Genomic DNA, 52,246 nt, shown 5'->3' on the forward strand with positions numbered 1-52,246 from the left:
GCTGCTCGACGCCGGTGTCCCGCTGCAGTCCAAGGCCTTGTTCTGGGCAGCGGTGGTCTACACGCTCTCGCCGATCGACCTGATCCCGGACCCGGTCTACCTGGACGACATCGGCGTACTCCTGATCGCCCTGCGGGCGCTGCAGGCGGCGGCCGCCAGGAGCGTCCCGGCCGCCGCCCTCAGGAAGGCAGGTTCTGTTCCGCCCAGACCACCTTCCCGGTGACGGTGCGGCAGGAACCCCATCGGCGGCACAGCATGTTGATGAGCTGGAGACCCCGTCCGCCCTCGTCGCTGAGGTCCGCGTGCTGGATCTGAGGCAGGTCGGGGCCCGTGTCCGAGACCTCTACGACAAGGCGCTCACCGCGCAGCAGCCGGAGGCGGCCGGGGCCGTTGCCGTACCGCAGGGCGTTGCCCACGAGTTCGGAGACGACGAGTTCGCAGACATCGGCGAGCTCCGTCAGGTCCCAGGCGGCGAGCTGCTCCGTGACCAGGCTCCGGGCGACGGACGCCGCGCGCCCTTCCTGCGGCAACTGCCACTCGCGCAGGTCGGCCGAGCCGGCCGAGGCTACCGAGGCTGCCGAGGCAGTGGTGGCGGCCGTGGCGGTGGTCGCGACGAGGAGCACCGCCTCGTCGAAACGGGAGGCGTCGGCGGGGGCACACCCGATCAGGCCGCCGCCTTCGAGAGCCTCGGGTGTCAGGCCGCGCGCCGCCGAGCGCAGACCGTCCAACTGGTGGTCCATGTCCGCGTGCCGGGATTTGACGAGACCGTCCGTGTACATGACCAGATGGCCGCCCGCAGGGACCTTCAGGCGGATCGGGTCGTACGGAATCACTCCCGCGCCGAGCGGCGCGCCGATGGGTACGTCCGCGAACTCGGCGGAGCCCCGTCCGTCGAGGAGCAGCGGGGGCAGGTGCCCGGCGCTGGCCAGCGTGTAGGTGGAGTCGGCCGGATCGAACACGGCACAGAGGAAGGTGGCGACCTGCTCGTCCTCCAGGTCGCGCGTGGCGAGGTCGAGCCGGGCCAGGACGCGCTCGGGAGCCATGTCCAGGGTCATCAGAGTGCGGGCCACCGTCCGCAGGCGTCCCATGGTGGCGGCCGCGGGCAGCCCGTGGCCCATGACGTCGCCCACCATGAGGGCCGTACGTCCGCCGGGCAGGGCCATGACGTCGTACCAGTCCCCGCCGACTCCGTGGTGGGCCGTCGAGGGCGCGTACTCGGCCTGCACGCGCAGCCCGGGCGTCACCGGGGTCACGCGCGGCAGCAGGGTGCGTTGCAACGAGACGACGTGCTCGCGCTCGCGCCCGTACAGCCGGGCGTTGTCGATGTAGACGGCGGCCTGGGAGGCCAGCTGTTCCGCCAGTGCGAGGTCGGTGGAGGAGAACGGTGGTCTGCCGGGGCCGCGGACGAAGTCCGCGCTGCCGAGCAGCAGCCCGCGGGCGATCAGCGGCACCGCGAGGTAGCTGTGCACTCCGGCGGCCCGCATCTTCGCCGCGGCGCTCTCCGTCGGCGCGACCTTGATGAAGTCCTCGTTCCTCATGCGGCTCACGAGCACCGGCCTGCCCTGCCGCAGGCAGTAGCGGTGGAGCAGCGTCTCGTGCGCCTCTTCGGCGCGGGCGGAGGTCTCGCCCACCGGAGTGGGCTCCAGGGAGGAAAGCTCCTCGACGGCGCACAGCGCGGTGGCTCGCATGAGCGGGACGCCCGTGCCCGTCCACCGTGAGCCCTCGTCGCCCCTCAGGACACTGTCCAGGATGTCGACGGCGGCGCCGTCGGCGAAGCCGGGCACGGTGAACTCGGCCAGCTCCTGGGCGGTGCGCTCGAGGTCGAGGGTGGTGCCGATCCGGGAGCCGGCGGAATTCAGCCAGGCCAGGCGACCACGTGTGGTGATCCGATCGAGGGAGACCTCACGGCTCCGTCCGAGCCGCCCGCGGGCGCCGGCCGAGCGGTGCACCGCGGCGCCCCTGCCGGCCGAGGCGCGGCCGGCCAGGCGCCGTCTCCCCTTGCCGCCGTTCAATCTTTCGGCCTCCAGACAGGAACTCGACCGCTGTTGGTGCCCAGCATGCACCTCTTCCCGGCCGATCGGGGCCGTGCCGACCGGGCAGCCGGCCAGGAATTCGGCCCATCCGGCGCGGAGGGCGGGAGGGTCGCGGTCCTCGGTGCGGAGGCGCGGCCACCGGAACGGGACCTCCGGCCCTCAGGCGGCGTGCGGTACGCGTCATGCGGCTGGCGTATCACCAGCATACGAAGAACCCCCTCGTCCCGCGCTCCCCGAAGAAGCCGTCCTGATGCCGCACCTGGGTGAAAGCGGCCCGGTCCCTTCTCCGCGTGGTCGACCCGGCACGGGGTGTAGCGGCGAGGATGGGCGGGCGGGCGTTCCGCCGGATCCCCCGCACCGCCGACCTCCTCAACTGGCCTGCCCCGTCGCCCCTTCGCGTGAGGAAGGGCGCTCTCTCGTTGGTAGCTTTGCTCCCCTTGCCTTCTTCGCTCTACGGGGGATCCATGAGCCAGCCTCAGTTCCAGTCGCCGCAGCCCAACCCGTACCAGCAGCAGCCCGGCCAACCGCCGATGCCGCCCGCGCATCCGCCGATGCAGCCCTGGCAGCAGCCTCAGCAGCAGCACATGCAGCAGATGCCGATGCAGCCCGGCCAGCCGTATCCGGCGTACGCCGCCCCGCTCGGGCAGCAGCCGAGGCGTGGCCACCCCGTCGGCGCCTTCTTCCTCGGGTTCCTCGCATCGGTCGTCGTATCGGTGATCTACAGCGTCGTCACGGTGGCCACCTACAAGGAACAGACGGCCGATACCGCCCTCACCCTCTACGTGCTCCACGGCCTCCTCAACGGAGCGGCGGTGGGCGCGGTGATCGGCCTGGTGGCCCGCCGCAGCACCGGCGCCCACATCAGCGGGTCCTTCATCGCCGCGCTCGGTGTCTTCTTCGGTTACACCAACGCCGTTCCGCTCATCATCGCCGACTCCCAAGGGGCCCCCGGCGTCCGGGACATGCTGGAGATCGACCCCTTGATTCCGGTCAAGTCCTGGTGGGGCGGTCAGAGCGACACCGAGTGGGTCTCCCTGCTCGGTCTCGCGGTCGCCGCAGGAGCGGCCTGGGGTCTCGCCCACGTCATCGGGAAGCGTCGCTGAGGAGCCGGGCGCTCGCTGCCGCGACGCTCCCGCGTTCAGGGGTGGTGATCGTTTGCTATAGCGTGTTCGCGTCAAAAGGACGCACGGCACACGCACTCACGGGGGCTCCCACATGACCTTTCCGCCGCAGCAAGGGCCCGGCCCGTACGGTCAGCCCGGCCCGTACGCACAGCAGCCGCCGCAGGGGTACCCGCCCCAGCCGGGGTACGGGTACCCGCAACAGCAGCAGCCGTACCCCCCGCAGCAGCACATGCAGATGCAGCCGCCGCCCCAACAGCAGCAGCCGCAGTGGACCGCACCTCCGCAGCAGCCGGCGCCACCGTCCCGGCGCGGGGGCATCGGCATCATGAAGATCCTCAAGGGCATCGCCGTCGTGGTCGTCCTCATCATGTGCGTGGTGGGCTACTTCGCGAGCCAGGACGACGCCGACCACGCGGAGGCCGGAGACTGCCTCAAGAACACCGGGTCCACGGTGACTCCTGAACTGCAGGTGGTGGAGTGCGGTGACACCACGGCCACGTACAAGGTGGTCGAGGTGATCCCCGACACGCTGGACACCACCAAGTGCGAGGGCAAGTCGGACGCCGGCTACCTCGAGGAGACCCGCGGTGGACGGCGCAGCTCGGGCAAGCAGTTCGTGCTCTGCCTCGACGAGCTCAAGAAGTAGCCGAGGCGGCGCACGCCCCGGGCGGAGCGGCCCGGGGCCTCCCCGTCCCGCGCTCCCGGAGGACACGGGCCTCCGGGAGCGCGGTGTTTTTGTGCCGTTTCGCGGGGAAGCCGAACCGCCATGGACCACTCTGAGGCACCCGTACTCGACGCACTGGCCGCGTACCACGCGGAGAACCAGATCCCTTTCACCCCGCCCGGCCACAAGCAGGGGCGCGGCGCGGACGCGCGCGTGCGCGCGGTTCTCGGCGACTCGGTCTTCCGGTCCGACATGCTGGCCACCAGTGGCCTGGACGACCGCACCTCGTCGAAGGGCGTCCTGTCCAGGGCCCAGGAACTGATGGCCGACGCCGTCGGGGCGGAACACACCTTCTTCTCGACCTGCGGCAGCTCCCTGTCGGTCAAGGCCGCCATGCTGTCCGTCGCCGGACCGCACGAGAAACTTCTCGTGGGACGGGACGCCCACAAATCCGTGGTGTCCGGACTCGTCCTCGCCGGCATCGTGCCGATCTGGGTGGACCCCCAGTGGGACGCCGAGCGCCATCTCGCCCACCCGCCGTCCGCCGACGCCTTCCGCGCGGCCTTCGCCGAGCACCCCGACGCGCGCGGCGCCCTGGTCACGACGCCGACACCGTACGGGACCTGCTCCGACCTGCCCGGTATCGCCGAGGCGTGCCATGAACACGGTGTGCCGCTGATCGTGGACGAGGCGTGGGGCGCCCATCTCCCGTTCCACCCGGATCTGCCGACCTGGGCCATGGACGCCGGTGCGGACGTGTGTGTCACGTCCGTGCACAAGATGGGTTCCGGTCTGGAACAGGGCTCGGTCTTCCACCTCCAGGGCGACCTGATCGAACCGGAGGTGCTCAAGAACCGCGAGGACCTCCTGGGCACCACCAGCCCCTCCGTGCTCGTCTACGCGGCACTCGACGGCTGGCGGCGTCAGATGGTGCAGCACGGGCACGCCCTGTACGACGACGCGCTGGCCCTGGCGAAGACCGTACGGACCCGGATCGCCGAGATCGACGGGCTCCATGTCCACGGGCGCGACGACTTCTGCGGCCCCGGCCGCGCGGCCGACCTCGACCCCCTCCAGGTCATCGTCGACACCAGCGCTCTCGGCACCACCGGCTACCGGATCGCCGACTGGATCCGGAAGCATCACCAGGTCAATATGCACCTCTCCGACCACCGCCGCACCAGCGCCCAGCTCACCCACGCCGACGACGACCGCACCACCGAGGCCCTGATCACCGCCCTGCGCGAGGTCGCCGACCATGCCGACGAACTGCGGCCCGCGCCCCAGGTGGAGGTCCCGGATCCGGCCGAACTCCGCCTGGAGCAGGTCATGCTGCCGCGTGACGCCTTCTTCGGGCGGGTCGAGCAGGTGCCGTGGGAGAAGGCCGTCGGCCGGGTCAGCGCCGAGATGCTCACGCCGTACCCGCCCGGTATCCCGGCCGTGCTTCCCGGCGAGAAGCTCAACTCGGCGGTTCTGCACTACCTGCGGAGCGGGGTGGACGCCGGCATGGTCGTACCGGACGCGGCGGACACGGAGGTCACGACCGTGCGGGTGACGGTCGAGGACTGATCACGGCTCCGCGACGGTCAGCTTGCACTGGCCGTCCTCGCAGGTGCGCTCCAGGCGGCCCCGCGAGACGGTCTGCATCAGGCCGATCGCCCAGCACATCGGACAGCCGCGCAGCGCCAGTACGCCGACCGGCAGGAGCAGCAGGCTGACCGGGCCGACGACCGGGATGAACGCGAACGAGCCGATCAGACTGCCGAAGCCGACCACGCCCCGGACCAGGTGGCGGGGCAGGGACGCACTCGCGAAGTCAGGGCCGTCGGCTTGGGTCGTTGTCCTCATGAGTGTCTCCAGGCGCGGATTCGGATGGGGCACGGAGGGACTGCTGCACCGCGGTACGGGCACGGTGCAGACGCGATTTCATCGCGGCGGTACTGAGGCCGAGGGCTTCGGCGGCCATGCGTCCGCTGTACCCCTGGATGTCCCGCATGATCAGCACGCGACGCTGCTCGTCCGGCAGAGCGGCGATGGCGGCCGCCACCTTGCCCGCCTCGATGCGCTGCAGCACCACGTCCTCGGCCGAGCGCACGGCGGCATCCGGCAGGGGTGCGTCAGCCCTCATCGTCCGCGCGCGCCGCAGGCACTCGTTGCGGACGATGCGAAACATCCACGACGCCAGCGCACCGGATGCCCGCAGCATCCCGATCTTGCGATAGAGGATGATCAGGGCTTCCTGCGCCGCGTCCTCGGCATCCTCGGGAGTGGCACAGAGCGAGCGGGCGAATCGCCGCACGTTCGGGTGCGAGCCCGACACCACCGCGGCGATCGAATCGACGTCGCCGCGCTGGGCGGCGACGATCAGCTGTTCACCGGGCCAGGACGAGTCAGCCACGGGCTTGCTTGCGCTTGCGCAGGACGAAGTAGCTGCACGTGCAGAGCAGCACGGCTCCGGCGGCGATGGCGATACCTACGATCATGAAGACCTCCTGATCCGGTCCGACGTCTGTCGGCACATGTATAGGAGGCACGGCCCCGCCAAAAGGATTCAGCTTACGTACGGAAAAGTTGAGGCGGGGGTCAGTCGACCGGCCACGTGTGCGCCGGGGCGTTCAGGTGCATGTACTCGATGTATTGCTGGGTCATCCGCCTCAGCGCCTGGTGGCGGTCCATGTGGACGTCGTCGTGGAGGTGGTGGAACATCTCGGACTGCCACACCGCGCCGTTACGGCCGCTGACGCACCGCTGTTCCGTGATGCCCAGCAGCGGCTCCCGCCAGGCCGCGTCCATGCCCAGTCGCTCCAGCCCGCGCTCAGCCAGCGGCAGGAGGCGGCGCAGCACCAGCTCCGTCACCGGGACCTCGCCCATCCCGGGCCAGTACAGCTGCGCGTCGATCCCGTGCCGGGCGGCGGCGTGCAGATTGTCCTCCGCGGCCGAGAACGACATCCGTGACCAGACGGGCCGGTCCTCGTCGACCAGGGCGCGGACCAGGCCGTAGTAGAAGGCACCGTTCGACAGCACGTCGGCCACCGTGGGCCCCGCGGGCAGCACCCGGTTCTCCACCCGCAGATGCGGGACGCCGTCGACGACGGCGTAGACGGGGCGGTTCCAGCGATAGACCGTCCCGTTGTGCAGGGTGAGTTCGGCAAGCCCCGGGGTTCCGCCGCGCTCGAGCGTCTCCTCCGGGTCCTCGTCGTCGCACAGCGGCAGCAGCGCGGGGAAGTACCGCGCGTTCTCCTCGAAGAGGTCGAAGACGGAGGTGATCCACCGTTCGCCGAACCAGACCCGGGGCCGTACCCCTTGGACCTTGATCTCGTCCGGCCGGGTGTCGGTGGCCTGCTCGAACAGCGGAATGCGCGTCTCTCGCCACAGCTCCTTGGCGAACAGGAACGGAGAGTTCGCCGCCAGGGCCACCTGCACCCCGGCGATGGCCTGCGCGGCGTTCCAGTAGTCCGCGAACTCGTCCGGCGAGACCTGCAGGTGGAACTGGGTGCTGGTGCACGCCGCCTCCGGCGTGATCGTGTCCGCGTAGGTCCGCAGTCGTTCCACCCCGTCCACCGCGATCAGCAGGTCTTCACCCCGGGCGGCGAAGATCTGCTCGTTCAGGAGGTGGTACCGCGGATTCTCCGACAGCGACGACGGGCCGGCGTCCTTCCGCTGCAGCGTCGGCAGAATGCCGATCATCACCAGATGCGCGCCGATCGCCGCCGCCTTCTCCTCGCCGTGATTGAGCGCGTCGCGGATCTCCTGCTCCCAGGAGTCGGGACCGCCCGCGGTGAGCCGCCGTGGCTCGATGTTGATCTCCAGGTTGAACCGGCCCAGCTCCGTCGACCAGGAGGGGTCCGCGATCGCCTCCAGGACGTCCGTGCTGCGCATCGTGGGGTCGGCGGCGGAGTCCACGAGGTTCAGTTCGATCTCCAGACCGACCTGTGGCCGCTCGAAGTCGAACCGCGACTCCCGCAGCATCCGCGCGAACACGTCGAGGCACGTGTGCATCTTGTTCCGGAACCGGCGACGGTCGTCACGGGTGAACTCCAGCGCCGGGACATCCCGTCCCATTCGGCCCTCCCGAGTCTCGTCGGCACGGCCCCTACCCCTTCAGCGTCCCACTCCACGGTCGGCTCCTCCACAGAAGCCCGTATCCGCGGGCCGGCGTGCCATACGGCTCGCTCACGTCACGCTCTGACCGGCGTCGCCGCCGCCGGCCGGGGCCGGTGACCCTTCGGGCGGTCTTGCCCGGAAGGGGTCCAGGCCCGCGGCGCGTTCGTGATGCGGCAGCCGCGACATCTTGGAGACCAGGGCCCACATCTCACGTTCGCGGGCCAGCTCGCCCGGCAGGAGGAGGCCGAGGGATTCGGCGAGCGGTTTGCGTCCGGTGTTCACCAGTGCCCTCACGGCCGCGGACCATTCGTCGGTCGCCGACACGGCCGCGCGGTACCACACCGGAATCAGCAGGGTCGGCACGGCGATGGCCGCGATCAGCAGCGGGACGTCGGGGCGAGCCGTGGTCAGGGCCACCGCCGCACAGAGGACGACCGCGCAGTGGCCGTAGAGCAGGGCCACGAAGAAGTCGACATTCGCGCGGGCGAGATCGACCTGTCTGCGGATCTGCTCCGGCGCGTTCCCGGCCAGTTCGTTCCACATCACCTGGGTGTCGAGACGGAACCGGTCGTAGCCGTACTCCTCGAACCGCCGGATCGCGTTGCCGAGGGTCGTCGGTGCCACCTGCGCGGGGTCGACCGGGTAGCGAGCGAGCCGTTCGCGGAGCAACGCGCGCTGTACAGCCGTACGCCGCCGGTCTCCGCGGGCGGCCCGGACGATCCGCGGGTCGGCTCGCAAGGAGGCCAACCGCTCGGTGTCGGCCGGTGTCAGCCGGCCCTCCCCCTCCTGGCGCTCCAGCCGCATCAGCGTGAGCCGGTCCTGCAGGTCCTGCTTGGCCCGCCGCCGACGGGCGCACCCGCGCGCGTAGAGCGCGCTCGGCCAGAGGACGTACCCCTCCAGCACGCGGTAGAGGGGGTTCTGCAGGGCGCTGAGCGCCAGCCCGAGGAGGACCGAGACGCTCAGCATGCCGACGGACAGGGGCGTGGCACCCGCCGACCACAGCTGCGTGGGCCAGCCGGTGCGCCGCAGGCTCGGCCAGACGGCCACGGCGAAGAGACTCACGTTCAACGCGGTCGGCAGGAGCCAGCCCACCAGCACCGTCCACGCTCCGCCGAGAGCGCTCCTGGCGATGTCACCCACGCGTCACCACTCGTCGTCATCGTCGCCGAAGGGCGGTCCGGGCGGTGTGCTCTCGGCCGTTCCGCCGGGCGGGGGCGGGGCTAGTGGGCCCGACGGGGGGCCCGGAGGCCACTCCGGCATCAACGCAGTGCCGGTGGCGGAGCGTACGGCGGACCGCAAAGCGGCCACGAACTCCTGGCACGAGGCGTAACGATCCTCAGGAGACTTGGCCAGCGCCTTGGCCATCACGGCATCGGCGCCGGGGGCGATCCCCGGGCGTGTCACGGAGAGCGGAGGCGGCGGGTCGTGCTGGTGCGCCCAGAGCAGCGCCATGCCCTCCTCGCGCTGGAACGGCGGCTTCCCGGCGAGGGATTCGTGGACGACGCAGGCCAGGCTGTACTGATCGCTCCGGCCGTCTCCGGGGCGCCCGGAGATGCGCTCAGGTGCGATGTACTCCAGGGTCCCCAGGAATTCGCCGCCCGCGGGCTTCGCCAGCCCGAAGTCCGTCACGTACGCGAAGAAGGGACCCTCCCTGTCATTGCCCCCCGTGACCAGGATGCTGCCGGGCTTCACGTCCCCGTGGACGACACCGTGCTCGTGCGCCGCGTCGAGCGCCGACGCCGCTTGCGCGGCGATACGCAGCGCGGGAGACACGGGCAGCGGCCCCTCCCGGTTCAGGAGAGTCCCCAGATCCGGCCCGGGGACGTAGCGCATGGCGATGTACAGGAGACCGTCGGCCTCCCCCGCGTCGAAGATCGACACGATGTGCGGGTGATCGATCGCGGCGACGATCCGTGAGTCGTGGGCGAGACGTCGACGGAACTCCTGCTCCCGCGCCAGCTCGGGTGCGAACACCTTCAGCGCCACCACCCGGTCGAGCCCCAGGTCCTTCGCGAGGTAGACGACCGCCATCGCCCCACGGCCGATCTCGCGCTCCACCTCGTAGCCCGCGATCTGTGCCCCAGTCAATCAGCCACCACCCTCATGCCGGAGGCCGCTTCCGGATCGCCTCGGAGATCGTCACCGCAGCACCGAAAGACCGTCTGGGGGGAGGCGACGTGCCCGCTGAGTCGCTCCTTCGCCCCGAAATCTAGCCACCTGGGCTAATTTCCTTGATCGCGCCTTGCTCGCGAACAGCGGACGGCCGCCTTCCCCGGCAGTGAAGCAGCGGATAATGGCGCCCCGGGGCTGCGTCGCGAGCGTGCGCGGTCGCGCCCCGTCCGACCGACCCCGACCGACCGCGACCGACCCGGAGACCAAGACCGATGACGCTGAAAGAGGGCCAGCGGGTACGACTGGCGGCGGACCTCACTCTGGCGGAGCTCGCCGCTCCGGCCGACGAATCCCCGACCTCGCCGGAGAGGGGCAGCGGGGCGGGGTTCCTGGCCCTGGCAGCGGGCGTCGAGGGCACCGTCGAGCGGGTGAGCGAGCACCGGCATCAGAGCCAGGAGATACGGGAGTACGAGCGGCTCACGTCCCTCCTCGACGACTTCGGCCACCAGATGCCACCTGGCAGCAGGAGACAACTCGAGGAGCAGATCGGCTCACTGGAACCCGCGTGGACCGCCTACCAGGAACGGAAGCTCCGTGTGACGGTCCGCGTCCGCCTCGACAACGGGTTCGTCCTCGACGGCGCCCCCGGAGACTTCTTCATCGCAGAGGGATGACGTTCTACCGGTCCGCGCTGGGCACGGCGAGAGGATCACCGGGAGCCTTCTTCTTCGCCTCTTCCATCCGCTCGCCGAGTTCGGTGAGGCGCTTGCGGCCCATGGCCTTGCGGACGGCCGGGAACCAGTCCTGTTCCTCTTCCTCGACGTGGTGGCGCACGTTCTCCATGAGGACCGACATCTTGGCGTCGAAGCGCTCGTCGCTCGCATCGAGTCCCTTGAGCTCGGAGAGCATCCACAGCACGACGTGGTGCTCCTCGACGCTCTCCAGGACATGGTCCTTGGTGTCGGGGGCGGCCTCCCGGGCGGCGGGGTAGAAGATCTTCTCCTCGATCCAGGCGTGGGTGGTGAGCTCCTCGATCACCTGGTCGGCGATCTTCCGCTTCTCGGCGTGCGCGTTCTCGCCGGCCTTCTCGAACTTCTTGAACAGCTTCTCCACGGTCTTGTGGTCGTCCTTGAGCAGCACGATTCCGTCCACAGGGCCTCTCCCTCCGCAGTGCCTTCGCGAGCTGTGACGACAGCCCGTGAGCCATGTACCCCCTGCCTGGCGCATCACCACGGTCGCTGCTCGCTTGCCCCCGGAAGGGCGACCGCGTCTGAGCCGTACGCACCCTGCCCGGCCGGAGAATAGCGCCACAAAGGACGGGTAAGCATGCCTTTGCCCAGGAATATCCGAACCCGAGGAGCTGACCGTGGCCGGCCTCGACGCCTTCACCGAGGTGCTCGACTACCCGATGTACGTCGTGACGACGGCGACCGACGGTCAGCGGGCGGGCTGCCTGGTGGGATTCGCCTCGCAGTGCTCCATCGACCCGCCCCGCTTCATGGTGTGGCTCTCCACCGCCAACCGCACCTACCGCGTCGCACGCGGTGCCTCCCACCTCGCGGTGCACACCCTGCGGCGCGACCAGAAGCGGACGGCCGAGCTGTTCGGAGGGCGGACCGGCGACGACATCGACAAATTCGGCCGGGTGGCCTGGCAGTCGGGGCAGGGCGGGGCGCCCGTGCTGTCCGACTGCTGTGCCTGGCTCGTGGGCCGGGTGCAGGACGTCGTCGACGGCGGGGACCACGTCGGCTTCCTGCTCGCCCCCGTCGCCCAGAGCCGGCCCGACGCGGCCCGACCGCCGCTCCTCCGGTTCAGTGACGTCGCGGACCTCTCCCCCGGACATCCGGCCTGAGGTCGGGCGACCGATCGACCCCCCACTGATCGGACCGGGACCGATCGACCCCGCTGAGACGGTGCCCCGCCTCCGGAGGCCGCGAACAGCGGAGACGCCTACTCTGAAACTGAAGCGTTAATGGCAGACCCGGAGGGCACCATGATCGTCCTCGGCATCATCTTGCTTGTGATCGGCTTCGTAGTGGGCATCAACATTCTCTGGACCATCGGGCTGATCCTCGTGGTCCTCGGCGCCATCCTCTGGATCCTGGGGGCGGTCGGTCGCGGAGTCGGCGGACGCCGGCACTACTGGTAGACGGTCGCGGGCGGCACTGCGGCACGGGCGGGCGGGCGAGGCGTCGCCCGGCCCTCGCGCCGCGGCCGCCTCGCCGTGCCAGGGCTCAGGCTTGGCTGCCGACGCACAGGGCAGGCGGGACACATGACTGTGCCCAAGTCCATCGCCCTGGTCCTCGACTCCACCGATCCCGAACCCCTGGCGCGTTTCTACGCGGCCCTCCTCGGCGCCACCGTCGAGCCCGACGGGAGCGACCCCGACCTGCTGCTCGTCTCCGGCCCTTCCGGCGTCGCGCTGGGGGTCCGCCGCGACCTCGGGCAGGCGCCGCCGAGCTGGCCCCGCCCCGAGGACTCCCAGCAGGCACACCTGCGGATCCTCGTACCCCCGCACGCTCTCGACGAGGCGGAACGCGAGGCCGTCTCCCTCGGTGCACGACCCGTCGCGGCCGTGCGCGACGGCACCCGGACCGACCTGCGGACGGACCTGCGTCGCTACACGGACCCGGCCGGCCACTCATTCGTCCTGGCCACGGCCTCCCCCGCCGAGAACAGCCCGCCTCCGCCTCGCCCGCGGCAGCCCTGAAGGCGCGGGCGACAGCGTGACGCCCCTGCCTCCTCGGCGAGGAGGCGGGGCGCTCGGCTCGACGCCGCGATCTCTCGTCAGGACTTCTTCTTCTTGTCCCGGTCCAGGGAGTCGCGGACGCCTGCGGCACGCTCACGTGCAGTGTCGCCCGACTCCTTGGCCTTGCCCTTCATCTGGTCCGTCTTGCCCTCCGCCTCCATGCGCTTGTTGCCCATGGCCTTTCCGGCGGCCTCCTTCATCTTGCCCTTCGCCTTGTCCGTACCCTTACCAGCCATGACGGGTTTGCCCCTTTCCTGTGGATTGGTTCCAGGGCCACGGTAGGCACACTCGCGGCATCCCGCCCGTCGACGGACCCCTCCCCCAAGCAGCCGGGGCGCTCCTCACGCGGAGATCGCCGTCCGGGTCCGGCGAGCCTCGGTAGGGCCCGGGCCGCGGTGCGAGGAGCACCGCGAGCCCCGGGCGTCCCGGCACGCGCGGGCCAACGCCCCGTTCGTTCCCTGGAGTTGGCATGCAGCGCGGCTTTCTTCCCCGCTCGGAGCGTGCCTGCCGCCGATGCGGGCAGGCGAGGACCTACGCATCCGACACACAGGTACGGACGAAGCGGAGAAGAAGGAGGGTCTCCCCGTGGAAATCTCGGGCATCATCAGCGCGCTGGTCATTGGAGTGATCATCGGTCTCCTCGGTCGGCTGGTCCTGCCGGGGCGGCAGCACATCGGGCTGCTGTGGACCATCGTGGTCGGCATCGCGGCAGCCCTGGTGGGGACGGTGATCGCCCGCGCGATGGGGCTCGCCGACACCGATGGCGTGGACTGGATGGAGTGGGCGGTGCAGATCGCCCTGGCGGCGCTCGGCGTGGCCGCGCTCTCCAAGGCCAAGGGCCTGCGGTGACGCGCCCCGCTGGGCCGTTCCGCCGGATCCGGCTTGCCGCACAAGGAGTTTGAGTCCGCAACGGACGGTCATACGCGCCAGGAGGAAAACAATGGCCGACACATCCGAGCACGGTACGGAGAGGCCGGACCAGAGCAAGCCGCTCCACGTCGCCGGCGCGATCCGGGCGGCGACGGAGCAGCTGACGGAACTGCTGGCTCAGCCGGTCGAGGCGGTCAGCGCCTGTGAGCGCCATGAGAACGGCGGGAGCAGCGTCTGGCGGCTGTCGGTCGAAGTCCTCGAACTGCCCAGGGTCCCGGACACGATGAGCCTCCTTGCCTCGTACGAGGTGGAGGTCGACGACCACGGCGTCCTCATCGGCTACCGGCGCGCCCGGCGATACGAGAGGGGCCGCGTGGACCGCCGCTGACCGAGCGGTGTCCCGGCCCACGTCCCCGCGGCAAGACCCAACACGACGAAAGGGACCGGAAAACCATGACTGTCGTTCCTGCCCAACCCGCGCCCGCCGCCTCCGGAGGCGGCGGCTCCAGCGGCCTGTACGACGTCCTCGAACTGGTACTGGACCGCGGCCTGGTGATCGACGCGTTCGTGCGGGTCTCCCTGGTCGGCATCGAGATCCTGAAGATCGACATACGGGTCGTCGTCGCCAGTGTGGACACCTATCTGAGGTTCGCCGAAGCCTGCAACCGGCTCGACCTGGAGGCAGGCCCGCGCAAGAACCCGGGCCTGCCCGAACTCGTCGGCGAAGCGACCGAGTCGGGCGCGCAGCACAAGACGAAGGGCGCTCTGAGCGGCGCCGCCCAGACCATCTCCGACGCCTTCCACCAGGTGCGCGGCGACGACTCCGAGGAGAAGGAAGAAGCGGCCCCGGCCAAGTCCCGGAGGCGTACCAGCACCCGCGGGGAGGAGAAGGAATGAGCACCTACGTCTACGGCATCACCCGCGCCGATCAGCGGCTGCCGGAAGGAGCCGAGGGCATCGGCGAGCCGCCGATGCCGGTGAGGACCGTCCGCAGTGGCGACCTTGTGGCGCTGGTGAGCGACGCACCGACGGAGCTGAAGCCCAAGCGGCGCGACCTGCTGGCCCACCAAAGGGTGGTGATCGGCGCCGCGACCGAAGGGCCCGTGCTTCCGCTCAGGTTCGGCGGGGTCTCCCCCGACGACGACACCGTCGCCTCGATTCTCGAGGAACACCACGACCGCTACCTGGGGTGCCTCGAAACGCTCGAGGGCAAGGACGAGTTCAACGTGAAGGCGTCCCACCAGGAGGAAGCCGTGCTGTCCGCCGTGCTGTCCGCGGACCCCGATCTCCTGGCGCGGTACTCCGCCAACCGCGCGGCGGGTGGCGGCGACCAGGCGGAGAAGCTGGCGTTCGGCGAGGCGGTGGCCCGTGCGGTCGCCGAGCGGGAGAAGGTCGACGCCGCTCTCGTCGAGCAGACGCTCGCTCCTTACGCGGCCGGCACGCGCCAGGGCCCGGAGGGCACCGGATGGCTGGCCAACCTGTCGTTCCTGGTGGAACGGGAACGACGGGAGGAGTTCCTGGAGGCCGTCCGGCGCCTGCACGAGGAACACGAGCACCTCCAGGTGCAGGTGACGGGCCCCCTGCCGGCGTACAGCTTCGTGACGACGGGCTGAGCGCCATGGGTCTGCTCAAGGAGGTACTGCTGCTGCCGGCCGCGCCGATCAGGGGCACCGCGTGGGTGCTCGAACAGGTCGTCGCCGAGGCGGAGCGGCAGTACTACGACCCGGCCGTGATCCATCGGGAGCTGGCGCGACTCGTCGCCGCGTACGAAGCGGGCGAGATGGACGCGGCCGAGTTCGACCGTCGGGAGGACGACCTGCTGGCCAGGCTGGAGAACGCGGCCCGGGCGGGCCGGGCGGGCCAGGCCGGCGGCGGATGGGGGGCCGGACCGTGACGGTGCCCTCGGGCCTCCCCCGCCCCTACGAGGACCACTCCGGTGGCAACCTCGCCGACATCCTCGAACGCGTTCTCGACAAGGGCGTCGTGATCGCCGGGGACATCCGCGTCAACCTCCTCGACATCGAACTGCTCACCATCAAACTGCGCCTCGTCGTCGCCTCCGTCGAACGGGCGAAGGAGATGGGGATCGACTGGTGGGAGCGGGATCCGGCGCTCTCGTCCCGGGCCCGGCAGGGCGAGCTGGGGCGGGAGAACGAGGAACTGCGCCGCCGTGTCGCCGAGTTGGAAGCCAGGACGGAGACATGATCCCGGAACCCCTGCTGTACGTGTACGGCGTCCTCCCCTCCTCCCCCGCGTCGTCCCTGCCGCTCACACCGGACGAGCTTCCCGACGCCCCGCTCGGCTCGGGACTCGCGCTGGTCGAGCACCGGGGGCTCACCGCCGTCGTCGAGCCCGTCGACGCGCGCGAGTTCGACGAGAGCCCGCTGCGGGAGCACCTGGAGGACCTCGACTGGCTGGCGTCGGTCGCCCGCGCCCACCACCGTGTGGTGGACGCGGTCGGAAGCCGTGCCACCACCGTCCCGATGCGGCTGGCGACCGTCTGCCGTGGCGAGGCGGGCGTGCGCCGGCTGCTGGACAGGGGTCACGACCGGATCCGCGCGAGCCTCGACCGCGTCGCCGGCAAGGAGGAGTGGGGCGTCAAGCTGTACGTGGACGACGACGCGGTCCGGTCCGAGCCGTCCGAGCCGTCCGGCCTGTCAGCCGGCACCGGTCCGAAGGGGCCGGGCGGCTCGGCGGGATCGGCGGGCTCGGCACGCGCCGGTGACTCCGCGGGGCGTGACTATCTGCGTCGGCGCCTGGGCGACCGCAAGGCCCGCCAGGACCGCTCCGTACAGGTGGCCGAGACCTCGGAGCGACTGCATGCCTTGCTCGCGGCCCGCACGACCGACGCCGTACGGCAGCCGCCGCAGGACGCGCGACTCTCCCGCGCTCCCGGCCGGAACGTGCTCAACGCCGCCTACCTCGTCCCGGTCGAGGGACGACAGGCCTTCCTGGACGCCATACCCGCGCCGGACGGCCTCCCCGGCGGCGTGCGCGTGGACGTGACCGGCCCCTGGGTGCCGTACTCCTTCACCCAGAGCGCCCCCGAACCGGACACGCCCCGATGACGGGCCGCGATGCGGCGCGGCGGGATCCGGCGGCGGTCCGCGGCGAGGAGATCGCCCTCGTCGACCTCCTGGACCGGCTCCTGGCGGGCGGTGTGGTCGTGGGCGGAGACCTCACCCTGCGCATCGCCGACATCGACCTCGTACGCGTCGACTTGAAGGCGCTCATCAGCTCCGTCGGCGACTCCGTACCGTCCCCGTGGAACCAGGTGGAGCCATGACGTCACCACGCCCGAGTCACTGCTCCTGCCCATGCTCCTGTGCCGGTCCTGGCAGCGGTACAGGTGCCAGGACCGGTCCTGCGCCCCGCGCCCGTCGGGTCGAACTCGACCCCGACACCGTCGAACGGGACCTGGCGCGCCTGGTGTTGACCGTCATCGAGCTGCTGCGGCAGCTGATGGAGCGCCAGGCGCTGCGCCGAGTCGAGGTCGGCGACCTCACCGAGGAGCAGGAGGAGCGACTGGGACTGACCCTGATGCTCCTCGAAGACCGGATGGGCGTCCTCCGGGACCGGTTCGGCCTGGAACCGGACGATCTCAACATCGACCTGGGCCCTTTGGGCAAACTGCTCTGAACGGAGTTTGACATGACAGAACGGGAACAGAAGCGAAGCATGAGTGCTTCCGAGAAGACCACCAACAGCAATACCCGTAGCGGCGGTTCGCGTGCCGGCTCCAACGGTTCCGGCACCCGGGAGCGAACCACCCGTGGTACCGACAACGCCACGAAGGCCGTGTCGGACGCCAAGGACGAGACGGCCACGATGCTGTCCGCGCTTCCCGCCCCGGTGGCGGAGAAGACACTGGCCGCCGCCCAGGCCGTACGCGGGGTCGTGGGCCCCAGCGGATGGCTGTGGGGCGCCCTGCGCGCCCGCAAGGCCCTCGCCGGCGGAACGGTGGCGAGTACGGCCGCGCTGGCCACCGGGGCCTATGCCCTCGGGCGGCGCGCGGGCCTGCGCCGCCGCGGCCCGATCTCCCGGCTCACCGGGGGCAGGATCTGAGAAGCAGGGACTCCGTGACCGTACGGAGTACGACAGCGACGGAGACAGCAATGGAGAGCTGGCGCCGCTTGGCGGCCTGCCGGACCGCAGACCCCGATCTCTTCTTCCCCGTGGGAACCGGCGCACCCGCGCTGGAACAGGCCGAGGACGCGAAGCGCGTCTGCCAGGGCTGCCCGGTGCGGGAGGAGTGCCTGCGCTGGGCCATGGAGGACTCACGTCAGGTGACGGGGGTCTGGGGCGGCCTGCGCGAGGACGAGCGGCGGTCCCTGAGACGGCGATGGAGCCGCCGGGGGAACGGCAGCGCCTGAAGCGCACCGGCCACGGCGCCGGCTCCGGCCCCCGCGGACGACCGCTCACCGACGGCCGTCGTCACCCCACCGTGAGGAGGGTGACGACGGCCGCGGCGTGCCTTCGGTGCGGCCGCCGGGGTCCCCCGGACGGCGCGTTTGAGGCGGCCGGGACGGGACACACGCAGAGCGCACCACAGCGCCCGTCGGCTGTGCGGCCGCGAGGCGTTCCGAGTCACAGAAAGGCGATCATGATCACCTCCACCCTGGCAGCAGCCACATCCGCTCTCACGCCCGGGCCCGCTCTCGCGTCGGCCGGATCCAACGCTGTGTTGTTCGCCGTACTCATCGGCGTGGTGGTCGTCGCCGTTCTCCTCGGCGCGTTCTGGTGGGGCAGTCGCCGCGCCGCGCGCCGGCGCCGCCCTGTCGGTGACCCCACGCAGGGGAGCACCCAGCACGGCCGCGACTCGTGGACCACACCCGACGACGACCCGGGCCTCGGGGACTCCCGCCGCTGAAACGTCACACCGCCGTGCGAGTCCCCCTTTCGGCCCGCCTCCCCTCCACCCCACGCCACCGGGCGCACCGGTAGGCGCGGGCCCCGCTCCTCCCGTCGCACGCACCCCGTACTCTCGGGTCGGAAAGAACGAGAAACGCAGGGAAGCGACGATGACCGATCCGTCCGGCCAGGAGACGGTGCCCCGCGTGGGCGAACAGCCCCGGGCGGCGGCGACGACACGGGTGTTCATCGCCCTCGCGCCGCCCGACGAGGCGAAGGACGAGCTGGCGCGGGCGCTGAGCCCCGCGTACGAGGCGTATCCGCGTATGCGGTGGAACCGCGTCGAGGACTGGCACATCACCCTGGCGTTCCTGGGAGAGCTCCCCGTCACGGCGGTGCCGTCGCTGCAGCCGGCCCTCGCCCGCCTGGCGGCGGCGCGTCCGCCCCTGGAACTGGCGCTGCGCGGCAGCGGGCATTTCGACGAGCGGGTGCTGTGGAGCGGGATCGACGGGGACCTGGAGGGGCTGCACTCCCTCGCCACCGAGGTGCGCGCCGTCGTCGAGGAGTGCGGTGTGCCCTTCGCCGGCCGTCCCCTGCGGCCGCATCTCACCCTGGCCCGCGCGCGCCGCGACGACACGGCGTGCGTGGTGGCGGCCGCCGCCGCTCTCGCCGGATTCACCGGCCGGCCGTGGCGGGCGGCGCGCCTGCATCTGGTCGGCAGCAACTTCGGCCGTGGGCCGGGGCCGATCCGCTACCGCGACATCACGTCGTGGGGTTTCGCGGAGCGCTGACGGGAGCGCCCGGTCACCCGATCCGCGGGCAGAAGAACCAGCGCCCCGCCGCGTCACGGCCCCTGGATACGCCGGAAGGGATGCTCGGCCTCCAGGGCGAACGCGACTTCCAGCAGCGTCCGTTCGCTGCCGGGGCGGCCGGAGAACATGACGCCGACGGGAAGCCCGTCCTCGGTCGCGCTCGGGGCGGGCACCGAGATCGACGGTGTGCCGACGACATTGTTGATCGGCGTGAACGCCACGTACGCCAGGATCCGTTCGATCAGCGTCGGATACGGAACGGCGGGGCTGAGGTGACCGATCGGCGGCGTGGTGTGGGCCAGTACGGGGGACAGGATGAGGTCGAGCCCGCGGAACGCCGCCGCGTACGCCTCCCTCGTACGCCTGAGTCTGCGCAGCACGCCCGGTGTGCGCCGCCAGTTCTCGACGTACGCGTCGCGCAGTCCCCGGCTGAGGCCGTCCATGCGGCGCCGGTCGAAGTCGCCTCCGAGGGTCCGGCCCGTGGCGCCGATGAGGAACGACAGCAGTCCCCAGTAGGTCAGGAAGTCGTCGGTGAAGCGGGGGTCGATGGCCAGCTCCACCGGTTCCACGGTGTGGCCGAGCCGTTCGAGCGTGGCCACGGTCTCCGTGACGGCCGCCCGGGTGGCCGGGTCGGAGGGGACGCCGTTCGGCGAGTCCAGCAGGAATCCGACGCGCAGGCGCCGATCCGAGGGGCCCTCGACAAGTCCCAGGGGCGGCAGCTTCGGATTGCGCCAGTACGTCTCGGCGGCGGCGAGGAACGCGGCGGTGTCCCGTACGGAACGGCTCAGGACGCCGTCGGAGACGATGTCGAGCGGCAGTTGACGGCTCTGGGCGTTGGCCACGACCCGGCCGCGGGTCGGCTTGAGACCGACGAGTCCGCAGCAGGCGGCGGGGATCCGGATGGAGCCACCGCCGTCGTTGGCGTGCGCGATCGGCACCGCCCCGGCGGCGACGAGCGCCGCGCTGCCTCCCGATGAACCACCCGCCGAATGTCCCGTGTTCCACGGGTTGCGTACGGGCTCGGCGCCCTCGTACTCCGTGGTCGGGCTGAACCCGAACTCGGGCAGCCGGGTCTTGCCCAGCACCGTGACGCCGCTGCTCAGGAACTGCCGGGCGAAGGGCGCGTGCCGCCGGGCCGGTGCCCGTGGGGTGAAGGCCGCGCTGCCGTGGCCGGTGGGGAGTCCTCGGTACTCGGTGTTGTCCTTGACGAAGGTCGGCACTCCCGCGAAGGCACCGCCCGCTCCGGTGGCGGCCGTTCCCGTGGCCGCCATCGGGACCTCGGCGTACGCCTGGACCGCGTGGAGCCGTTCCTCGACCGCCCGTACCCGCTCCGCCGCGTCCCTGGCGGCCTCGGCGGCACCGACCTCACCCCGCCGGATCGCCGCGGCGAGACCGACGGCGTCGTGCTCTCCCAGGGCGTCGTCCCGGAAGGCGTGCACCCTGGTCCGTTCCTCGAAAGTCGTCACCGCTACCTCAGCCCCGGCCGTACGGATGGTGCCGCCATCATTCCTTACCGGCAGGTAACACGCGAGGGTTCAGCGGCTGCGCGATGTCGCGAGACCGGAATCCCCGCGCTTCAAACTGGTGATCGAAATCGGGCCCGGGTGTGGCTATGATCGTCCGCAGCAAGGCCGTAGCGCAGAGGTCGTCGCGCCCACGCATCGAGCTGGAGGACGTCGGTTCGAATCCGACCGGTCTTGCGCCTACGTGAAGTCGACGCGGACGCCGGGCCCCGGCGAAGGACCGGTGGAGTGGTGATGGACCAGCCGACAACGCCCGTACGCTGCCCCGCGATCGAGCACCCGGATCTGCCACTCGCCGATCCGGCGGAGCTCGGTCCGCTGATGGCCCGCCTCACGGACGCGCGGCCCGTCGGCGACGACGAGACCTTCCCGCTCGGCACCCTGCGCGCCGACGGCCGGGTGGACCTGTGCAAGCAGGGTCTCGGCCCCGACGGCGCCGCCCGGCTGCTGCCCGTCGCCACCGCGTCCCCGCACGCCGCCCACCTGCTCCTCGGCACCAACTCCCTCGGTGACGAAGGTGCCCGGTCGGTCGCCGACGCCCTGGCCGCGGCGCGGGACGCCGGCGCCTCCCACGGGATCCACACCCTCTACCTCGGCTGCAACCGCATCGGGCCCGCCGGTGTGACCGCCCTCGCCGAGGCCCTCGCCGACGACACAACGCTCCGCGCCCTGTGGCTGAAGCGGAACCCCGTCCGGGAGGCCGGTGCCCGCACCGTCGCCGGGCTGCTGCGCCGTAACACGTCCCTGCGCACCCTCGACCTCGTCAACTCCGGCATCGGCCCCGCGGGCGTACGGGTGCTCCTCGACGCCCTCCTGGATCGCGGAGCCCCGCTCGAACGGCTCTTCCTCGGCGGCAACGGCCTGACCGCCGCCGACGCGCCGCTGCTCGCCGCCCTCGTCCGCGACGCGGGCGTCCGCGAGCTCTATCTGACGGCCAACCACCTCGGGGACGAGGGCACCGCCGTCCTGGCCGCCGCGACCGACCCCGCGCGGCCCGTACGGCTCGGCCTCGGCGGCAACGGCATCGGCCCGGCGGGCGCGCGTGCCCTCGCCGACGCCCTCGACGGCATCGAGACCCTCGACCTCGGCCGCGCCATGTCCGAGCGCAGCCTCGGCTCCCCCGGCAACGCCACCGGAGACGACGGTGCCGGGGCCCTGGCCGCCGCCCTGCCCGGCAGCCCGCTGCGTCGCCTGGAACTGCGCCACACGGGCATCACCGGCCGTGGTGCGAAGAGTCTGCTCGCCGCGCTGCCCGAGGGGCACCGCCTCGAGTACGTGGGTCTCGGCCCCGGCCTGCCCCGCCGCGTCAAGCGGTCCTTCGCCGAGCGGCTGCGCCCCGTCCGGCCGACCCACCCCGATCTGCGCGCGATCGGCAGCGTGTACCGATGAGCCCGCGTCCGGCGCCGCCCCACCCCCTCCCGCCCGCCGCGCTCCCGCCCGCCGACGCCGCCGTCTGGGCCCGCGTCCGCCGCTACGCCGTTCCCCGCTGGATGATCGAACGCGCCACGGAAGCCCGCCTGGCCGGTGACTGGCGGGCCGCGTGCGCCGCGGCCGCGGTGGACGTCCCGGACGGCCTCGACCCGGAGCGGATCGCCGACCGGTACGGCCCCGACGTGGCGGCCCGGGTGGCCGACGACCTCCGTCACCTGGCCCCGGACCTGCTGCGCTGGCACCTGCCGCGCGTCCTCGGCGGCCACACCACGATCACCCCCGGCCGGCGCGTCGTTCTCGCCTCGTACGGGAGCACGGGCCCCGTGCTCTCGCTCACCACCTCCCCGATGCTGGAGGGACCCCAGCGGCTCCTCCTGCACTTCGGCCCGGCCCGCGCTCCCGCCCTCGACAAGCTCCACGGCCTGACGTACGCCACCGAGGACTGGACCGCCGCGCGCCGCTTCTGGGACGCCCGCCGCACCGGCGAACTGCGGTACAGCGCGGGGCCCTCCGCCTCCGGCCGGCTGCCGTTCCTCCATCCGGACGGCACGCCGCTCACCGCCGAGGAACTGCCCACCGAGGACCCGGGGACCGCCGACCCGGCCGCCCTCGCCGAGTGGGTCGCCGTTCTCCAGGCCCGCGGCGCCCATGTCGAGGCGTACGCCGCCGCCGGACTCGAGCTCGACCTCACCTCCCCGCCGCAGGGCCGACGCTCCTACCGGCCGCTCGACGTCGCCGAACTCCTCGGGTACATCGCGCCCGACCTCACGCGTCTGGCCCCCGAGATCCGCCGGCTGGGGCTCGCCGGACGTGGCACGCGTTTCCGCGTCCCCGTGGAGTGGCGCGGCCACCTGCTGGTCGAGCGCGACCCCGCGGACGCCGACGAGACCCGGGCGCACGTCGCCGGCCGCGAGCGCTACCAGGAGGAGGACGCTCCCCTGCTGCCCGCATACGCCTGGCAGCGACTGCCCGACATCGGTCTGCTCCGTGCGGGCCGGATCCGGCCGGAGGACCTGCACCCGCTGGTCACCGCGGCCCTGTTCCCGCACGCCGGATCCGTCGCCGGCCCGGCCGGACCGAAGGCGCCCGGGCCGAAGGCGCCCGCGCCGGTCCGCGTCCGCTGCGGCGGCGCGTGGCACGAGGTCGTGTCGAGGAACGGCGTGCTCGACATCCCGCACACCGAACAGGAGCGGCAGCGCGAACTCGCCCTGCGCGCCTTCGGTGGAACCGTCACCGGCTGCTTCGCCACCCAGCACGCCTGGACCAGCGGCGAGGGACGGCTGCCGCGCGCCCTGCGGGAGGAGCGGCGGGAGCTGTTCCAGCACGTGCAGCACGGAGACGCCCCCGGCGTGCTGGCGCTGCTCGACGCGGGGACGGACCCACACGTCCGCGACCGCATGGGACGCGGCCTGCTGCACGTCCTCCACCTGCTCGACCACCGGGAGTTGCTGCCCCGCCTGCTGGCCGCCGGGCTCGACCTGGAGGCCAAGGACAGGACGGACCGCACACCGCTCCAGAGCGCCGTCCACTGCGGAGGGTCCGCCGCCCTGGTCAGGGATCTCCTCGACGCCGGCGCCAGGATCGACGTGACCGACGAGATGGAGCTCTCCCTCGCCCAGGTGATCCGCCGTTACGAACGGACGGATTTGATGTTCCTGCGCCGCCGCGTGCTGAAGGAGCACCCCGGCATCGGCTCCGAGTGGTTCGACGACCACATGAGCGAGCGGGACGAGGAGCCCGACTGGGACGAGGACGAGGAGCCCGGCCGGGACGAGGACGAAGAGCTGCCCGCAGACGAGGACATTCCCGCATGACCGGTTCCCCTTCCGTTCCCCCGGTCCTCGCGGCGGCCGACGCCCTCAACGCCCGTCTGCGCGTCACCCGGAGCGAACCCGCCGGCAACCCCCAGCTGGAGGCCCTCGCCCTGGCCGTGACGGCGAACCAGCCCGTGCTGCTGTGGGGCGAGCCCGGCATCGGCAAGTCCGCCGGCATGGAACAGCTCGCCGCCGCCCTCGGCGTCCACCTGGAGACGGTCGTCGCCAGCGTCCACGAGCCGTCCGACTTCGCCGGGCTGCCGATCGTCGGCGACGACCCGGCCGCCTCGGGCGTTCCGATGGCCCCGCCGGACTGGGCCGTCCGGCTCGCGCGCACCGGGCACGGGCTGCTGTTCTTCGACGAGTTGTCGTCGGCGCCGCCCGCCGTACAGGCCGCCCTGCTGCGGGTGGTCCTCGAGCGCAGGGTCGGCAGCCTGGCCCTGCCGGAGTCGGTACGGATCGTCGCCGCCGCCAACCCGCCTTCCAGCGCGGCCGACGGCTGGCACCTCAGCCCGCCGCTCGCGAACCGCTTCGTCCACCTCGACTGGACGCACGACCCGCGCACCGTGGCCCGCGGCATGGCCGGCACCTGGCCCGAGACCGCCCTGCCCGCCGTGGACCCGGGGCGCGCGTCCGGCGCGGTCGCCCGTGCCCGTGGTGTGATCTCCGGCTTCCTGACCGCCCGCCCCGGCCTGGTCCACCACATGCCGAAGGAGGCCGAGGGCCGTGGCCGCGCCTGGCCCTCCCCGCGCACCTGGGAGATGGCGCTCCGGCTGCTGGCCGCCGGGTACGCGTCGGGCGCCGGACGGGAGGCGCAGGCCGCCGCCGTGATGGGCGCCGTCGGTGAGGCGGCCGGCATCGAGCTGCTGTCGTACCTGGAGAACCTCGACCTGCCCGACCCCGACCGGGTGCTCGCCGACCCGTCCGCCTTCGCGCTGCCCGAACGCGGCGACCGTCAGCTGGCGTTCCTCATCGCCGTGGTCGCCGCCGTGCAGAGCGAGCCGACCCGTCCGCGCTGGGAGGCGGGCTGGGAGGTCCTCGCGAAGGCCGTGGACGCCGGGGTCCCCGACGTGGCGGCGCGCGCCGCCCGCGACCTCGCCGTGATGCGCGAGCCCGAGTGGCCGATCCCGCCCGGTATCGACGCCTTCCTGGAACTGCTCCAGCTCGCCGGCGCGCTGCCGGGCGCGCGCTGACCGGCCGCCGTCCCGTGACCGCCACCGGGAGGCCGGCCGACGGGCTGGACCGCGCCAAGCTGCTGGCCGCCCGCTACAAGGCGGCCGAGGCCCGCCCGTACCTCGCCTCCGCCCTGTACGCCCTGACGGTCGTCGCCTCGGAACACGTGCCCACCATGGCCGTCGACCGCTTCTGGCGCTGCTACGTCGCTCCCGCCTTCGTCGAGGCCACCGACATCGAGGAGCTGGCCGGGGTGTGGATCCACGAGGCCTCGCACCTGCTGCGCGACCACCACGGGCGGGCCGACCGGCTGCCCGCGGCCGACCAGCGCGACCGCAGGCGGGTCAACATCGCCCAGGACTGCGAGATCAACGACGACCTCGTCTCCGACGGACTGCGCCTGCCGGAAGGGCGCATGGAGCCGCGCCTGTTCGGTCTGCCCGTGGGCGGACTCTTCGAGGAGTACCTGCCCGGTGTCCCGGCGACGTCCCACCACCCGGTGGACTGCGGGTCCGGCGCGCACGGCGTTCCGGCACCCTGGGACCTGGGGGAGAACGGCGGCGAGGGCGTGGCCCGGCTGGGCCCCGTGGAGGCCGAGGCCCTGCGCCGCCAGACCGCCCAGGCCATGCGCGCCCACCAGCGGTCCCGGGGGTCACTTCCGGCGGGCTGGCGGCGCTGGGCGGAGGAGGTCCTGGAGCCGACCGTCGACTGGCGCAAGGCGCTGACGGGTGCCGTCCGCGAGGCCGCCGCGTGGGCGGGCGGTGCGGTCGACTACACGTACCGGCGCCCGTCGCGCCGCACCCCGGCCCTCGGCGGCCGGGTGGTCCTGCCAAGCCTGCGTCGGCCGCTGCCGCGCGTGGCGATCGTCGTCGACACCTCCGGGTCGATGGGCGAGGACGACCTCGCGGCCGCGCTCGCCGAGGTGTCGGGCGTGCTGCGCGAGGTGGGGGTCGGCGGCAACCGGGTCACCGTCCTGGCCTGCGACGCCGACGTGCACGCCGTCGCCAGGGTGACCGCCGTCGACCAGGTCGAACTGGCGGGCGGCGGCGGGACGGACATGACCGTCGGCATCCGTACGGCGCTCGCCGCCCCGCAACCGCCGAACATCGTCGTCGTGCTCACCGACGGGCACACCCCCTGGCCCCCGGAACCGGTCTCCTGCCGCCTCGTCGTCGCCCTGATCGGCCAGGACGCCCCTCAACCGCCCGCATGGGCCGAGACCGTACGGATCACCCCGCACCGCTGACGGGGCCGTGGTGCCGTGGTGCCGTGGTGAATCAGGCAGGTCCGCCGCCGTCAGCTCGTCCAGGCGCCCCGCGCGGCGGCGGTGCGGGCGTGGTCGGCGAAGTCCCGGGGCGGGCGGCCCAATACCTTCTCCACGTCCTCCGTGACCGAACTCGGGGCGCCTGCGCGAATCTCGGCGTACAGGCCGATCGTGAGCTGGATCCATGCCTCGGGCACGCCGTGGGCACGCTGCTCGGCGGCGTACGCGTCGGCGGTCAGCGGCGTGTAGCGGAGGTCACGCCCCGTGGCCCGGGCGATGTCCGCGACGGCGTCGGCGAACGACATCGGTCTCGGGCCGCTCACCTCGTACTCCTGCCCGGCGTGCCCGTCCCCGTGCCCGTTCTGGGTGAGGGCGGTGACGACGACGGCGGCGATGTCCTCGGCGTCGACGAACGCCTCCTGACCGTCCCCGGCCGGCAGGCGCACATCACCGGAGAGGACGGCGTCGCGCAGGAAGTCCTCGCTGAAGTTCTGGAAGAACCACCGCGGCCTGATGATCGTCGCATCCAGACCCGCTTCACCCAGCGCCCGCTCGGCCGCCCGCACATGGCCCAGGTCCAGGCCCGGCGTGTCGGTGTGCGGGAAGGAGAGCAGCACAGCGCGCCGCACCCCGGCCCCCGCGGCCAGGCGGGCGAGGGCGGCGATGTCCTCGGACGCCTGCGCGCCGCCGAGGTCCGGTGCGACCACGTACATGCCGGACACGCCGTGGAGTGCCTGCTCCCATGTGGTGCGGTCGCTCCAGTCGAAGCGCGTGTGGCTGGAGCGGGAGGCGGCCCGCGCCCGTACGCCCTTCTCGCGAAGCTGTCGCAGCACGCGCCGGCCGGTCTTCCCCGTGGCGCCGGTCACCAGAGTCGTCTCGTTTCTCATGGTCTCCAGCGAACCCTCCGACGGGGGCGGTGGCCATGGCGAGCACACTCACGTCCATACGCGTTCGTCTACCCTGACCGGCATGAACGCCCAGGCGCCGATCGGAACCGACCCACTGACGGACCTGCTGAGCGGCGTGCGGACCACAGGGGCGCTGTTCAACCGGTCGTCCATGTCCGGTTCCTGGGCGGTGCGCTTCGAGGACGGCTCACCACTGTCGCTGGCCGTCCCCCTGCACGGCCCCGCCTGGGCGACTCCTCACGACGGCGAACCGCTGCGCCTCGAGGCCGGCGACGTCGCGGTGTTCAGCGGCGGAGCCCCGTATGCGATCGCGGGGGCGCCGGACACCGAGCCGGACGTGGTCGTCGGCCCCGGCGGACGCTGTACGACCCTGGACGGGAGAGAGCCCCCCGGCACCACGCGCGGCGTGCACACCTGGGGGCCGTCCGGGCCCGGCGATCCGGTGATGGTGAACGGCCTGTACACCGTGGAGGCCGGGACGCCCGGCCGGCTGTCGGCGGCGCTGCCCCCGCTCGCCGTCGTCCCGGCGGCCCAGGGGCACTGCCCGATCAGCCCGGCGGCGTTGGAGGATGCCGCCCGTCCCGCACCCGGGCAACAGGCCCTGCTGGACCGGATGCTGGACCTGATGCTCATCACCGCCCTGCGCTCCTGGTTCACCCGCCCCGGCGCCCAGGTCCCCGGCTGGTACCGCGCGTACGCTGACCCGACGGTCGGACAGGCCTTGCGCCTGCTCGACGCCGACCCCGCCCACCCCTGGACGGTCGAGAGCCTGGCCGCCAGGACGGGTGTCTCCCGGGCGTCGCTGGCCCGCCGGTTCGCCGTTCTGGTCGGTCGGCCTCCGATGACCTATCTCCGTGAGAAGCGGATCGCCTTGGCGGCGGACCTGCTGCGCGACCCCGGCGTCACGCTCGGCGCCGTGGCGGCGCGGGTGGGCTTCTCCCACGCCTTCGCGCTGAGTACGGCGTTCAAGAAGGCGCACGGCATCAGCCCGAGCGACTACCGGCGCGGCGACGCGCGAGCCGCTGAGTGACCGAGGGCGCGGGCCTCGCACCGGTGCGTTGTCAGAGCCGTCTGACAGGGTTCGCCCCATGAATGATCATCCGTTGCGGTCTGCCGCTCGGGGCACCCGTGTCCGTCCGTACCTCCGACGACCGCCGGGGTGAGGGCTGATGGGCGACTGCTTCCAGACGATCGCCGACATCGACGCCACCCCCGAGGAGGCCGAGGCCCTCGGGGCGCGGGTCGTGGCGTGGCTGGTCGCCGAGGGGATCGTGCGCGCCGAGCGGACGTACGAGATGCTCGGCAGGCCGGTGCATGCGGCGGGGCCGTGGTGGGACGACGTGACGGAGTGGCCGCAGCCGGGCGGCTTCGACGGGCTGGGTCATCACCGGCCGTACCGTCTTCTGGGGTTGCCTCGGTTCCGACGGCTCCCCCGTCTGCCCGCACTGCGCGGCGCCGGCCGCCACCGCGCCCTGGTCGGACGCCTTGGTGGCCTGGCAGAGGACCGGCACCGCCGAGATGCGGTGCCCGGCGTGCGACCGATGGGGCGCGCTGCCCGAGTGGACATGGGAGGACAACCGTTTCGCCCTCGCCCACCTCGGCTTCGAGGTCTGGAACGCGGCACGGCTCCGCCCCGAGTTCGTCGCCGAGGTCGGCCGGGTCCTCGGCCACCGGATCCGTACGGTCGCGGGAAAGCTCTGATCCGCGGGGCCGCGCGGGGCGGGCACACGCTCGGCGGCCCAGGGCCGGGGGGGAGCGTTACGGCGCGAGGGGCGCCCCGGACAGCTTCGCCGCGGTGCCCCGGGCGATCTCGAAGGCCACCACCGGATTGCCGTCCTCGCGCCAGGGCTCGGCACCGCACCACGGGCCGATCAGGCGGAACTGCTCCAGTGCGGCGGCGTACATCTTCACCCGCATCATGTGATGCGCCAGCAGGTGACGGAGCGCGGGCAGGCGCTCGTTGTCGGGGGCGACCCAGGCGAGCGAAGCCGCGACCTCCTCCAGGAGTTTCCTCGCCGCACGCCCGGTGGGCAGCGCCGAAGGGCCGGAGCGTTTGACGAGCTCGTCCAGCGCATGCAGGTGCATCCCGGCCAGGGGGCTGCCGGGCGGCGCCTTCCGGACCGCCTGCTCGGCGAACCGCGTCATCAACGTGTCGCTGCCGAACCACTTGGCGCACCGGTACTGAAGGCCCTGCCAGTGGCCCGCGTAGTGGTACGGGGCGCGGGCGACCAACCCGTCCCAGAGCGGCTGGAACTCGTCATGGTCGTACTGGGCCCCCCGGGCGGCGGTGACCATGACGACCCAGGGGCCCGGGTTCTCCGGGTCGAGCAGCGCGGCCTGCCGGGCTTCCATGATCGCGGCGGGGAGCATGGCGCGGAAACGGTTCATCCGGTCGAGCGGGACCTTGTCGGCGTACTCGGCGCCACGGATCTCCCAGGCCCGGTGCACCATCAGCCCGGCGTGGAGGGTCGCCGCATCGCAGTTCCCGGGCCTGGCCGCCCGCCATGCGTCCAGCCACGCGTCGTCCTCGCAGGCCACCTGCTGCAGGAGCTCGATCCGGGACCAGCGTTCGTCCCAGTCCTTGCCGGCCGCCTCGACATACGCCTCGGCCACCTCCCACTGCCCCTCCCAGGCGGCGTCCGCCACGGCCTGCATCTCCTTGAGCCGGTACGGCGCCGGGGGCGGACCGGAGCGTCGCGGGTCGAGCTCCTCGCGGGGCACGAGACCGTACTCGGCGGCCACGAAGCTCTCCTCGACCCAACGGGCCGTACGCCGGGGAGTGATGAAGAGTCTGTAGAGCACGGAGAGAAGCGCGCCGAGCACGACGGCGAGGAAGATCGTCACGGCCGAGAATCATCCATCAGCCCATGACTCTCCGCAATAGCCCAGGCCAACGATCCGGCGAGGTCAGAGCGGTGACCGGATGCCCGACCGACCGCTGACCGGGCGCCGACGGAGCACCGATCGAGCGTCGATCAAGCGCGTGCCCCGGCGCCTGGTGTGGCGACGGGGCTTCGTCCAACGCGCTCTTTCCTCTCGACGTGTCAGGCACTGTCCGTCGCGCCGGCCGTCCTCGCGTAGCGCACCACGCTCGATGCGGCCAACAGGACCACGGTCACGGCGCTCATCAGCGCTGTGGCCTTCGCCCACGTGTACGTGAAGGCGAGGCTGCTGCTGATCAGACTGACCGTGCCGACGCTCTCCAGCGCGTGGATCACGATGACGCCGATCGCGAGCCCCACAGTGGCGGCCCAGACGATCACGGTGTCCCGTACCGCGAGCCATACGCCGCACAGCAGGCACAGCACGGTGACGACCACGGACAGCATCTCGGCGCTGCTGCCGGCGCGCATGTCCGCGAGGTCCGTGGGCACATGGACGAGGCCGCAGGCGAGCATGGCGACCGCGGCCGGCCAGCGGAGCGCCGACCTCAGCGCCGAGGAGGCGGTGTGGCTGCCGGGGCCCTCGGCCAGTGCGCCGTCCAGAGCGGACCCCGTCCACTTCGCGGATCCCCGCGAGCGCTTCTGCGCGGCGGCGACGACCGGGACGGCGTCCTTACCGGCCTTCACGCCGTCGTCCTGGCCGGACCCGGCGTTCCGCTCCTTGGCACCCGCGCCGGCGGCGCGCCAGTCGCTGCCGTCGGTGTTGAGGATGTTGACGAGCGCCACCACGTCCTCGATCGGCCGCCCGACGGCGGCGGCACGGAGCGTGGTCTCTGCCTGGTGGAGGTCGTACCCCGATTCGTTGAGGAGCGCGACCAACTGCCGCACCTCGTCCAGGGGGCGGGAGACGGCCGCTGCGCGCAGCGCGACGTCCGCGGGGCTGGACAGCTCGCCGGTCTGCTGGAGGCGGGCGACCAGCGAAGCGACCTCCGGCACCGGACGCTCGGTCGCCGCCGTACGCAGAAGGGTGTGTATGGCCTCGTCACCCGTCTCGTCCTTGTCCTGCGCTTCGGAGGCGGCCGCTGGGTCCGTCGCTGGCTCCTGCTCCGCCACCGGCGCCTGCTTCGGCTCCGGTGCCGCGGCCGGGGCCAGCTCCTGCTTCGGCTCCGAGGCGGGAGCCGGGGCCGGAGCCGGGGCCGGCTCGGGTTCCGGCTCGGGCGGCCTCGACCATGTGGCCTCGTCGGCAAGGTCCGGGCCGCTCGGGGCCGCCGCCACCACTGGGGCGCTCGGCACAGCAGGCGGTGCCGTCGGTGCCGTCGGTGCCGTGGTCGGCATGGGCGGTACAGCGGGGACGGGAGGCGTACGAGGAGCCGGGTGCGGGGGGACGGCGAACTGGGGGGACGACGCGGGGGCGGACCCGGCATGCGGTTCCCTGTCGTCTTCGGCCGGATTGATGTGGAAGGGGTCGGGGGTCATGTCGCGGGCTCCGTTCGTGGAACATCCGGTAGGCGTCCACCGTGGCTGTCTCGTGAGCACCAGAAGACGCGCACTCACGTACAAGTAGTGCGCGGTTCGTGACACTGCGCCATCCGGGAACGCCCCCACTGGGCCGACGGAGCTAAAGGCCCGCCCCGCCCGCCGGGGCGGGCCCGTACGGCCCGTGCGGGACCAGGCCGGCGACGGTCTCGGCTCTCCCGCCGCCTCGCCACGGTGGCGTCGCGACGCCGGAGTGCCCGGAAGGGTCCGGGCGAGACGTCCGTGCCGGCACCGCCGCGGAGCGCCGCGCGAGGCCGTCCGGAGCCGGAGCCCCGCGGGCGTGACGCCGTATGCGAGAACGTCACGGAAACGCCTTCTCCCGGTTACACGGCAACCCCCTCCCCCATGCCACTCTCCTGCCTGCACGACATCAACACGCGTAGATCCCCGCGCCGTTGAGCAGAGCGCCGCGCTCTACGCATGCCGCCCCCGGGAAAGGGAACCCCCATGTTCGCTGTGCAGATAGGCAGATGGCAGGTACTGGCGACAGCCCTGTCCGCCCTCCTCGTCGGCCTCACCCTTCCGACGGTCGCCGCGACACCCGCGAGCGCCACGACCAACGCGTACGACACCACGTACTACAAGAACGCGATCGGCAAGACCGGCCCCAGCCTGAAGTCCTCCCTGCACACGATCATCGGCAGCCAGACCAAGATCTCGTACGACGCGGTGTGGAACGCCCTGAAGGTCACCGACCAGGACCCGAACAACAGCGGCAACGTGATCCTTCTGTACAGCGGCACTTCGCGAAGCAAGGCCCTCAGCGGCGGCGACGTGGGCGACTGGAACCGGGAGCACGTCTGGGCCCAGTCGCACGGCAGCTTCGGCACCTCGGCCGGCCCCGGCACCGACCTGCACCATCTGCGCCCGGCGGACGTCCGGGTGAACAGCATTCGCGGCAACAAGGACTTCGACAACGGCGGCAGCACGGTCAGTGGTGCGCCCGGCAGTTACACGGACTCCAACTCCTTCGAGCCGCGCGACGCGGACAAGGGTGACGTCGCCCGCATGATCCTCTACATGGCCGTCCGCTACGAAGGCGACGACGCCTGGGCCGACCTGGAGCCCAACGACTCGGTCTCGAACGGGAGCGTCCCGTACCACGGCCGTCTCTCGGTCCTGAAGCAGTGGAACGAGCTGGACCCGCCGAGCGCCTTCGAGGAGCGCCGCAACAACGTCATCCACAGCACCTACCAGGGCAACCGCAACCCGTTCATCGACCACCCGGAGTGGGTCGAGGCGATCTGGTAGAGCTGCTCCGGCCCCCGCCCCCGCCTCGCCATGGGCGGGGGCGGAACCGCATGGCGTACGCCGGCGTCCGTCCAGACGTTCGCATGATCATGATCTCCGACGGAGGACTCGCCCCATGACGGGAACGGCTGGAACGGCTGCTCGCTACCTCTACCTCACGCGGCACGGCGAGGCGTCCCCGGACGAGAGCGAGCTGACGGACAACGGCCGCCGCCAGGCCGTACTCCTGGGTGAGCGGCTTCGGAACGCCCCCCTCTCGGCCGTCCACCACGGTCCGCTCCCGCGCGCCGAGGAGACCGCCCGGCTGATCGGCGAGCAGCTCAGCGGTGTTCCCCTGCGACCCTCCGAACTGGCCGGCGACTACATCCCCTACGTGCCCCGGCGAGACGAGCTGCCGGCCGAATCGGCCGACACCCTGATCGGTCGTCTGTCCCGGTTCCCCGCCGAGGAACGCGAACTCGGACCGGCGTCGGCCCGGGCGGCGCTCGCGCGGTTCACCGGAGCCGTGGAGGGCGACGAGCCTCGCCACGAACTCGTCGTCACCCACAACTTCCTCATCGGCTGGCTCGTCAGAGCCGCGCTCGACGCCCCGAAGTGGCGCTGGATGGGCCTCAATCACGCCAACGCCGCGCTGACCGTCATCCGGTACGCACCCGATCGGCCCGCTTCGGTCCTCCTCTACAACGACACGGGACACCTTCCCGACGACCTTCGCTGGACCGGCTTCCCGCCGGACCTCCACGTCTGAGCGCACGAGCCGCCACCGACGACGGTGTAAGGGATGCGGCCGCGGTCCGGGTCACCGACGTCGTTGATCCGGTCGCACACACTCGCGCTAGTGTTCGCACGTGAGCCTCTCTGTCGTGATGGGATTCGGGCCCGCCGGTGCGGCCACTGCTCGGCTGCTGGCTGAGCGGGGGCATTCCGTACGGGTCGTCACCCTGTCGGGCCGAAGCCCGGAACCCGGCATCCAGCACATCGCGTTGGACGCCACGGACACCGCGCGACTGATCGACGCGTCGCGAGGCGCGGCCGCGATCTACAACTGCGCCTCACCGCCCTACCATCGCTGGGCGAGCGGATGGCCGCCCCTGGCCGCGTCGCTCACCGCGACGGCCGAGGCGACCGGGGCCGTCCTGGTCATGCTGGGCAACCTCTACGGATACGGGCCGGTGGACGGTCCGATGACCGAGAAGCTGCCGCCCGCGGCGACCGGCCCCAAGGGGAGGGTTCGCGCCGCTGTGTGGGAGCAGGCGCGGACACTGCACGAGCAGGGTCGCATCAGGGCGGTCGAGGTACGGGCCTCGGACTTCTTCGGGCCCGGTGTGACCGACGGCGGGCACCTGGCCGCGCGGGTCGTGCCACGGCTGCTGCGCGGCAAGCCGGTCTCCACGCTCGGGGATCCGGACACCCCGCACAGCTGGAGCTATGTTCCCGATGTGGCCAGGGCTCTGGTCGAGGTCGCGGGCGAGGAGCGGGCCTGGGGACGGGCCTGGCACGTGCCCACGGAACCCGCCCTGTCCACCCGGGAGATGATCGACCGGCTCGCCGCCCAGTCGCGGACGGGGCCGGTCCCGGTGCGCAGGCTCTCGCCGGCCGTGCTGGGCATCGCGTCGGTCTTCTCCCCGCTGATCCGCGAACTGAAGGAGATCCGTTATCAGTTCGACCGTCCGTTCGTCGCCGATTCCAGCGCCTACGAAGCGGCGTTCACGGTACGCGCCACTCCTGTCGAGGAGCAGGTCAGGGCGACGGTGAGCTGGTGGCGTGAGCGGCTGGGCACCGCGCGATGACGCAGCCGCGAGCGGGAGCTCGGGGAACGTAGGCTGACCTCGGCGCCCAAGCGACAAGGAGGACCCATGAACGCCGCCGATACAGGCCGGCAGCAGCTGGACACGGTCAGCGTCCTCAACACGAAGGTCACACTGGTCCAACTCCTCGGCCGGGCGGGGATCTTCTCCGGTGACGCGGAGGAGCTGATCGGGCTCGTCGAGGCCGGTGCCCTCGCCGTCGCGCTCAGGGAGATCGGTGGGATGACGCGGAGCGCCCCGGGAGAGAAGGGCGCGCTCTACGAGTCGGGCTGGCTCGCCGGAACCCGCGCCGTCACCGACGAACTCGGCGAGATCGCCGAGCGGACTCTGCGGAACGCCGTCAGCTCCGGCCCTGCGGCCTCCTCCCCGGACACCCGCCCCCCTGTCGGGAGGATGGAGGTCGAGCGGGCGAAGGTGGCGGTGATGCCTCTCTACCTCTCGTTCACCGCTCTCTCCGACCTCGACCCCGAGGTCTCCGAGCAGGTGCTCATCGCGGTACTGGGCACGATGACCGCCAGGGAGCGGGCCGGGTACGCGGGGCGGCTGACGGAGTTCACCTCCGCCCACCGCATACACCTGGAACGGCTGTACGCGGAGTACGGGCCCGGCAGCACCATCGCGATCCACGGCCGCTACTCCCTCCTGCACTCCCCCACCAGCGTCGCCGTACTGGAACGACTCGCCACGACGCCGTCGGAGCTGCGGCAGGAGTGGGACGCCGCCGAACTGCCGCCCGCGTGGCTGGACGGGCTGACGACGGCCTGGGCCTCAGCGCCCTGACCGCCCACGGGGGCGAGGGCGCGCGGGAGCCGCGCAGGCATGTTCGCGGTGGGAGGGGTTAGCTGGAGAGGTACCGGGGTCTCTCGTGGCTCGGTCCCCCGCCACGACCCGCCCACCGGTGCACCGTCCCCACGGCATCAGGAGGCATCGCGATGACCAGCACCGTCAAGGACATGCTCGCCACCTACCCGGCCGATCTCGGCAGTGTCGATCGTGACAAGCTCACGCGCTGCATCGAGGAATGCGTCGCGTGCGCCCAGGCGTGTACCGCCTGTGCGGACGCCTGCCTGTCGGAGGGCATGGTGGGCGACCTCACCAAGTGCATTCGCACGGACATGGACTGCGCCGACATCTGCACCGCCACGGCCGCCGTCCTCTCCCGGCACACCGGCTACGACGCCAACATCACCCGCGCCATGCTTCAGGCGTGTGCCACCGCCTGCAAGGCGTGCGCCGACGAATGCGCCTCCCACGCGGACATGCACGACCACTGCCGTATCTGCGCCGAAGCCTGCCGCTCCTGCGAGCAGGCCTGCAACGAGCTGCTGGCCACCCTCGGCTGACCCACACGCTCGCTCGCGCCGGAGCAGCGACACCGGTCGCTGCTCCGGCACGCGAGCCCGGCCTGATCGACAGGACACCCCCTAGGCTCGACACATGACCGAGAACGAGATCCAGCTCAAGGCCATCGCGGCACTCACGGCCCTGCGCGGCGGCGTCGGGACCGATTACGTCTCCGATCTGCTCGGCGAAGTCATTCCTACGCGGTTCCTCGTCCCCGACACCGAGGATCCGGCGGAAGTGGGTCTGGCCATGCTGAACCAGCTCTCCGCACCACTGAGCGCCCTGATCAACGGCTTTGTGCTGGCCTTCGAGACGGTCGCCGGGGCGTACGACCGGACGGAACCCGAGATGCCCACCGACGAGATCCTGCAGGCGCTCGCGCTGGACATCGCACGCGACCCCGACTGACCACCGCGCGTTCCCTCGCCGGCCCCGGAATCATGCGCCTGCGGGCGAGGCGTCGGTCGGGTCCGCGTGGTCGAGGGTGAACAGGCCGCCGTCAGGGTCCCGGATCGTCACCTGGTGGCCGCCGCCCCCTTCCGGGCCGGTGACGGTGCTGCCGCCGTTCTCCAGCGCGAGCGCGACCGCCCTGTCCAGATCCGGGACCTTGAAGTGGACCAGCCAGCGGGGGCGCAGCTGGGGTTTCGGCGCGGCCTCCTCCACCGGTCCGCTGTTGAGCCTGGCGACGGGTTGCCCCCGTCGCCGGAGGACGACCTGATCCTCCTCGTACGAGATGTCGCAGAAGCCCTCGGCGGCGCCCTGACCCCAGCCCAGCACCTCGCCGTAGAAGACCGCCGCGTCGAACGCGTCGCCCGTGTGGAGTTCCAGCCAGACCGGGGACCTTTCCGTGCCGACGCTCCACTCGACGAGGACGCCCCCGTCCCAGACGCCGAAGGCGGCGCCCTCCCGGTCGGCCACCAGCGCCGCCCGGCCACCGGGCGGGTAGGAGACGGGGCCCACCCCGACCGTGCCTCCCCGTTCGCGCACCCGCGCGACCGCCGCGTCGGCGTCGTCGACGGCGAAGTACGGCGTCCATGCCACCGGTACGGCGAACTCCCCCGCGATCGCGCCGATGCCGGCGACGGGCACCCCGTCGACCTCCGCCACCGAGAAGACGCGGCCGAAGCGGCCCTGCCGGAACGTCCATCCCAGCACCGTGCCGTAGAAGCGCTCCGCCGCCTGGCGATCGCGCGCCGCCAGGCTCAGCCAACAGGGAGCTCCGATCACTTCCGCTGCCACCAGCACCACGGGATTCTCCCTCCGTACGCGCTTCGGGGTCTCGCAGCCTCTCACCGAGGCGCCCGCCCGCGCGTATGCCCCTCGCCCGGCGCTCTACGCGGCCGGGCCGCTGATCGGCCGCGGATCCGTCACGGACCGGTCAGGCCGTACCGCGCCGGTCCGTGCTGTCCCGGCGGAGTTGGGCCGCTCGGCCGACCAGGCGGTCGACGCTCTCGGCGAGGTCCGGACGGGCGGCCCGCACGTGGTCACGGGCTCCGGCGAGGGGGGCGACGAGCGCGGCGGCGTCGTTCTCGGCGAGGGCGCGGTCCAGCTCGGCCAGGGTCGTTCCCGCCGCCTCGGGAAGGTCCGTGAGGGCGGTGATCTGCCCCGCGAGCCGGCGCAGGTCTGCCGCGTGGACGCGGGCCCAGGTCACGACCGCCCGGTCGGCGGCGCGCCGGTCGCGGGTGGCCTTGACGCGTTCCTCGGCGGTGCTTCCGTCGGCACCCGGGCGGAGCCGGAGATAGCGGCGCTCGGCGGCCTGGCGGCTGGCCACGCCCAGCGGCTCGGCAAGATCCGCCCAGCTGGCCCCGGCCTGCCGGGCGGCCTCGATGAGCCCGGATTCCCACGCGCCCAGTTCGTCGCGCACCTCCCGCAACAGAAGCAGCGAGGACAGGGCCCGCTCCGGTCCCTCCGCGGCGGTCGGGGCGTCCGTCCCCTCCGGGTCCGCGGTGCGTGCGGTCTGAAGAGCGGCGCTGATGACATCGAGCGCCTCGGTGGCGGCGAGGAGGGATTCCGGGGCCGTACGCGGGTCGCCGTCCGCGCCGCCCGATTCGCCCGGGGTGTTCCGCGCGTGCGGGACGTTCTGACGGCGGCTCTCACGGCTCTGCTCGTTCGCGGTCACGGACACCCTCCCCGATGTCATCCCTTCGACGACGCCCTTCTTGTCATCACATGGATGACATGTTACAACGGAACCAGGTGAAGCGCATGGGCACATGTCGTCCGATCCGACTGGAGGTGTTCGTGATGCTGATGCGCACCGACCCGTTCCGCGAGCTCGACCGGCTCACCCAGCAGCTCCTCACACCGGGCACCTGGTCCCGGCCGTCGGCGATGCCGATGGACGCGTACCGGCGGGGCAACGAGTATGTCGTCGCCTTCGATCTGCCCGGAGTCTCCACCGACGCGATCGACATCGACGTCGAGCGGAACATGCTGACCGTGAAGGCCGAGCGACGTCCGGCGCCGAACACGGACGACGTCCAGATGGAACTCTCCGAACGGCCTCTGGGTGTCTTCTCCCGGCAGATCATGCTCGCCGACACGCTCGACACCGCGCACATCGACGCGGCTTACGAGGCGGGCGTCCTGACCCTGCGTATCCCGATCGCCGAACAGGCCAAGCCCCGCAAGATCACCATCGAGAGCCGCGGTGACCGCAAGGAGATCAGCGGCTGAGACGAGAGCCGTCACGGTTCGGCTCCACGGCGGAGGACGGAGCTCGGCTCCTCCCCTTCCCGGGCACCCGTCCTCCGCGCCCCCACCCTCCACCTCTCATGAGGGGACAGCAGCGATGCTCACAGACGTGTTCCTCAAGGAAGTGCAGGAACGCGGGAGGTACGACACCGCCCAGGAGGCCGACCGCGCCGCGCGTGTGGTCCTGGCGCTCCTCGGCGCCCACCTGGTCGGCGGCGAACGCGCCGAACTCGCCGCCCGGCTGCCGGAGACGTACGCCTTGATCCTGCTCAACCCGCTGCAGGCAGCTGAACCCCTGTCCCCCGAACGTTTCGTGCGCGCCACCGCCGCGTGGATCGAGGGAGCCACGGCGGAGACCGCTCAATGGGACGTCGGCGCCGTGCTCAGCGCGGCGGCGGACGCCGCCGGCGAGGAGCTCATGCGGCACATCCTGATGCAGCTTCCCCCCGGATACGACGTGCTCTTCGGACGGCCGACGTCGCCGTGACACCCCGACGGTCGCCGTGACACCCCGACGTCAGCAGGCGGCCGTGCGCTCGAAGTCGGCGATCGCCTTGTTCAGGGTCGCGAGAGGCGGCCGGACCTGGTCGAGCGCCGTCTCGCCCTTCATCGTGTCGTCGTCGAGGTTGGTGATGGTCGTGTCGAGTCGGTCGAAGGCCTGCTGAAGACGCGTGGTGTCCATGCCGTCGCCGGAATCCTCGGCGGCCTCACGGACCTTCTGCAGGTCGTCCTTCATGTCCTCGCGCACGTCCTCGATCTCGGTGACGGTGCTCGCGGAGGTCAGACCGGACATCTCCGCCGTGTGCTCCTTGAGGTCGGTGACCCTCTCGCACACCGTGGGGGTCGCCGCGGCGCCCGTGTCCTCCGACCCTCCGTCGTCGGCGCATCCGGCGACCGTCAGTGCGGCGATCGCCGCCGCGGCCGGCAGTGCGGCGAACGTCCACGGACGTCGAGCGGAGTAGTGCGTCCTGGTCCTGGTCATGGCGGCCACCTTGGTCTGTCGGTCCGCTTCTCCTTCGTCCTCCCGTCGGCGAGTTTCCCCTCGCCGCACCGCCAAACCCGCCGACTACGCGTCGGCCGCCGGTGCCGCGTACAGGACGAGGTTGTCGTCGTAGCGACCGGTGCTCCGGTCGTAGTCACCCGCGCAGGTGAGCAGAGCGAGGCGAGGGGGACCGTCAGCGGAGAAGAGATCGCCGGGGAGTTCGGTGCGGTCGTACGTACGGCGTGCCGTGACGCGGTACCGGTGGACCCGGCCGTCGGCGCCCCGTACCTCCACCCGCGCCCCGACGTCGAGACGGTGGAGCTCGGCGAACGCGCCCAGCCCCTCCTCGGTGTCCACGTGCCCGGCGATCAGTACGGTGCCGCGGGAGGCTCCCGGCGGGGCGCCCATGGCCCACCAGCCGGCGAAGTCGCCGTCCCGGGGCAGAGACATGTCTCCGCCCGGGGCGGCCGTGACGGGCCTGACGGTCGCGTGGAGGCGGTGTGGTCCGCCGACGGTGACCGACACGGGGGCCGCCGAAGGATTCCCCGACCGGGGCGAGGAGAGGGCGGCGGGCAGGGTTCCCTCGTCCGCGCGGGTGGGCGCGCGGTCGAGAAGGGTCCAGCCCGCCGCCATCAGCACGCCACCCATCGCGACGGCCGCGACCGGCCCTGCTCGGTGGCGGCTGCGCACGTCGGTCAGCTCTCGGTGGAGCGGCGACGGTGGCCGCGCGCGATCAGGAACCCGGCTCCCGCCGCGAGCAGTCCGCCGCATGCCAGAGCCGCGGCGCCCAGTGCCGCTCGGTCGTTCGCGAGGGCCGCCAGGTGACCGCCGGTACCGGCGCTCACCGTCTTGGGAGCCTTGGCGGCGTGGCAGGTGCCTCCGCGGACCATGTCCAGGTGCATGGCCACGACGGGACGGGCGGACTTGGCCGCGGCGACGACCTGGGCGTTCTCACCGGCCGCGATCTCCTGGTCGATCAGGACGAGCGTCTTCTCGTGCGCGGCGTCCTGTTCGGCGAGCCAGCCGGCGTCGTACGCCGGCGTTCCGGCCTTCGTCTTCAGCGCCGCCAGCTTCTGCCGGTCCTCCGGCGCGGGAGCCCCGGGCAGCGAGACGCCCAGCTTCCGGGCCAGCGCCTTCACGTCGGCGTCCAGCTTTCCGTGGTCACGGACCAGCGCGCTGCCGACGGCCTTCACACAGGCGGTGGTCGCGTTCTTCTGCGCGTCCTGTCCGGCGGCGATCTCGGCGAGGTTGCCCTGGTGCGCCGCTCTCATGAACGAGCTGTCCTGGCTGCTGACGTCCGCCGCGAACGCGGGGGACGCGCCGAGGCCGGTCACGGCGGCTATGAGAGCAGTCGTCGTCAGGAGTGTGATCCGCATGGGAATCCTTTCTTCCGCCCCGGCTGAGACCGGCGGCGTCGTGAACGGGTGCCGATGGGCACCCACAGCCATGTCTGTCGCGTCGACACGCCGAAGCTGCCGAAGGAACGCCGGATTCACTACAAAGGGTGACCGAAAAGACGCGACACCCGGCCAGAAGCCCGTAACGGCCCGCTGGGCGCTCACGCCGCGTGAGCGGGGCATGCTCCCCGGGGCAGCGGGTAGTCGCAGGATTCGCCGACCCCGGCGTGCGGCCGGGGGGCGGAACGACCGCGGCGAGAGGCCGAGGAAGGAGCTCCCGATGGCCCACGGTGTGCCGGGCGCCGGTTCGGAGGAGTACCGGATCGCCCACTTCCGAGAGCACCTCGCGCGCGGTGAAACCGCGGAGCTGGGCGTGCGGGTGGAGCTGCACGGCGGAGCGGTGACCCTGACCGGCACGGTGACGACGGCGGATCGCCGGGACGAGATCCTTCGGCTCGCGCGAACCGAGCTCGCCGGCCTGACCGTCCATGAGGACGTGGTCGTCGCCTGCGCGGACGCCCCCGATCAGTACGAGGAGCTGTCGTGACCATCCCCTCGAACCCCTCGAACCCGGGCGTCCGGGTGGCGGCCGTCGGTGACATCCATCTGGGCCCCGACTCCCGGGGCACGCTCCGCCCGGCCTTCGCGACCCTGCACGAGTCCGCCGATGTGCTCCTGCTCGCCGGAGACCTGACCCGGCACGGCACCGTGGCCGAGGCGGAGGTGGTGGCGAGCGAGGTGGAGGGCGTCGGGATCCCGGTCGTGGCGGTGCTGGGCAACCACGACTACCACTCGGGTGAGGAGGCCGCGGTGACCCGCACGCTGGCCGAGGCCGGTGTCTCGGTCCTCGAAGGCGACGCCGTACGACTCGACGTGGCGGGGATCAGCACCGGCATCGCCGGCGCCAAGGGGTTCTGCGGCGGGTTCGCGGGGCGCAGCGCGGGCGAGTTCGGGGAGCCGGAGATGAAGGCCTTCGTGCGCACCGCCCGGCACAGCGCGCAGCGCCTGCGCAAGGCCCTTGCCGAACTGAGGGCGGAGGAGTGTGCGGTACGCATCGCCCTCACGCACTTCTCGCCGGTACCGGACACGCTGGCGGGCGAGCCGGTCGAGCTCTACCCCTTCCTCGGGAGCTACCTGCTCGCGGAGGCCATCGACGAGGAGGGCGCCGACCTCGCCGTCCACGGCCATGCCCACCTCGGCACGGAACACGGCATGACCGGCGGAGGTGTCCGCGTCCGTAACGTGGCCCAGCCGGTCCTGGGCCGCGCCTTCGCGCTCTACGTCCTGCATCCCGCGCCGCAGGCACCGCCGGCCACCGGCTTCTGAACCGGCGGCCGAGGAACGGAGGGTTCGTGATGACTGCCGGCACGGCCGGCTCCGCCGTCCCGGAGCCGTACGACGCCACCCCCTTTCTGCCGGCGCGAGGCGGGCTGCCGGCCCATCGGCGCGCCGCCGCGGACTGCCAGGGGTGCCCGCTGCACCGGGACGCCTCGGTGACCGTCTTCGGGAGGGGAAACCCGCACGCCCGCATTCTGCTCGTCGGCGAACAGCCGGGTGATCAGGAGGACCGTGAGGGCGAGCCGTTCGTCGGGCCCGCCGGGCGTCTGCTCTCCAAGGCCCTGCGGGAGGCGCAGATCGACGAGGAGGACACGTACCTCACCAACGCGGTGAAGCACTTCAAGTTCACCGTCAAGGCCCCTGGCAAGCGCCGCATCCACAAGGCGCCCAGTCTGCGCGAGGCGCTCGCCTGCCGCCCCTGGCTGGAGGCCGAGCTGCGGCTCGTCGACCCCGCCGTGGTCGTGGTGCTGGGCGCGACGGCGGGCCGGTCCCTGCTCGGTCCGTCGTTCCGCGTGGGCGCGGAACGGGGAGTGCCGCGGCCGCTGCCCGACGCCGACGGCACCCAGGTCGTCGCCACGGTGCACCCTTCGGCGGTGCTGCGCTCGGACGACCGTGAGGCGGCGTACGCGGGTCTGGTCGCCGATCTCCGCGTCGCGGCGCGCGCCGCCCGATGACGCGGCCCGGCCCGGCCCCCGGGCCACGCAGACCGACGCGGGCCGGCCCGGGCCCGCCATTCGGCGGACGCCGGATATTCGCCAGGGAGGTTTCCGGGAAGGGAGCCCCCACGTCAGTGATCGTCGCAGCACGCACGCACGCAGACACACACGCAGACACACACGCAGAGGAGCGCACTTCGTGGACGGGACCGCGCCGCCGGGCGAGGAGTTCGCCTCTGTCGTCTCCCTCCAGGTGAACGGGACGACCCACACCCTGACCGTCGACCACCGCACGACCCTCCTGGACGCGCTGCGCGAACATCTCGGTCTGACCGGAGCGAAGAAGGGCTGCGACCACGGGCAGTGCGGCGCGTGCACCGTCCTCGTCGGCGGCCGACGCGCCAACAGCTGTCTGCTGCTCGCTGTGGCCTGCGAGGGCGAGAGCGTCACCACGGTGGAGGGCCTGGCCGACGGAGACCGGCTCCATCCGCTCCAGGAGGCGTTCGTCGCCCGGGACGCCCTGCAGTGCGGGTACTGCACTCCGGGGCAGATCTGTTCGGCCGTGGGCCTGCTCGACGAGGCGGCCCACGGGCACCCCTCGCACGTGACGCCGCCCCCGCGCGCCGAGGACGACGAAGCCCACGGCGGCACGGGCACGGGCGGCGGCCCGGTGCCCCTCACCCCGCCGGAGATCAGGGAGCGCATGAGCGGGAACATCTGCCGGTGCGGCGCCTACCCGAACATCGTGGACGCGATCGCGGAGGTGGCGCCGTGAAGCCCTTCGCCTACCTCCGTGCCGAGCGGGCCGAGGACGCTCTCGACGCCTTCGCCACCCGCCCCGGGGCCCAGTTCCTCGCCGGCGGCACCAACCTGATCGATCTGATGAAGCTCGGCGTGACCGCGCCCGCCGCCCTCGTCGACATCGGCCGGCTCCCGCTGGACGGCATCGACGAGACCCCCGAGGGCGGCCTGCTCGTCGGGGCCACCGTGCGCAACAGCGACCTGGCCGCCCACCCGGGCGTCCGCGCCCAGTGGACCGCCCTCTCTCAGGCTCTGCTCGCCGGCGCCTCCCCCCAGCTGCGCAATACGGCGACCACCGGCGGCAATCTGCTCCAGCGCACCCGCTGCCCCTACTTCCAGGACACCTCCAAGCCCTGCAACAAACGGGCGCCCGGCACCGGTTGCCCGGCGCGCGAAGGAGCCCATCGCGATCTCGCGGTGCTCGGCCACTCGCCCCACTGCGTCGCCACGCACCCCTCGGACATGGCCGTCGCGCTGGCGGCGTTCGACGCGCGGGTGCATCTGCTCGGGCCGGAGGGCCCGCGGACGGTGCCGGTCACGGACTTCCACCGGCTCCCCGGCGACCGCCCCGAGCAGGACACGGTGATCCGGCCGGGTGAGCTCATCACCGGGGTCACCCTTCCGCCGCCGCCCGCCGGCGCCCGCAGCGCCTACCGCAAGGCCCGCGACCGCGCCTCGTACGCCTTCGCCCTCGCCTCCGTCGCCGCGGTCCTCCACGTCGAGGACGGTGTCGTCCGGCACGCGGCACTGGCCTTCGGGGGTCTCGCCCACAAGCCCTGGCGCGCCCGCGTCGCCGAGGACCTGCTGACGGGCGCGCCGGCCGGCGAGGAGACGTACGCGCGGGCGGTCGAGGCCGAACTCTCGGCGGCCGAGCCCCTGCGCGACAACGCCTTCAAGGTGCCGCTCGCCCGCAACCTCGCCGTCAGCGTGCTGAACGCTCTCTCCTCGCCCTCCGAAGGAGGCCCGACCCCGTCATGACGTCCGCCTCGGTGCCCCCGGCCGCCGCCGTCCGACGCGACGCCCGGGAGAAGGTGACAGGCGCGGCCCGCTACGCCGCCGAGCACACCCCTCCCGGCTGCGCCCACGCCTGTCCCGTGCCCGCCGCCGTCGCGTGCGGCCGGATCACCGCCGTACACGCCGACGAGGTCCTGCGCATGCCCGGCGTACTCGCGGTGCTCAGCCACGAGAACGCGCCTCGCCTCGGTGATGCCGATGACCCGACGCTCCTGGTGCTCCAGGACGACCGCGTCCCGCACCGCGGCTGGTACGTGGCCGTCGTGGTCGCCGACACCCTCGAGAACGCCCGCGCGGGGGCCGACGCCCTGCGGATCACGTACGCGCCCGAGGAACACGACGTACGGCTCAGCGACGATCACCCCCGTCTCCGTACCCCCGAGGAGGTCAACGGCGGGGAACCGGCCGTGCGGGAACGCGGGGACTTCGACGCGGGCTTCGACGCGTCAGCCGTACGCGTCGACGCGACCTACACCATGACCGCCCTGCACAACCACCCCATGGAACCGCACGCCTCCATCGTGTGGTGGGACGGCGACGACCGGCTGACCGCGCACGATTCGAGCCAGGGATCGGCCACCGTACGGGACACCCTGGCGCAGTTGTTCGGGCTGCCGCGAGCGGGCGTCACCGTCGTCTCCGACTACGTCGGCGGCGGCTTCGGCTCCAAGGGCACCCCCCGGCCGCACGTCGTCCTCGCGGCGATGGCCGCCCGGCACACCGGGCGTCCGGTCAAACTGGCGCTCCCCCGCCGCGAGCTCGCCGCGGTCGTCGGGCACCGCGCCCCCACCTTTCAGCGGGTCCGGATCGGAGCGGGAACCGACGGCGTCATCCGCGCCCTCGCCCACGAGGTCGTCACCCGGACATCGACGGTCAGGGAGTTCGTGGAACAGGCCGCCATCCCCGCCCGCATGATGTACACCTCTCCCCACAGCCGCACAGGCCACCGGGTGGTGGCGCTCGACGTGCCGACTCCGTCGTGGATGCGCGCCCCGGGCGAGGCGTCCGGCATGTACGCCCTCGAGTCGGCCATGGACGAACTCGCCGTCGCCACCGGGATCGACCCGGTGAAGCTGCGGCTGCGCAACGAGCCGGACCGGGAACCCGACAGCGGCAAGCCCTTCAGCAGCAGGAACCTGGCCGGGTGTCTGCGCGAGGGGGCGCGGCGCTTCGGCTGGGAGGGGCGCGACCCGCGGCCGGGCGTCCGCCGTGAGGGGACCGGGTTGCTCGGTACGGGTGTGGCCGCGGCCACCTATCCGGTCCTTGTCAGTCCGTCCACGGCCGAGGTGCACGCCTGGCCGGACGGAGGCTATGTCGTACGGCTCAACGCCACCGACATCGGCACCGGGGCACGGACCGTGCTCGCGCAGATCGCGGCCGAGGCGCTCGGTGCGCAGCTGGAGGCGGTGCGCGTCGACATCGGCAGCACCGAACTGCCCGACGCTCCTCTGGCGGGCGGTTCCTCGGGGACCGCGTCCTGGGGCTGGTCCGTGCACAAGGCCTGCACCGCGCTGGCCGGGAAGCTCCGCGCCCACTCCGGCGCACTGCCGGCCGAGGGGATGTCGGCGTTCGCCGGCACCGAGGAGGAGGTGGCGCAGGAGTCCCTGTACGCCCGCCACGCCTTCGGCGCGCATTTCGCGGAGGTCGAGGTGGACACCGTGACCGGCGAGGTGCGGGTGCGCCGGCTGCTCGGGGTCTACGCCGCGGGCCGCATCCTCAATGCTCGTACCGCGCGCTCCCAGTTCATCGGCGGCATGACGATGGGGCTCGGCATGGCGCTGACGGAGGGCAGCACGATGGATCTGGCCTTCGGGGACCATACGGAGCGCGACCTGGCCTCCTACCACGTCCCCGTCTGCGCCGACGTGCCGGCCGTCGAGGCGCACTGGCTGGAGGAGGAGGACCCCCATCTCAATCCCATGGGCAGCAAGGGCATCGGGGAGATCGGCATCGTGGGGACGGCGGCGGCCATCGCCAACGCCGTCCACCACGCGGTGGGGGTACGGCTCCGGGACCTTCCCCTGACGCCGGACCGGCTCCTGCCGCACCTGCCAACCTGAACTATGGGTTCCGTTTCAGTTGGAACTCGTTGGGCAGCCGCCCCGAGCAGAAAACGACAAACGGAGAAGGGGGTCCGGCGCGATGTCGACAGGAACTCTTCTGGCCATCATCATTCCCATCGCGGTGGTGATCGCCCTGATCGCAGTGGCCGTGGCCCTGGACAGGCGCCGTCGGCACCGGCTGCGTGACCGCTTCGGCCCCGAGTACGACCGTACGGTCGACGACGCCGGTGACAGGCGGGCCGCCGAGCGCGACCTCGAAACCCGCGAGAAGCGCCACGACTCCCTCGACATCCAGCCGCTGCCGAGCGGGGCGAGGGAGCGCTATGCCCAGGAGTGGAGCGGTGTGCAGGAGGAGTTCGTGGACCGGCCGGAGGACGCGGTCCACGACGCGGACCGGCTGGTGACGGCGCTCATGCGGGAGCGCGGCTACCCCACGGAGGGGTACGAGCAGCAGATGCGGGACCTCTCCGTGGAGCACGGCCGCACGCTGGAGCACTACCGGGCCGCCCACGAGGTCAACCAGCTCAGCACGTCGCAGCAGGCCACCACCGAGCAGTTGCGCGGGGCGATGGTGCACTACCGCGTCCTGTTCGACGAACTGCTCTCCAACGGCAACCAGTCGGGCCCGGCACGGGCCTGAACCCGGATGCGGAGGCCAGGAAACAATGCGTGACCACGACATACCCGAGTCGTCCGAGAGCGGCCTGTCGACCGAGGACATCGTCCGGGCCCACGACCGTGGAGCAGCCGAAGAGCCGGGCCCCGAGACACCCCCGCCCATGTACCCGGGCGAGAGCATGGGGACCGCCTCTGGGGCCGGCCCGGAGGACACCACGCCCACGGACGAGGCTCCGGCGGACGAACCACAGACGGAGGAACCACAGACGGAGGAATCCCAGGCAGCCGAACAGGACGGCTCCGAGGCGGACGATTCACCCGCGCTGCTGAACCCGGAGGACGAGGAGGCGTTCCGCACACGCTGGCACGACATCCAGAGCCTGTTCGTCGACGACCCCCGCGAGGCCGTGCACGCGGCCGACGGCCTGGTCGCCGACGTCATGCAGAAGCTCGCCGCCACCTTCGCCGATCACCGGCAGAACCTCGAAGGCCAGTGGAACAAGGGCGAGAGCGACACGGAGAGCCTGCGCCTGGCGTTGCGCCAGTACCGCTCGTTCTTCAACCGCCTGCTCACCACATGACCGCGTCACCGCCCGGGCGCCCGCCGCTCACCGCGGCGGGCGCCCGCGCATTGTGAGGCGCCCGCTCACCGCGCGGGTGCCCTCACATCCGTACACGTTCTCGCTCCCGCGTGCTCGCTGTGATGTCCCCTTCCCGTCAGGCAGGCCCGGAGCCGGATGCCCGTCAGGCTGGCCCGGAGCCGGATGCCCGTCAGGCTGGCCCGCACCCGGACGGGCGGCGCACGCCGACTGGTGTCGGGTGCGCCGCCCGCGTGCGTTCGGTCGTGGAGGCCGGTTGTTTCGGTTACTTGGGGTCGCGATTGAAGATCGATTTGGACCAGAGGTAGCCAAGTGCGGTCAGGGCCAGGCACCAGGCGAGGGCGAGCCAGCCGTTGTGGCCGATCTCGGTACCCAGCAGCAGACCGCGCAGGGTCTCGATGGCGGGTGTGAACGGCTGGTACTCGGCGATCGGCTGGAACCAGCCCGGCATCGTGTCGGCCGGGATGAAGGCACTGGAGATCAGCGGGAGGAGGATCAGCGGCATGGCCATGTTGCTGGCCGCCTCCGGGTTCGGGCTGGCCATCCCCATCCCGACCGCGATCCAGGTGAGCGCCAGGGCGAACAGCGCGAGCAGCCCAAGCGCCGCGAGCCACTCCAGGGCGGTGGCGTCGGTGGAGCGGAAGCCGATGGCCACGGCGACGGCTCCGACGAGGATCAAGCTGGCGAGGACCTGCAGCACGCTGCCGACGACGTGCCCGATGAGCAGAGAGCCACGGTGGATCGCCATGGTGCGGAACCGGGCGATGAGACCCTCGGACATGTCCATCGACACGGAGATCGCGGCTCCGATCACGGTGCTGCCGATCGTCATCATCAACAGGCCCGGGACGAGGTAGGCGATGTAGTCGGAACGGTCCGCGCCGCCGCCACCGATCCCCGCGCTCATCACATCGCCGAAGATGTAGACGAAGAGCAGCAGCAGCATGATCGGGGTCAGCAGCAGATTCAGCGTCATGGACGGATAGCGGCGCGCGTGCAGGAGGTTGCGGCGCAGCATCGTGGTCGAGTCACGTACGGCCAGGGTCAGGGTGCTCATCGGACGGACTCCTTGGACTGGTGGCGGACGGTGCCGGCGGTGAGGGCGAAGAAGACGTCGTCGAGGTCGGGGGTGTGGACGGTCAGTTCGTCGGCCTCGACGCCGGCGGCGTCCAGCCCGTCGAGGAGCGAGCGCAGTTCGCGCTGGCTGCCGTCGCTGGGAATCTGCAGGGCCAGTGCCTCCTCGTCCCGCGTGACCTCGCGCAGGACACCGGCGGCGTTGCGGTAGGCGGCCGGGTCGGTGAAACGGAGCCGGACGTGGCCGCCGGGGACGAGCCGCTTGAGCTCCTCCGCGGTGCCCTCGGCGGCGATCTTCCCGTCGTTGAGGACGGCGATACGGTCGGCGAGCTGATCGGCCTCCTCCAGATACTGGGTAGTGAGGAAGACCGTCACTCCCTCGCCGGTGACCAGGTCGCGGATGATCTGCCACATCGTGTGGCGGGAGCGCGGGTCGAGACCGGTGGTCGGCTCGTCGAGGAAGATGATCCGCGGGTCGCCGACCAGGGTCATGGCGATGTCGAGGCGCCGCTTCATACCGCCCGAGTAGGTCGAGGCGGGCTTCGACGCCGCCTCGGCGAGGTCGAAACGCTCAAGGAGCTGGGCGGCGACCCGCCGGCCCTCGCGCTTGGGCAGGTGGTGCAGGTCGGCCATGAGAAGCATGTTCTCCCTACCGGTGATCAGGCCGTCGACGGCCGAGAACTGACCGGTGACACCGATCGCGGCCCGCACCGCCTGCGGAGTGGCGATCAGGTCATGACCGGCGATCTGCGCCTGGCCTCCGTCGGCGGTGATCAGCGTGGAGAGGATCTTCACAGCGGTGGTCTTACCGGCGCCGTTCGGACCGAGCAGCGCGAACACCGACCCGGCCGGGACCCGCAGATCGATCCCGTCGAGCACGGTCTTGTCACCGTAGGACTTGCGCAGACCGACGGCGGAAATCGCGGCCGGGGACGCGTGGCCGTGGCCGTCCGGCCTGTTCGACGTGGGCATGACAGAAGAAGGCACGGGGCCCTCCATTCGAAGGCTGAAGCGGATGGGGGACGGAACGATTGAGGACGTGCTGCTCAGACGGCCTTGGCGCGGCGGATGTCGATGTTGCCGTGCCGGGTACGGGCACGGACCTTGACGGTGTCCTCCGTCTGCCCCGGGGCGTCGGAGGCGGTGAGCGTGTTGCGGACCTGGCCGGAGCCCGAGTGGACGTCGAGCCAGGCGGCGGTGCCCTCGCGGATGCCGACCTCGATGGCACCGTAGGCGGTCTCCAGCTGCACGGTGCCGCTCGCGACCTCGCCCACCCGCAGGGTGCCGTGGGCGGTGGTGGCGGTGACCGAGGCCTCGGCCCGGCCGATCTCGATGTCACCGTTGGCGCCGCTCACCTTCAGGTCGCCGGTCGCGGCGCCGAGGGTCGTGGTGCCGTGCGAGTTCTTCAGGACGGCGGAGCCGTCGACGAGGCCGACGCGCAGGCTGCCGGAGCTGGTGGTGATCTCGGCGTTGCCCTCGACCCGGTCCACGGTGATCGAGCCGTGCGACGCGGTCAGGTTCAGGGGGCCGGTGGTGTCGAGGCGGACGTCGCCCGACGAAGTCTTCACACGGACCTCGCCGAGCCGGCCCTCTCCGAGCACCTGGGTCCAGGCGCCGGTCAGGTCGATCCGCGAGCCGACGGGCAGTTCGACGGTCACGTCGACGACGCCGGTGCGGCCGAACAGGTTGGACTTGGGTGTCCGGACCGTCAGTGTGCCGCCCGCGTAGGTGACCTCGGTCTGGCCGGCCGTCCGCACGTCCAGGTCCTTCTTCGGGTTGCGCGGCTGCACCTCGACGACGGTGTCGAGGCGGTCGCCCGCGACGAACTGGATGGAACCGGCCTCCACGCGCGCCGTGGCCGAGATCGGTGCGGGAGTGTCGAAAGAAGGCATGGCTGTCCCGTCCTCTTGAGTCTTGGGGACGTCCCCGCTGGTGGGACGTGGTGTGAGTGAAGTGGAGTGGTGCGGTGGCGTGGGTGTGTGATGCGGGCGGGCTGGGCTAGCGCACCCAGCCCGTGATGCTCTGTCCGATGGTCAGGGGCTTCTCCGCCGTACGCGGCGGGGTGCCGCCGCCGACCGCGGCCGACACGGCCCGCACCAGCCATGCGTTGACCGACAGCCCCTCACGGGCCGCGGCCTCCTCGGCGCGCGCCTTGAGGTGGGCCGGGAGGCGGAGGTTGACGCGAGCGGTGCCGCCCTCGTCACCCTCCACGGGAGCCGGGGCCGCGAGCACCTCGGCGGACGCGGCCGGCTCCGCGGGTGCGGCGCCGCCGGTCGACGGCAGCGCCACCACGAAGTCGGGGTCCAGGCCGCGCAGCCGTACATCGACCGAGCCGGGAGCGAGTTCACGGGTGATCTCCGCCGTCGCGGCGGAGAGCACGTTGAGCAGGGTCAGCCGCGCCGCCGACTCCAGAGGAGCAGTGAGCCTCTCGGCCAGCTCGCGCGCTTCGTCTCCGCCGGCCTCGGCGGCCACCGCGAGTTCGCGGCGGAGGGTGTCGACATACGGGGTGAGGTCCATGACGCCATCATGGCGCCATAGTGACGCCAAATGCAAGCCGCGCGGCGACATCCCTGGACCAGCGTCCGGCCGGAGGGCGCTGACCTGCACATACGTACAGGCACTGCACGGGCAGCCCCATGGCGCCGCTCGGGGCCGAGCGCCTTCAGGGGCGCCAACCGCTACCCGCCCATGGGACTGCTAGGAATCGCACGCCATTGCGGCCGCCGTGGCGCCAGCAGCACAGCAGCCTTGGCCTGC

General features: G+C 72.1%; 65 protein-coding genes and 1 pseudogene (1 of these 66 only partly in view). 44 read left to right on the plus strand and 22 right to left on the minus strand.

The window, feature by feature from the left end:
* A protein-coding gene (locus tag ACFYV5_RS32140; RefSeq protein ID WP_389174370.1) for a YkvA family protein crosses the window boundary here: on the plus strand, positions 1–223 show its 3' portion. 101 nt of this gene lie to the left of the window's left edge; the window shows 223 of its 324 coding nt (coding positions 102–324); its start codon lies beyond the left edge, outside the window; the stop codon is at positions 221–223.
* Here the strand turns inward: ACFYV5_RS32140 and ACFYV5_RS32145 are convergent.
* Positions 180–2,012, minus strand: coding sequence for a SpoIIE family protein phosphatase (locus ACFYV5_RS32145; protein WP_389174373.1), 1,833 nt, complete (start codon positions 2,010–2,012; stop codon positions 180–182). The genes ACFYV5_RS32140 and ACFYV5_RS32145 overlap by 44 nt on opposite strands.
* Before the next feature lie 485 nt (positions 2,013–2,497).
* On the opposite strand from ACFYV5_RS32145, the gene ACFYV5_RS32150 reads away from it, so the two are divergent.
* The 3 genes from ACFYV5_RS32150 to ACFYV5_RS32160 all read left to right on the plus strand — a co-directional run bounded on the left by ACFYV5_RS32150 (position 2,498) and on the right by ACFYV5_RS32160 (position 5,390).
* A complete protein-coding gene (locus ACFYV5_RS32150) occupies positions 2,498–3,136 on the plus strand; it encodes a hypothetical protein (protein ID WP_389174376.1) in 639 nt (212 codons plus the stop codon).
* Between the two features lie 112 nt (positions 3,137–3,248).
* Entirely contained in the window at positions 3,249–3,803 is a 555-nt protein-coding gene (locus ACFYV5_RS32155) for a hypothetical protein (RefSeq protein WP_389174379.1), read from the plus strand.
* Positions 3,804–3,923: 120 nt separating this feature from the next.
* Positions 3,924–5,390 (plus strand): aminotransferase class I/II-fold pyridoxal phosphate-dependent enzyme, encoded by a 1,467-nt coding sequence (locus tag ACFYV5_RS32160; RefSeq protein WP_389174382.1) that lies wholly within the window; start codon positions 3,924–3,926, stop codon positions 5,388–5,390.
* Here ACFYV5_RS32160 and ACFYV5_RS32165 read toward each other — a convergent pair whose 3' ends face one another.
* The 6 genes from ACFYV5_RS32165 to ACFYV5_RS32190 all read right to left on the minus strand — a co-directional run bounded on the left by ACFYV5_RS32165 (position 5,391) and on the right by ACFYV5_RS32190 (position 9,956).
* On the minus strand, positions 5,391–5,669 hold the full coding sequence (locus tag ACFYV5_RS32165; protein WP_389174386.1) for a hypothetical protein: 279 nt from the start codon (positions 5,667–5,669) through the stop codon (positions 5,391–5,393).
* Positions 5,638–6,219, minus strand: coding sequence for an RNA polymerase sigma factor (locus tag ACFYV5_RS32170; protein WP_389174389.1), 582 nt, complete (start codon positions 6,217–6,219; stop codon positions 5,638–5,640). The genes ACFYV5_RS32165 and ACFYV5_RS32170 overlap by 32 nt, the downstream gene beginning before the upstream one ends.
* Positions 6,212–6,304, minus strand: coding sequence for an LPXTG cell wall anchor domain-containing protein (locus ACFYV5_RS32175; RefSeq protein WP_355114858.1), 93 nt, complete (start codon positions 6,302–6,304; stop codon positions 6,212–6,214). The genes ACFYV5_RS32170 and ACFYV5_RS32175 overlap by 8 nt, the downstream gene beginning before the upstream one ends.
* A gap of 100 nt (positions 6,305–6,404) precedes the next feature.
* Entirely contained in the window at positions 6,405–7,883 is a 1,479-nt protein-coding gene (locus ACFYV5_RS32180) for a glutamate--cysteine ligase (RefSeq protein WP_389174393.1), read from the minus strand.
* Between the two features lie 111 nt (positions 7,884–7,994).
* Positions 7,995–9,065, minus strand: a complete 1,071-nt coding sequence (locus ACFYV5_RS32185; RefSeq protein WP_389174396.1) for a hypothetical protein — start codon at positions 9,063–9,065, stop codon at positions 7,995–7,997.
* Positions 9,066–9,068: 3 nt separating this feature from the next.
* Positions 9,069–9,956 (minus strand): serine/threonine-protein kinase, encoded by an 888-nt coding sequence (locus tag ACFYV5_RS32190; RefSeq protein WP_389174547.1) that lies wholly within the window; start codon positions 9,954–9,956, stop codon positions 9,069–9,071.
* Positions 9,957–10,309: 353 nt separating this feature from the next.
* Between ACFYV5_RS32190 and ACFYV5_RS32195 the strand changes: the two genes are divergently transcribed.
* Positions 10,310–10,711 carry a hypothetical protein gene (locus ACFYV5_RS32195; RefSeq protein WP_389174399.1) on the plus strand — a complete coding sequence of 134 codons (402 nt, stop codon included), beginning with the start codon at positions 10,310–10,312 and terminating at the stop codon, positions 10,709–10,711.
* A gap of 4 nt (positions 10,712–10,715) precedes the next feature.
* Here ACFYV5_RS32195 and ACFYV5_RS32200 read toward each other — a convergent pair whose 3' ends face one another.
* Entirely contained in the window at positions 10,716–11,189 is a 474-nt protein-coding gene (locus ACFYV5_RS32200; RefSeq protein WP_355114864.1) for a hemerythrin domain-containing protein, read from the minus strand.
* Between the two features lie 214 nt (positions 11,190–11,403).
* Here ACFYV5_RS32200 and ACFYV5_RS32205 point away from each other — a divergent pair, with 214 nt between their 5' ends.
* The 3 genes from ACFYV5_RS32205 (at position 11,404) to ACFYV5_RS32215 (ending at position 12,747) form a co-directional block, all read left to right on the plus strand.
* The gene (locus tag ACFYV5_RS32205; RefSeq protein WP_389174403.1) at positions 11,404–11,889 is read left to right on the plus strand and encodes a flavin reductase family protein; all 486 of its coding nucleotides are present in this window, start codon (positions 11,404–11,406) and stop codon (positions 11,887–11,889) included.
* Between the two features lie 168 nt (positions 11,890–12,057).
* Positions 12,058–12,186 (plus strand): DUF6131 family protein, encoded by a 129-nt coding sequence (locus tag ACFYV5_RS32210; protein WP_355114970.1) that lies wholly within the window; start codon positions 12,058–12,060, stop codon positions 12,184–12,186.
* Between the two features lie 123 nt (positions 12,187–12,309).
* Positions 12,310–12,747, plus strand: coding sequence for a VOC family protein (locus tag ACFYV5_RS32215; RefSeq protein ID WP_355114867.1), 438 nt, complete (start codon positions 12,310–12,312; stop codon positions 12,745–12,747).
* Between the two features lie 77 nt (positions 12,748–12,824).
* Here the strand turns inward: ACFYV5_RS32215 and ACFYV5_RS32220 are convergent, their stop codons facing one another.
* Positions 12,825–13,022, minus strand: a complete 198-nt coding sequence (locus tag ACFYV5_RS32220; protein WP_355114869.1) for a CsbD family protein — start codon at positions 13,020–13,022, stop codon at positions 12,825–12,827.
* A 349-nt stretch (positions 13,023–13,371) separates the two neighbouring features.
* On the opposite strand from ACFYV5_RS32220, the gene ACFYV5_RS32225 reads away from it, so the two are divergent.
* The 13 genes from ACFYV5_RS32225 to thpR all read left to right on the plus strand — a co-directional run bounded on the left by ACFYV5_RS32225 (position 13,372) and on the right by thpR (position 19,298).
* Positions 13,372–13,635 (plus strand): GlsB/YeaQ/YmgE family stress response membrane protein, encoded by a 264-nt coding sequence (locus ACFYV5_RS32225; protein ID WP_389174408.1) that lies wholly within the window; start codon positions 13,372–13,374, stop codon positions 13,633–13,635.
* A 91-nt stretch (positions 13,636–13,726) separates the two neighbouring features.
* On the plus strand, positions 13,727–14,044 hold the full coding sequence (gene gvpO / locus ACFYV5_RS32230) for a gas vesicle protein GvpO (protein ID WP_389174411.1): 318 nt from the start codon (positions 13,727–13,729) through the stop codon (positions 14,042–14,044).
* A 65-nt stretch (positions 14,045–14,109) separates the two neighbouring features.
* Positions 14,110–14,553: a gas vesicle structural protein GvpA gene (locus ACFYV5_RS32235; RefSeq protein ID WP_389174414.1), complete on the plus strand. Its 444-nt coding sequence runs from the start codon at positions 14,110–14,112 to the stop codon at positions 14,551–14,553.
* Positions 14,550–15,269: a GvpL/GvpF family gas vesicle protein gene (locus tag ACFYV5_RS32240; RefSeq protein WP_389174417.1), complete on the plus strand. Its 720-nt coding sequence runs from the start codon at positions 14,550–14,552 to the stop codon at positions 15,267–15,269. The genes ACFYV5_RS32235 and ACFYV5_RS32240 overlap by 4 nt, the downstream gene beginning before the upstream one ends.
* A gap of 5 nt (positions 15,270–15,274) precedes the next feature.
* Entirely contained in the window at positions 15,275–15,550 is a 276-nt protein-coding gene (locus ACFYV5_RS32245; RefSeq protein WP_389174420.1) for a gas vesicle protein GvpG, read from the plus strand.
* Positions 15,547–15,861 (plus strand): gas vesicle protein, encoded by a 315-nt coding sequence (locus ACFYV5_RS32250; protein ID WP_355114878.1) that lies wholly within the window; start codon positions 15,547–15,549, stop codon positions 15,859–15,861. Before ACFYV5_RS32245 ends, ACFYV5_RS32250 begins: the two co-directional genes overlap by 4 nt.
* On the plus strand, positions 15,858–16,724 hold the full coding sequence (locus ACFYV5_RS32255; protein WP_389174423.1) for a GvpL/GvpF family gas vesicle protein: 867 nt from the start codon (positions 15,858–15,860) through the stop codon (positions 16,722–16,724). The genes ACFYV5_RS32250 and ACFYV5_RS32255 overlap by 4 nt, the downstream gene beginning before the upstream one ends.
* The gene (locus ACFYV5_RS32260) at positions 16,721–16,942 is read left to right on the plus strand and encodes a gas vesicle protein (protein ID WP_389174426.1); all 222 of its coding nucleotides are present in this window, start codon (positions 16,721–16,723) and stop codon (positions 16,940–16,942) included. The genes ACFYV5_RS32255 and ACFYV5_RS32260 overlap by 4 nt, the downstream gene beginning before the upstream one ends.
* A complete protein-coding gene (locus ACFYV5_RS32265) occupies positions 16,939–17,295 on the plus strand; it encodes a gas vesicle protein K (protein ID WP_389174428.1) in 357 nt (118 codons plus the stop codon). The genes ACFYV5_RS32260 and ACFYV5_RS32265 overlap by 4 nt, the downstream gene beginning before the upstream one ends.
* Before the next feature lie 39 nt (positions 17,296–17,334).
* Positions 17,335–17,721 (plus strand): hypothetical protein, encoded by a 387-nt coding sequence (locus ACFYV5_RS32270; RefSeq protein ID WP_389174431.1) that lies wholly within the window; start codon positions 17,335–17,337, stop codon positions 17,719–17,721.
* Between the two features lie 50 nt (positions 17,722–17,771).
* A complete protein-coding gene (locus tag ACFYV5_RS32275) occupies positions 17,772–18,029 on the plus strand; it encodes a WhiB family transcriptional regulator (RefSeq protein ID WP_355114887.1) in 258 nt (85 codons plus the stop codon).
* Between the two features lie 230 nt (positions 18,030–18,259).
* Positions 18,260–18,526 carry a DUF6479 family protein gene (locus ACFYV5_RS32280; protein WP_389174435.1) on the plus strand — a complete coding sequence of 89 codons (267 nt, stop codon included), beginning with the start codon at positions 18,260–18,262 and terminating at the stop codon, positions 18,524–18,526.
* Positions 18,527–18,677: 151 nt separating this feature from the next.
* Positions 18,678–19,298, plus strand: a complete 621-nt coding sequence (thpR, locus tag ACFYV5_RS32285) for an RNA 2',3'-cyclic phosphodiesterase (RefSeq protein ID WP_389174438.1) — start codon at positions 18,678–18,680, stop codon at positions 19,296–19,298.
* Between the two features lie 53 nt (positions 19,299–19,351).
* Here the strand turns inward: thpR and ACFYV5_RS32290 are convergent, their stop codons facing one another.
* Entirely contained in the window at positions 19,352–20,785 is a 1,434-nt protein-coding gene (locus ACFYV5_RS32290) for an amidase (protein ID WP_355114893.1), read from the minus strand.
* A gap of 161 nt (positions 20,786–20,946) precedes the next feature.
* Here ACFYV5_RS32290 and ACFYV5_RS32295 point away from each other — a divergent pair.
* The 5 genes and pseudogenes from ACFYV5_RS32295 to ACFYV5_RS32315 all read left to right on the plus strand — a co-directional run bounded on the left by ACFYV5_RS32295 (position 20,947) and on the right by ACFYV5_RS32315 (position 26,506).
* Positions 20,947–21,019, plus strand: a pseudogene (locus tag ACFYV5_RS32295).
* A 57-nt stretch (positions 21,020–21,076) separates the two neighbouring features.
* Positions 21,077–22,231, plus strand: a complete 1,155-nt coding sequence (locus ACFYV5_RS32300; protein WP_389174442.1) for a gala protein — start codon at positions 21,077–21,079, stop codon at positions 22,229–22,231.
* Positions 22,228–24,087, plus strand: coding sequence for an ankyrin repeat domain-containing protein (locus ACFYV5_RS32305; protein ID WP_389174445.1), 1,860 nt, complete (start codon positions 22,228–22,230; stop codon positions 24,085–24,087). The genes ACFYV5_RS32300 and ACFYV5_RS32305 overlap by 4 nt, the downstream gene beginning before the upstream one ends.
* Positions 24,084–25,280 carry an AAA family ATPase gene (locus ACFYV5_RS32310; protein WP_389174448.1) on the plus strand — a complete coding sequence of 399 codons (1,197 nt, stop codon included), beginning with the start codon at positions 24,084–24,086 and terminating at the stop codon, positions 25,278–25,280. The genes ACFYV5_RS32305 and ACFYV5_RS32310 overlap by 4 nt, the downstream gene beginning before the upstream one ends.
* A 14-nt stretch (positions 25,281–25,294) precedes the next feature.
* Positions 25,295–26,506, plus strand: a complete 1,212-nt coding sequence (locus ACFYV5_RS32315; RefSeq protein ID WP_389174451.1) for a VWA-like domain-containing protein — start codon at positions 25,295–25,297, stop codon at positions 26,504–26,506.
* A gap of 50 nt (positions 26,507–26,556) precedes the next feature.
* Here the strand turns inward: ACFYV5_RS32315 and ACFYV5_RS32320 are convergent, their stop codons facing one another.
* Positions 26,557–27,411 (minus strand): NAD(P)H-binding protein, encoded by an 855-nt coding sequence (locus ACFYV5_RS32320; protein ID WP_389174454.1) that lies wholly within the window; start codon positions 27,409–27,411, stop codon positions 26,557–26,559.
* 82 nt (positions 27,412–27,493) lie between these two features.
* Between ACFYV5_RS32320 and ACFYV5_RS32325 the strand changes: the two genes are divergently transcribed.
* Both ACFYV5_RS32325 and ACFYV5_RS32330 read left to right on the plus strand, forming a co-directional pair.
* On the plus strand, positions 27,494–28,462 hold the full coding sequence (locus ACFYV5_RS32325) for an AraC family transcriptional regulator (protein ID WP_389174457.1): 969 nt from the start codon (positions 27,494–27,496) through the stop codon (positions 28,460–28,462).
* Between the two features lie 458 nt (positions 28,463–28,920).
* Positions 28,921–29,133, plus strand: a complete 213-nt coding sequence (locus tag ACFYV5_RS32330; RefSeq protein ID WP_389174460.1) for a hypothetical protein — start codon at positions 28,921–28,923, stop codon at positions 29,131–29,133.
* A 57-nt stretch (positions 29,134–29,190) separates the two neighbouring features.
* Here the strand turns inward: ACFYV5_RS32330 and ACFYV5_RS32335 are convergent, their stop codons facing one another.
* Positions 29,191–30,276: a hypothetical protein gene (locus ACFYV5_RS32335; protein ID WP_389174463.1), complete on the minus strand. Its 1,086-nt coding sequence runs from the start codon at positions 30,274–30,276 to the stop codon at positions 29,191–29,193.
* Between the two features lie 200 nt (positions 30,277–30,476).
* Entirely contained in the window at positions 30,477–31,607 is a 1,131-nt protein-coding gene (locus tag ACFYV5_RS32340; protein ID WP_389174466.1) for a hypothetical protein, read from the minus strand.
* Positions 31,608–32,297: 690 nt separating this feature from the next.
* On the opposite strand from ACFYV5_RS32340, the gene ACFYV5_RS32345 reads away from it, so the two are divergent.
* The 6 genes from ACFYV5_RS32345 (at position 32,298) to ACFYV5_RS32370 (ending at position 36,661) form a co-directional block, all read left to right on the plus strand.
* Positions 32,298–33,101 (plus strand): endonuclease I family protein, encoded by an 804-nt coding sequence (locus tag ACFYV5_RS32345; RefSeq protein WP_389174469.1) that lies wholly within the window; start codon positions 32,298–32,300, stop codon positions 33,099–33,101.
* Positions 33,102–33,216: 115 nt separating this feature from the next.
* A complete protein-coding gene (locus ACFYV5_RS32350) occupies positions 33,217–33,849 on the plus strand; it encodes a histidine phosphatase family protein (protein WP_389174472.1) in 633 nt (210 codons plus the stop codon).
* Between the two features lie 100 nt (positions 33,850–33,949).
* A complete protein-coding gene (locus ACFYV5_RS32355; RefSeq protein WP_389174475.1) occupies positions 33,950–34,891 on the plus strand; it encodes an NAD-dependent epimerase/dehydratase family protein in 942 nt (313 codons plus the stop codon).
* Between the two features lie 66 nt (positions 34,892–34,957).
* On the plus strand, positions 34,958–35,689 hold the full coding sequence (locus ACFYV5_RS32360; protein WP_355114910.1) for a hypothetical protein: 732 nt from the start codon (positions 34,958–34,960) through the stop codon (positions 35,687–35,689).
* Between the two features lie 152 nt (positions 35,690–35,841).
* A complete protein-coding gene (locus ACFYV5_RS32365) occupies positions 35,842–36,252 on the plus strand; it encodes a four-helix bundle copper-binding protein (RefSeq protein ID WP_355114912.1) in 411 nt (136 codons plus the stop codon).
* A 94-nt stretch (positions 36,253–36,346) separates the two neighbouring features.
* A complete protein-coding gene (locus ACFYV5_RS32370; RefSeq protein ID WP_355114913.1) occupies positions 36,347–36,661 on the plus strand; it encodes a hypothetical protein in 315 nt (104 codons plus the stop codon).
* A gap of 30 nt (positions 36,662–36,691) precedes the next feature.
* On the opposite strand, the gene ACFYV5_RS32375 is transcribed toward ACFYV5_RS32370, so the two are convergent.
* Together ACFYV5_RS32375 and ACFYV5_RS32380 are read right to left on the minus strand one after the other, a co-directional pair.
* Positions 36,692–37,498: a VOC family protein gene (locus ACFYV5_RS32375; protein ID WP_355114965.1), complete on the minus strand. Its 807-nt coding sequence runs from the start codon at positions 37,496–37,498 to the stop codon at positions 36,692–36,694.
* Positions 37,499–37,631: 133 nt separating this feature from the next.
* Positions 37,632–38,372: a type III effector protein gene (locus ACFYV5_RS32380; protein WP_389174481.1), complete on the minus strand. Its 741-nt coding sequence runs from the start codon at positions 38,370–38,372 to the stop codon at positions 37,632–37,634.
* A 125-nt stretch (positions 38,373–38,497) separates the two neighbouring features.
* Here ACFYV5_RS32380 and ACFYV5_RS32385 point away from each other — a divergent pair, with 125 nt between their 5' ends.
* Positions 38,498–38,929 (plus strand): Hsp20/alpha crystallin family protein, encoded by a 432-nt coding sequence (locus ACFYV5_RS32385; RefSeq protein ID WP_355114967.1) that lies wholly within the window; start codon positions 38,498–38,500, stop codon positions 38,927–38,929.
* Positions 38,930–39,044: 115 nt separating this feature from the next.
* Complete coding sequence (locus tag ACFYV5_RS32390) at positions 39,045–39,434, plus strand: DUF2267 domain-containing protein (protein WP_355114916.1); 390 nt, start codon at positions 39,045–39,047, stop codon at positions 39,432–39,434.
* A gap of 30 nt (positions 39,435–39,464) precedes the next feature.
* On the opposite strand, the gene ACFYV5_RS32395 is transcribed toward ACFYV5_RS32390, so the two are convergent.
* The 3 genes from ACFYV5_RS32395 to ACFYV5_RS32405 all read right to left on the minus strand — a co-directional run bounded on the left by ACFYV5_RS32395 (position 39,465) and on the right by ACFYV5_RS32405 (position 41,305).
* Positions 39,465–39,929, minus strand: coding sequence for a hypothetical protein (locus ACFYV5_RS32395; RefSeq protein WP_389174484.1), 465 nt, complete (start codon positions 39,927–39,929; stop codon positions 39,465–39,467).
* An 84-nt stretch (positions 39,930–40,013) separates the two neighbouring features.
* Positions 40,014–40,619, minus strand: a complete 606-nt coding sequence (locus ACFYV5_RS32400; protein ID WP_389174487.1) for a class F sortase — start codon at positions 40,617–40,619, stop codon at positions 40,014–40,016.
* 5 nt (positions 40,620–40,624) lie between these two features.
* Positions 40,625–41,305 (minus strand): DUF4142 domain-containing protein, encoded by a 681-nt coding sequence (locus ACFYV5_RS32405; RefSeq protein WP_355114921.1) that lies wholly within the window; start codon positions 41,303–41,305, stop codon positions 40,625–40,627.
* Positions 41,306–41,606: 301 nt separating this feature from the next.
* On the opposite strand from ACFYV5_RS32405, the gene ACFYV5_RS32410 reads away from it, so the two are divergent.
* From ACFYV5_RS32410 to ACFYV5_RS32445, 8 genes are all read left to right on the plus strand, one after another.
* A complete protein-coding gene (locus tag ACFYV5_RS32410; protein ID WP_355114923.1) occupies positions 41,607–41,873 on the plus strand; it encodes a BON domain-containing protein in 267 nt (88 codons plus the stop codon).
* Entirely contained in the window at positions 41,870–42,652 is a 783-nt protein-coding gene (locus ACFYV5_RS32415; protein ID WP_355114925.1) for a metallophosphoesterase, read from the plus strand. The genes ACFYV5_RS32410 and ACFYV5_RS32415 overlap by 4 nt, the downstream gene beginning before the upstream one ends.
* Positions 42,653–42,681: 29 nt before the next feature.
* Positions 42,682–43,338, plus strand: coding sequence for a UdgX family uracil-DNA binding protein (locus ACFYV5_RS32420; RefSeq protein ID WP_389174492.1), 657 nt, complete (start codon positions 42,682–42,684; stop codon positions 43,336–43,338).
* A 181-nt stretch (positions 43,339–43,519) separates the two neighbouring features.
* Positions 43,520–44,095: a 2Fe-2S iron-sulfur cluster-binding protein gene (locus ACFYV5_RS32425; protein ID WP_389174495.1), complete on the plus strand. Its 576-nt coding sequence runs from the start codon at positions 43,520–43,522 to the stop codon at positions 44,093–44,095.
* Positions 44,092–45,099 (plus strand): FAD binding domain-containing protein, encoded by a 1,008-nt coding sequence (locus tag ACFYV5_RS32430; protein ID WP_389174498.1) that lies wholly within the window; start codon positions 44,092–44,094, stop codon positions 45,097–45,099. Before ACFYV5_RS32425 ends, ACFYV5_RS32430 begins: the two co-directional genes overlap by 4 nt.
* Positions 45,096–47,195, plus strand: coding sequence for a xanthine dehydrogenase family protein molybdopterin-binding subunit (locus ACFYV5_RS32435; RefSeq protein ID WP_389174501.1), 2,100 nt, complete (start codon positions 45,096–45,098; stop codon positions 47,193–47,195). The genes ACFYV5_RS32430 and ACFYV5_RS32435 overlap by 4 nt, the downstream gene beginning before the upstream one ends.
* 82 nt (positions 47,196–47,277) lie before the next feature.
* The gene (locus tag ACFYV5_RS32440) at positions 47,278–47,838 is read left to right on the plus strand and encodes a hypothetical protein (protein WP_389174504.1); all 561 of its coding nucleotides are present in this window, start codon (positions 47,278–47,280) and stop codon (positions 47,836–47,838) included.
* 25 nt (positions 47,839–47,863) lie between these two features.
* Positions 47,864–48,397: a hypothetical protein gene (locus ACFYV5_RS32445; RefSeq protein ID WP_389174507.1), complete on the plus strand. Its 534-nt coding sequence runs from the start codon at positions 47,864–47,866 to the stop codon at positions 48,395–48,397.
* Positions 48,398–48,680: 283 nt separating this feature from the next.
* Here the strand turns inward: ACFYV5_RS32445 and ACFYV5_RS32450 are convergent, their stop codons facing one another.
* From ACFYV5_RS32450 to ACFYV5_RS32465, 4 genes are all read right to left on the minus strand, one after another.
* Positions 48,681–49,472 carry an ABC transporter permease gene (locus tag ACFYV5_RS32450; RefSeq protein ID WP_389174510.1) on the minus strand — a complete coding sequence of 264 codons (792 nt, stop codon included), beginning with the start codon at positions 49,470–49,472 and terminating at the stop codon, positions 48,681–48,683.
* A complete protein-coding gene (locus ACFYV5_RS32455; RefSeq protein ID WP_389174551.1) occupies positions 49,469–50,461 on the minus strand; it encodes an ATP-binding cassette domain-containing protein in 993 nt (330 codons plus the stop codon). Before ACFYV5_RS32455 ends, ACFYV5_RS32450 begins: the two co-directional genes overlap by 4 nt.
* A 74-nt stretch (positions 50,462–50,535) precedes the next feature.
* The gene (locus ACFYV5_RS32460; RefSeq protein WP_389174513.1) at positions 50,536–51,381 is read right to left on the minus strand and encodes a DUF4097 domain-containing protein; all 846 of its coding nucleotides are present in this window, start codon (positions 51,379–51,381) and stop codon (positions 50,536–50,538) included.
* Positions 51,382–51,487: 106 nt separating this feature from the next.
* Entirely contained in the window at positions 51,488–52,006 is a 519-nt protein-coding gene (locus ACFYV5_RS32465; protein ID WP_389174516.1) for a toxin-antitoxin system HicB family antitoxin, read from the minus strand.
* Between the last annotated feature and the right edge of the window lie 240 nt (positions 52,007–52,246).

Source organism: Streptomyces sp. NPDC003035 (genome assembly GCF_042888285.1).
In the GTDB taxonomy this organism is placed as follows: domain Bacteria; phylum Actinomycetota; class Actinomycetes; order Streptomycetales; family Streptomycetaceae; genus Streptomyces.

What these genes read in the sequence shown, in the direction of transcription:
- ACFYV5_RS32405 (WP_355114921.1), bottom strand. Translation starts at nt 41,305, where the DNA reads ATGCGGATCACACTCCTGACGACGACTGCTCTCATAGCCGCCGTGACC.
- ACFYV5_RS32165 (WP_389174386.1), bottom strand. Translation starts at nt 5,669, where the DNA reads ATGAGGACAACGACCCAAGCCGACGGCCCTGACTTCGCGAGTGCGTCC.
- ACFYV5_RS32320 (WP_389174454.1), bottom strand. Translation starts at nt 27,411, where the DNA reads ATGAGAAACGAGACGACTCTGGTGACCGGCGCCACGGGGAAGACCGGC.
- ACFYV5_RS32370 (WP_355114913.1), top strand. Translation starts at nt 36,347, where the DNA reads ATGACCGAGAACGAGATCCAGCTCAAGGCCATCGCGGCACTCACGGCC.
- ACFYV5_RS32410 (WP_355114923.1), top strand. Translation starts at nt 41,607, where the DNA reads ATGGCCCACGGTGTGCCGGGCGCCGGTTCGGAGGAGTACCGGATCGCC.
- ACFYV5_RS32300 (WP_389174442.1), top strand. Translation starts at nt 21,077, where the DNA reads ATGGACCAGCCGACAACGCCCGTACGCTGCCCCGCGATCGAGCACCCG.
- ACFYV5_RS32150 (WP_389174376.1), top strand. Translation starts at nt 2,498, where the DNA reads ATGAGCCAGCCTCAGTTCCAGTCGCCGCAGCCCAACCCGTACCAGCAG.
- ACFYV5_RS32190 (WP_389174547.1), bottom strand. Translation starts at nt 9,956, where the DNA reads ATGGCGGTCGTCTACCTCGCGAAGGACCTGGGGCTCGACCGGGTGGTG.
- ACFYV5_RS32325 (WP_389174457.1), top strand. Translation starts at nt 27,494, where the DNA reads ATGAACGCCCAGGCGCCGATCGGAACCGACCCACTGACGGACCTGCTG.
- ACFYV5_RS32240 (WP_389174417.1), top strand. Translation starts at nt 14,550, where the DNA reads ATGAGCACCTACGTCTACGGCATCACCCGCGCCGATCAGCGGCTGCCG.
- ACFYV5_RS32275 (WP_355114887.1), top strand. Translation starts at nt 17,772, where the DNA reads ATGGAGAGCTGGCGCCGCTTGGCGGCCTGCCGGACCGCAGACCCCGAT.
- ACFYV5_RS32270 (WP_389174431.1), top strand. Translation starts at nt 17,335, where the DNA reads ATGAGTGCTTCCGAGAAGACCACCAACAGCAATACCCGTAGCGGCGGT.
- ACFYV5_RS32450 (WP_389174510.1), bottom strand. Translation starts at nt 49,472, where the DNA reads ATGAGCACCCTGACCCTGGCCGTACGTGACTCGACCACGATGCTGCGC.
- ACFYV5_RS32455 (WP_389174551.1), bottom strand. Translation starts at nt 50,461, where the DNA reads ATGCCCACGTCGAACAGGCCGGACGGCCACGGCCACGCGTCCCCGGCC.
- ACFYV5_RS32280 (WP_389174435.1), top strand. Translation starts at nt 18,260, where the DNA reads ATGATCACCTCCACCCTGGCAGCAGCCACATCCGCTCTCACGCCCGGG.
- ACFYV5_RS32360 (WP_355114910.1), top strand. Translation starts at nt 34,958, where the DNA reads ATGAACGCCGCCGATACAGGCCGGCAGCAGCTGGACACGGTCAGCGTC.
- ACFYV5_RS32350 (WP_389174472.1), top strand. Translation starts at nt 33,217, where the DNA reads ATGACGGGAACGGCTGGAACGGCTGCTCGCTACCTCTACCTCACGCGG.
- ACFYV5_RS32220 (WP_355114869.1), bottom strand. Translation starts at nt 13,022, where the DNA reads ATGGCTGGTAAGGGTACGGACAAGGCGAAGGGCAAGATGAAGGAGGCC.
- ACFYV5_RS32445 (WP_389174507.1), top strand. Translation starts at nt 47,864, where the DNA reads ATGCGTGACCACGACATACCCGAGTCGTCCGAGAGCGGCCTGTCGACC.
- ACFYV5_RS32160 (WP_389174382.1), top strand. Translation starts at nt 3,924, where the DNA reads ATGGACCACTCTGAGGCACCCGTACTCGACGCACTGGCCGCGTACCAC.
- ACFYV5_RS32440 (WP_389174504.1), top strand. Translation starts at nt 47,278, where the DNA reads ATGTCGACAGGAACTCTTCTGGCCATCATCATTCCCATCGCGGTGGTG.
- ACFYV5_RS32175 (WP_355114858.1), bottom strand. Translation starts at nt 6,304, where the DNA reads ATGATCGTAGGTATCGCCATCGCCGCCGGAGCCGTGCTGCTCTGCACG.
- ACFYV5_RS32465 (WP_389174516.1), bottom strand. Translation starts at nt 52,006, where the DNA reads ATGGACCTCACCCCGTATGTCGACACCCTCCGCCGCGAACTCGCGGTG.
- ACFYV5_RS32245 (WP_389174420.1), top strand. Translation starts at nt 15,275, where the DNA reads ATGGGTCTGCTCAAGGAGGTACTGCTGCTGCCGGCCGCGCCGATCAGG.
- ACFYV5_RS32255 (WP_389174423.1), top strand. Translation starts at nt 15,858, where the DNA reads ATGATCCCGGAACCCCTGCTGTACGTGTACGGCGTCCTCCCCTCCTCC.
- ACFYV5_RS32460 (WP_389174513.1), bottom strand. Translation starts at nt 51,381, where the DNA reads ATGCCTTCTTTCGACACTCCCGCACCGATCTCGGCCACGGCGCGCGTG.
- ACFYV5_RS32265 (WP_389174428.1), top strand. Translation starts at nt 16,939, where the DNA reads ATGACGTCACCACGCCCGAGTCACTGCTCCTGCCCATGCTCCTGTGCC.
- ACFYV5_RS32420 (WP_389174492.1), top strand. Translation starts at nt 42,682, where the DNA reads ATGACTGCCGGCACGGCCGGCTCCGCCGTCCCGGAGCCGTACGACGCC.
- thpR (WP_389174438.1), top strand. Translation starts at nt 18,678, where the DNA reads ATGACCGATCCGTCCGGCCAGGAGACGGTGCCCCGCGTGGGCGAACAG.
- ACFYV5_RS32385 (WP_355114967.1), top strand. Translation starts at nt 38,498, where the DNA reads ATGCTGATGCGCACCGACCCGTTCCGCGAGCTCGACCGGCTCACCCAG.
- ACFYV5_RS32305 (WP_389174445.1), top strand. Translation starts at nt 22,228, where the DNA reads ATGAGCCCGCGTCCGGCGCCGCCCCACCCCCTCCCGCCCGCCGCGCTC.
- ACFYV5_RS32345 (WP_389174469.1), top strand. Translation starts at nt 32,298, where the DNA reads ATGTTCGCTGTGCAGATAGGCAGATGGCAGGTACTGGCGACAGCCCTG.
- ACFYV5_RS32365 (WP_355114912.1), top strand. Translation starts at nt 35,842, where the DNA reads ATGACCAGCACCGTCAAGGACATGCTCGCCACCTACCCGGCCGATCTC.
- ACFYV5_RS32195 (WP_389174399.1), top strand. Translation starts at nt 10,310, where the DNA reads ATGACGCTGAAAGAGGGCCAGCGGGTACGACTGGCGGCGGACCTCACT.
- ACFYV5_RS32215 (WP_355114867.1), top strand. Translation starts at nt 12,310, where the DNA reads ATGACTGTGCCCAAGTCCATCGCCCTGGTCCTCGACTCCACCGATCCC.
- ACFYV5_RS32180 (WP_389174393.1), bottom strand. Translation starts at nt 7,883, where the DNA reads ATGGGACGGGATGTCCCGGCGCTGGAGTTCACCCGTGACGACCGTCGC.
- ACFYV5_RS32260 (WP_389174426.1), top strand. Translation starts at nt 16,721, where the DNA reads ATGACGGGCCGCGATGCGGCGCGGCGGGATCCGGCGGCGGTCCGCGGC.
- ACFYV5_RS32310 (WP_389174448.1), top strand. Translation starts at nt 24,084, where the DNA reads ATGACCGGTTCCCCTTCCGTTCCCCCGGTCCTCGCGGCGGCCGACGCC.
- ACFYV5_RS32390 (WP_355114916.1), top strand. Translation starts at nt 39,045, where the DNA reads ATGCTCACAGACGTGTTCCTCAAGGAAGTGCAGGAACGCGGGAGGTAC.
- ACFYV5_RS32235 (WP_389174414.1), top strand. Translation starts at nt 14,110, where the DNA reads ATGACTGTCGTTCCTGCCCAACCCGCGCCCGCCGCCTCCGGAGGCGGC.
- gvpO (WP_389174411.1), top strand. Translation starts at nt 13,727, where the DNA reads ATGGCCGACACATCCGAGCACGGTACGGAGAGGCCGGACCAGAGCAAG.
- ACFYV5_RS32395 (WP_389174484.1), bottom strand. Translation starts at nt 39,929, where the DNA reads ATGACCAGGACCAGGACGCACTACTCCGCTCGACGTCCGTGGACGTTC.
- ACFYV5_RS32155 (WP_389174379.1), top strand. Translation starts at nt 3,249, where the DNA reads ATGACCTTTCCGCCGCAGCAAGGGCCCGGCCCGTACGGTCAGCCCGGC.
- ACFYV5_RS32435 (WP_389174501.1), top strand. Translation starts at nt 45,096, where the DNA reads ATGACGTCCGCCTCGGTGCCCCCGGCCGCCGCCGTCCGACGCGACGCC.